This window comes from Halobellus captivus, assembly GCF_007655485.1.
Classification (GTDB): domain Archaea; phylum Halobacteriota; class Halobacteria; order Halobacteriales; family Haloferacaceae; genus Haloquadratum; species Haloquadratum captivum.
Window position 1 is genome coordinate 481,571 of record NZ_VJXQ01000002.1, and the last position, 49,853, is coordinate 531,423.

Below are 49,853 nucleotides of genomic sequence, written 5' to 3' on the forward strand. Positions count from 1 at the left end.
TCGTCTCACACCCGCAGGGACCGCTGGAACCGACGCGCGAGGACACCTTCGCCGCCGCGCTCGTCGTCGCGGTGCCGCCGTGGGAGGTGGCGTCGTGTGCGGTCTTCGACCGCGAGGGCCGCGAACTCGATCTCGACGTGCTCGACGTCGAACCGCCCGAGGATTCTGTCGCCGGATAACCGACAGAAAGCGGATCAGGTCCCGTCAGCGATCCAGATAGCCCAAGTCCGCGAGCTGTTCGGCGATATCCTCGAACTGCGCCTCCGTGAGCTCGCCCTCCCGCTGGTACTGGATGACGATGCTCCGCAGGAGGAATCGCACGAGATCGCTGGTGCTCGAAAAGCTGGTCCCCTCGATGGTCTCGTCGACCCGCTCGGCCAGGTCTTTCGGGATCGAGACGGTCGTGTACTCGGTCATCGTCTGAACGGTCCGAGGCGACGAGCGAACAAAACCCTGTGGAGTCGATCGGACGGGATCCTGTGGAGTCGATCGCGGTCGGGAGCCGAGGGTTTTTCCATCCCCCGAACCGTAGCCGTCGGCGATGGCTGTCAGACCACCGCAGCAGGGCGGAGACGAACCCGACTCGCTGGAGTTCGGCATCGCGGCGCTCACTCCGTACCTCTCGGAGGCGGACCTCACCTTCCCCGCGACGAGCGACGAGATCGTGCGCGCACTCGGCGATCCCGAGATTCCCTACGATGCCAACGATAACGCGGTCGCGCTCTCGGAGGCGCTCAACGCGGTCGGTCCGAATCGGTTCGATACTAAGCGGGAGCTCCTCGACGCGCTCCACCCCGTCTTCGAGGAGTATCGCGCGTCGAGCGGTGGCGTCTTCTCACAGCTTCGGGCACTGTTGCCGTTCTAATCCCACCCTTTTCCATCGTCTTCGGTCGCGCGAAGCGCGACCTCGAGCCCCCGCAAAAATCTGGAGCGTGAAACTCCGCTCGGCTCCCAGTGCGAGCCTCGCGGGACGGCGCGTAGCGTCGACCTCGTTGGCACAATCGGCCCGGCACCGACACCTACGAGTCCGACTCCGTCGTCTCGTCGATCTTCTGGAGCGTGTCCCGATGCAGCGTCAAGATCAGGTCCGCGAGCACGCCGAACATCAGCAGTTGGACGCCGACGATGATTCCGAAGCCGGAGACGACCGCCAGCACCTCGTGTGAAATCCCGGCGAAGACCCACTCGACGCCGACGTAGACGGCGATGAGGAGACCGGTGAGCGTCGAAAAGACGCCCAGGCTTCCGAAATAAAAGAGTGGGTTGTTGGTCTTCGCGCGGCGATAGAGTTCGAGAAAGATGATCCCGCCGTCGCGGACCGGTCGGAGGTTGGTGTCGGATCCGGACGGGCGCGGAAGGTAGGAGATGGGCACGACCGTCGTCCGGATGCCGCGCTTTGCGCACTCGACAGACATCTCCGTCTCGATGCCGAACCCGTCGGAAGAAAGCGTCATCCGCAGGAACGATTCGCGGGAAAACGCCCGGTACCCCGAGAGGATGTCCGCGAAGCGCTCGCCGTGGACGTACGCGAAGCCTCGGTTGATAATCCGGTTTCCGATCCGGTTGAACCGCGTCATCGCGCCTTCGTGGAGGTCTGCGAAGCGGTTGCCGATGACGTGCTCGGCCTGGTCTTCGAGGAGCGGTTCGAGCATCGCGTCGGCGTCTTCGACCCGGTAGGTCGCATCGCCGTCGAGCATCAACACGTACTCGCGCTCGACATGTTCCGTGACGCCCTCGCGGACCGCTTGCCCCTTTCCAGTTCCCGACTGATAGACGACGCGCGCACCGCGAGCATCAGCGATCTGGTCGGTCTCGTCGTCGGAACCGCCGTCGACGACGAGGATGTCGTCGAAGCCCGCCCCCCGGAAATCGTCGATCACCTGGCCGATCGTCTCGGCCTCGTTGTAGGTGGGCACGAGGACGGTGACGTCGTCGAGCGATGGCATTGCAGGCAGTGCGTCGGGGGTGCATAAAAGTGGTACCGGAACGCGGCGGCATCTTCGGGGTGGCTGCCCGGAGGGCGCCCGGTCGATCTCCGCCGGGACCGCCCGCGGACCACGGAATCTATACGCCGGTAGCCCGTTGCACAGGCATATGTACGGTGTCGTGCTCGCGGCCGGACAGGGGACGCGGATGCGTCCGCTCACCGATCACCGGCCGAAGCCACTGCTTCCCGCTGCCGGTCGCCCGCTTCTCGAACACGTCTTCGACGCCTGTATCGACGTCGTCGACGAGTTCGTCGTCGTCGTCGGCTATCGCAGTGACGACGTGATTGCCCAACTCGGCGAGGAGTATCGAGGAACGCCGATCAGCTACGTCGAACAGACCGATCCCGCGGGGACCGCCCACGCGATCGAGCAGGCCCGCGAGGTCGTCGACGACCGATTCATCGTGCTCAACGGGGATGTCCTCGTCGACACCGAGTTGCCACGCGCGCTCGCCGACGCGGAGGGGCACGCGATCGCAACGACCCCCGTCGAGGATCCGCGGTCCTACGGCGTCGTCTCCGTCGATCCCGACGGCTCGATGGCGGCGATCGTCGAGAAGCCCGCCGATCCGCCGACGAACCTCGCGAACGTCGGCTGCTACGCGTTCGATCCGGAGGTCTTCGAGTACATCGATCGGACCGAAAAGAGCGAGCGCGGCGAGTACGAGATCACCGACACGCTCGATCTACTGCTTTCTGACGGGCACGACGTTTCGGTCGTCGAGTACGACGGCCGGTGGCTCGACGTCGGCCGCCCATGGGAGTTACTTCGGGCGAACGAACTGCTACTTACGGAGATCGAACGGGACGTCCGGGGTTCCGTCGCCGGTGGGGCGCAGTTGGACGGAGCGGTCGTCGTCGCCGAGGGAGCGACGATCCGCGAAGGCGTACGCGTGGAGGGGCCGGTCGTGGTTCTTCCGGGCGCGGAAATCGGGCCGAACGCGTACGTTCGGGGATCCACAGTCGTGGGACCGGACGCGCGAATCGGCCACGGAGTCGAGGTGAAGAATTCGATCCTGCTGTCGGAGGCGGCGGTGCCGCACTTGTCCTACGTCGGCGACTCGGTGTTGGGACGGGACGTGAACCTGGGTGCCGGAACGAAGGTCGCGAATCTCCGCCACGACGACGCCTCGGTGAAGATGACAGTGAAAGGCGAGCGCGTCGACACCGGTCGGCGAAAGCTCGGCGTCGTCCTCGGTGACGGAGTGAAGACCGGAATCAACGTCAGTCTGAACGCGGGCGTGAAAGTCGGAAGCGGTGTGGGAATTGAACCCGGCGAAGTGGTGTTGCGGGACAGAGACGAGGCGTAGTGCGGACAACACGAGAAGATTCGCGACTCGGAAGCTCTCCTAGAAATGGTCGGTTGTCTTATATACTTATCTCGTAATCGCTGGAGCATAATATTTACCTAAAACTAAGATAATTTACTATCAAGTGGATTTCCAAGATAAAGAATTCCAGCAACCGAGACGACTCCGAGAGCACCGACAGAGGCCCCGAGAGTCAAAAATGTCTGTGAAACACCGACGAACCCCATCATAACACTGAATATAATAGGTCCGATTACCTGTCCGATATTCTGCATAGTAACTGCAGTAGACATAACTCCTCCCCGTGTGCCTGTGGATGAAAATTTATTTACAATACTTTTTTGCGCCGGTGATAACACTCCGTCTGCGATGCCCACAACTGTGATACCGAATGTGAGCATAAGCACATTTGGCATCGCACCCATAATAACTATCCCAAGCGATAGAAAGAAAAAGCTCACACACGTTAACAGAACAGTGTCATAATCTACGGAAAGCCGACCGACCTGTGTTGACATCGCTGTTTTAGCGATTCCTCGGACAGACATTAATACACCTACCGCAACGACAGTCATAGCCGCTTCTTGTTTGGCAAGCACAGAAATGTAGGTTATCAATCCGTAAAAGAGAACAAATCGGAGTGCGAACGAGATCATCAAAAGCACCATCGCTTTCTGCTGTAGTGCGACAAGCGTGTTATCAAAGTACTCTCTGTAGGACCAGTCATTTTGTGGTTGGATTTCCGGAACCGATTGCCAGACCCAAAGTGCAACAGGGAGCGTCAGGAAATATAACAAAAACGGAGTCCGCCACGAGTAGACGAACAATAGTCCACCAATGAGGGGCGCGACGGCGTTCATCAGACTATTAGCGGACACACGCATTCCCTGAACGGTTGTCTCGCGCGTTCCGCTGTATAGATCGCCGATCAGCGTCAAAATCACTGGTGTGGCACAGGCAAATCCGATACCTTGGAGGGCTCGCATAAAAAGCGCGGTCTCAAACGTCGAGACGACACCCACCGCCGCCCCCGCAATGCCGAAGAGGACGAGCCCTGCAGTCATAACCGGTTTCCGCCCCAACCGGTCCGAAAGCGCACCGACGATAGGAAGACAGATCGCCGCAGCGGCCGTGTAGCTGACGATCAGCCACCCTCCGCGCGCCTCTGAGACGGCAAAAACAGTCGCGAGGTCGGCGATCATGGGACTGATCAGTATGCCACCGGTAACAAGGATGCTACTCGCAACAATCAGTGCTTGTGTCGCAGTATCTGCTAAGAGATCACCCTCTCTACCGAATACCCTGACAGCGAGTTCGCGTGTCGGAATTACCAATCCGGAATCACGGTCAGTAGTTGTCCTCCGACCGAGTATAGCTTTTCGATCGTCTGTCGGTCGTCTCTGTGATTTCTAGCGGTATCTCGTACCGAAGCGCGTAAATCCCGATGAAACCGCAACGAACTCAGTTCAGACAGCCAGTCAAGGGAAACAATCAAATGGAATTACTGTGTTTCTCACGTATGGCCATCGTAGCAGCGATCGACCGTTCAGACCGAGCCGAAGACGTCGTCCGAGAAGCTGGCACCCTCGCGGAGGCGTTCGACGACACCGTGCACCTGGTCCACGTATTGACCCGCACGGAGTTCGTCGAACTCGAGCGGACGAACGTTAACAACACCGGCGAACCGCTCGACCTCGATGAAGTGAAGGCGGTCGCGAAAGAGATTGCCGCGGAGGCCGCTGAGGGCCTGACCGTCCCGTACGAGTGCTTCGGACTGATAGGCGATCCGGCGTCAACGATCGTCGATTACGTGGAGGAGGAGGGCGCGCGGTATCTCGTCATCGGAGCGCGCAAGCGCTCGCCCACGGGGAAGGCGCTGTTCGGGAGCGCCGCACAGTCGATGTTACTGAACGCCCCCTGTCCCGTCGTTACGACCCTGAGATAATACCCTCTCAGTCACCGCCGTTTCGGTTGTTTCGCTCGGACCGCACAGTCGGACCAGTGGACGTAGGCGGCGTCAACCTGAGCAGGTTTCCGGTAGAGCGAGCGAACGACAGACGGCTGCCGCAGTGTGAACCACAGACCGCTGTCGCGGTGCGAACGACAGAACGCTGGTCGACACGTCGATCGCCATCCGTCCGTCACGACGCTCCGTCACGACTGTCCGCCCGTCCCTCTTCCGTCTCTCGTCCGGCGATACTGAATATATACTGGTCGAAGCCCTTCGGGATCGGAACGACGAACCGGTAGCGAAGGCAACCCGCCTCCGGAACTGTCGCCGTCTGCGTGTGTGTGTCGAGGACGCTGTACTCGTCGACCAACTGAAGTTCCACCGTCACGGATTCGGCAGCTCCGTCGTTTTCGACGACCACCCAGAGCTCGTCGTCGTCTCCGTCGACCCCCTCCGGCGAGACGTTGTGACCACTGTCCACGATCTCGAGGTCGTCGTCCTCCGGTGGTTGTGACATTCCTGCATAATCAGTTCGCTAGCGAGCGTAGAATAAGTTACCGCTCTCTCACCGAATTGCGATGGTGAAGCGAGTCCCGGGACTAGACCAACCGATGGCGACAACGAAGAGCGGCCGACCGACGACGACGGAACGCATCCGAGAAGGGACTACTCGTCGACTGTGAAGGGCTGTGAAGGTCGATAGACTTACGTCCTGTCGCGAAGTGATGCGAGTATGCGCATTGACGCGTACGCACACGAAGTGCCGGAGCAATATTACCACGATTTCGGAGATGTCTACCGGGCACCTGCCTACAAGCGGCACCCGGACACCGCGGGATTCTGGGATTACGACCGTCGCATCGAACATCTCGACAAGTTCGGGATCGACAAGCAGATCGTCGCGCTCGGGGCCCCTCACTTCTGGCCGGGCATTCGCGAGTACGCGACCGAGGCGACGATCCAATCGCTCGTCGAACAGGCGAACGACGAGATCCGCGAGGTTGCAGACACCCACCCCGACCGGTTTCTGCCCGTCGGGACGTTGCCGGTCCTGAACGACTCGATCGTCGAGGAGGCCGAGCGCTGTCTCGACGACCTCGGGATGGTCGGACTGCAGATCTACTCCAACTACGAGGGACAACCCGTCGACACCGAGGCGCTGCTGCCGATCTACGAACTCGCAGAGAAACGCGGCGTTCCGGTCTGGATCCATCCGCAGGTCCACGACTGGTACGACTGGACTTACCAGTGGGGCGTCGACCTGGCGCTCGGCTGGCTCTTCGACACGTCGCTCGCGCTGGTTCGGCTGGTCCTGAGCGGGCTGATGGAGCGACACGAGGATCTGAACATCATCACCCACCACGGCGGCGGTCTCACGCCGACGTACCTCGAACGGCTCAAGCTGTTCTTCTACGACGAGGGGACCTTCGGTGAGACGCCCGAGGTGTTCGAGGGCGGCCACGAGGAACTCAGAAAACCGATCGAGGAGTACTACAGTCAGTTCTACTACGACGCCGTCCTCTACGGATCCGATCCCGGGCTCGAAACGGTCTACCGGGTCTTCGGCGCGGACCAGATGGTCTTCGCGACTGACTACCCCTACGGCGGCCACGACGGTGCCGACTTCATGGGGAGTAACGTCAAGGCGATGGACCGACTCGACATCACCGAAGAGGAGAAAGCCAAGATCAACAGCGAGAACTTCCTCTCGCTTATCTCCTGAGTACGGCATCCGCCGGTCGTATTTCTCATTTTTCACGCAGTTCGGTCGTCGACGCCGCAGTCGCTCTGCGCAGTCGGTCGTCGAGTACGCCACAGCGTGGCCTCGCGAGCGCCGATCAGTCGCCGATAAGCGGCCTCGGAGACGGAACTGTGTGAACGACAGGGGACGGTTACGCCAACGACTCGGGAGTTTCGGAACGAACGGGAGTCGAACAGCGGTCAGTGGGCCGTCAGTCAGATCGTGACGATGACGTCGCCGTCACGCTCGGAGACGTCAAACGCTCGAATCCCGGTGCTCGGGTTTACTTCGTGGCGACCGGTTTCGAGGTCGAACTCCCAGAAGTGCCACGGGCAGTGGATCGATTTGCGATCTTTGTTGATCACGGGCAGTTCGCTGTGGAGGAAGCCCTCCCCGAGCGGACCGCCTTTGTGGATACATCGGTTCGAGACCCCGTAGAACTCGCCCTCGACGTTGAAGATGGCGACAGACAATCCGTCGACCTCGACCATCTTGCCCTCGCCTTCGGGGATATCCTCCGCAGATGCGACAGTGTGTTCGGTCATTTAGATTCTGAAGACGCGCTCGGCGTTCTTGTGCAGGATGTTCTCGCGCAGTTCGTCGTCGATCACGTTGGATTCGAACGCCCAGTTGGACAGTTCGAGCGTGTAGTGCGGGTAGTCGGTGGCGAACATGAGGCTCTCGCTCGCGTTCGTCATATCCAGCATCGCCTCGAAGTTCTTCGGCTTCTTCGGGATGTCGATCGGCTGCGACGAAAACGAGAAGTGGTCCTCGATGTACTCGCTGGGCTGCTTTTTGAGGTACTCCTGACCGAGCTCGGTCACGCGTTCGGTCAGTTGGATGTCCTCGGGGTGGTCCTGGTAGACCTCGTCCATCCGCATTTTGATGAACGGGACCCAGTTGAGGCCGCCCTCGATCATCACGATCTGTAGCTCGGGGTACTTGTCGAAGACCCCTGTCATTATCATATTCCCGACCATCATCATCGCGCGGACGGGGTGGACGAGTCCGTACATCTCCGTCCAGGTGCGGATGGAGTTCCCGATGAGATCCTTCTGCGGCCAGTTACCGGTTCCGCCGCCGTGGAGCGCCAGGGGTAGGTCGTGTTTGACGAGCGCGTCGAACACCTTGTCGTACTGGGGGTTGCCGAGGAGGCTGTAGTGACCGAAGAACCCGTAGAATCCGACGACGTCGTCGTTGTCGCCCCACAGTTCGATCTCCTCGACGCAGCGTTCGGGATCCCACTGCGGGAGCGCGGGCAGCACTTTGATGTTGTCGGCGGCTGGCGAGACGTCCTCGAGGACGTACCGGTTGTACGCGCGGACGATCTCGTTCTTGAGGATGACGTTCTGGACGTCGGGCAGCGTGTTGTAGCCGGGCGTGAGGACGGTCAGATCGATGGCGAGTTTTTCGCTGACGTCGATGACGTCGTCGGCCGTCTCGGCGACGCCGTGAGTCTGTCGGCCGTTACCGCCGTGTGGCGTCGCGTAGCCGGACGCCCAGTACCGCGTCGTCGGGGGGAAGTCTTCGAGCGAGAGTGTGCGCTTCGCCCCGGGGTGGTCGACGTAGGGGAGAAGCTTCTCCATCGCCGGTTCGAAGTGGAAGTCGATATCCACGACGAAGGCCTCGCGCATCTCGTCGGTCACGGGATAGCGTTCAGATTTCAGTTGGGACATACGGTTATTAGTAGAGACCACCTCCTGATAAATATATCTTCGTTTGATGGAGTGCAACGGGGAAAACCACTCAAGACACAGTTTTCGGTGTAGTTGAGATGTAGACCCCAAAACGCATATATGTACTTAGAGACTTCGAGGCGTATGAACGATATCCCCGACGGGAGGCGCATCCAATCCGATGAAATCTTGCTCGATATCATCGAACAGATGGAGCGTGACGGAACAGTCGGGGTCTCAGAACTGGCCGACCGTGTCGGTCGATCCAAGAGTACGGTTCACGCCCACCTGGTCTCGTTGGCTCACCGCGGGTATGTCGTCAATGACGGTGGTCAGTATCGGCTCGGTCTGCGGTTTTTGGACATCGGTGTCCGCGTGCGTGAGAGGATTGACCTCTACCACGTAGCAGCGCCGAAATTAGAAGAGATGGCGATTCAGTCGAAGGGAAACACCCGCTGTCTCGTCGAGGAGAACGGACTCGGAACGTTCATCGCGGGTGCGACGGGGAAACACTCCGTTAGTACGGACGCTCGTGTAGGTACCCAGATGCCCCTCCACTGTATCTCCGGGGGGAAGGCGATTCTCGCGCACCTTCCGAAGCGAAACGTCCGTTCGATCATCGACCGATACGGCTTAGAAAAACGCACGGATAACACGATCACGGATATTGAGCGTCTGTTCGAGACGCTAGAGCAGATCCGGAGCGACGGATTCGCACTGAACCTCGGGGAATCAGCAGACGGTATCCACGCGGTGGGAGCCCCGGTACTCAACGAGCGCGGCGGCGTTATCGGGGCTATTAGCGTGTCCGGGGCTGCAAATCGGCTGCCGGTCGAACGATGTCGAGGCGAGATCGCCGACCTCGTCATCGCGACCGCTAACGAGATCGAACTAGACCTGACATACGCCGAATCCCGGTAACGCGGCAGCATCCGAACAAGGAATCAATTTCTACGGGTATCCATTCGACTGAGCGAACGTCGGTGATCTACGAAACTCTGAACCGACATCTTCGACCGGGGAGATCGAATATCGATCAAGACGAAGGGATGCGATCGCGTATCTTGTGCTATGTCAGACGAATACGTTCGCGGGTGGCGAACATTATGCGTAATCCGGGGAACGTTCGTTACATATGCTAACGTAACTGCCTCTGAGCAGTGGCTTACAACCGTATGTTTGTAATGTTATCAACGCAGCCCGTTCGACCTAGACGAACGGGGCTGATTCAGTCGAGAAGTACGATGGAGTCCGCCGCCGTCGACACAGGTTACAATTTTATCCGCGCGGTCATCCGTTGTCTGTGCTTTGTGCATATCAGTAATCGCCTTGCGCGGTGGCTTTTCGCGTTTTGCTTTAGTCACTTGGATGGAAAACGACCTGCGATGCGGCTTCTACGCCGTACCGGTACTGTCGGAACGTACAGCTTCATAAAACTGCGAAAGCGTATCTTCGACCGCTAATTCACATCGTCTCCCCGGGGACAACACCCCGCGAAGAGCTAGTTGGAGCCCCGTTTATCGCCCGTGTATCGGGGTGGTTGCACTGTCGCAGAGATATCCGTCTGAACGTGCTTCTCGATCGTTGGGTTCGGAGATTCTCCTCCAGGTTCTCCCCAAACGACAGTAACCTCTGTGCCCGGTTCGGTGTATTCAGTGTCAAGGACTGCGAGGGAAGTCATCTGACGGATATCCCACTGGAAAGAACGGGAGTGTGAAATCCCGATCGATTCGTCGTCCTTCAGGACCTCGTCGTACGCTTGACGCGCCCATCCGATCCGGGGTAGGTTGTTCATAAATTTGTGGTTATCTCCCTCACCGAAAAGCGAGTTATTGATGCGATGGACGTCCTCGTTGTCCCAAATGAGAGACACGAGCTCTCGCTCAGGATTCTCGATCTCTGCCTCTATCGCCGCTTTACCAATGAAGTCGTGATCGAGGTCGACCAGCTTTCCGTACCCCAGTTCAATCGATCTGAGGTAGTAGTCACGGACGTCGTTCGATTCAAAGCTCCCCTCGAGCGAAAAGGTGGCTTCTAACGGTTCTTCACTCGTCCCCCATTTGCCGTACTTCTCTTCTTTTTCCCCGTCGGCCCACTGTCGGTATCCTTCCATTTCGTCGAGGTCGTACACCGGACGCGGGTGGGGTGGAACCCATCCAACCCGGACGGAATTCGAGACGTAGGTCCGCGACCCAAGCCGTTTCAGCCCGTAGTCCTCACCGACCTCAACGATCGCTTCAATCAGTCCGTCGTAGTTCTCAAAGGAACCGATGAATTCGAATCCAGCCTCCGGGGACATCCCGTGTCCGAGCGCGATGGTTTCGTAGCCAGCAAGTTCGATTTCCTCGAAGCGGTAAAATCCGATATTACGGAAGTCGTCGTCGGTGAGTTCGTCAAGGATGTCGTACGCGTTCGGGCCCTGAAGTTGAAGGACGTGTTTCTCTGGGTCTCCAGGAAGCAACGAAGTCGGCGGTTCGATCTCCGCCGTTACATCGTAGTCACCCGTTTCGATATTGTATTGGATCCACTTCGTAGCGTGCATACCCGGTGCATAGAACTCTTCGTCACCAAGTCGAAGAAGGGGTCCGTCACCCATGTGATACCCCTCGTGGTTGCACATCACAATTTGCTTCGCCTTTCCGATCTCGAAGTTGTCGAAATCGTTGACGCACAGACGCTTCAACAGACGAACGACGTCAGGCCCCGTGAGCCGGAGCGAAGTCATATGGTGAGATAAGTCAGCGAGCGCGGCCGTTTCAGCGATCGCCCGCACCTCGTCGATCCAGTTTGTCTGTTCGTTCGGCACTACGGGGAAATGCCCTTCGTAGTATCCACCCTGCTTGCGGAACGATTCGACGAGGTTTTCCTGCTCTTTGACCCACTGATCAAGGTTTTTCAAGCTCATACAGTCGGTAGTCAGCTTCATCAGATAAAGCTATTTCGTTAACCATAATTCAATGGAAGATTCATCGCGTTGGAAATCGAAGCGGAGAGTTGTGGATACCAAGTGATTGATTCCGAACAGAGGGACCATTGATCAGGTTGCAAAGGCAAGCGCGGTTTCTCAGTCCGTTCGGAGTTCTAGTAAGTCAAAGACACGGTACCGAACCAGCAGGCGGTGATCAGTTGTCCGGGACTTTGACGTAAAATGTCGAACCCAGCTGTTCACCACCCGAGGCAGATAGTCGATCTACATACTCTACATACTGTAGAAACGCGCGCACAAGCAGTTGACGTTGTCTCAACCGATCCCTTTGAGCAACGGATTATTTGTACAATATACTGTCATAATTAACAACACTTAATATACTACGGTTATTTGTGACCAAAGATGCAATCGAAAAGACGATCGTTTATCAAAAGTGTTGCAGCAGGTGGGCTCCTCACAACAGCCGCGGGCTGCTTAGGTAATGACGACTCGGATTCGGGCGGCGATTCAGGGTCGGGTGGAGACTCAACCGGTGACTCCGATTCGGGTGGAGACACGGATTCGGGTGGGGACTCAGGCTCGGATTTCCCATCTGAAACGATGAATTGGCTCGTCGGCGCGAGTGCAGGAGGAGGATTCGATACGGCGGTTCGGGGCTTGGTTCAGTTCGTGCCGGACTACTTCGATGCAGATGTAGACCATGTCGTGGAGAATGTTACTCCTCCGCGATCGATGTTTCTACAGCTCTATCGGTCGGATCCGGACGGCTACACGATTGGGAGCTTCCCGTACGAGGGTGAGATCGGTGCGTACACTACCGGTGCGGATATCCCGAACCCGGCAGAGCTTACGGCAATTGCGCGGTTGATCACCACCGAGTACGTCGTCTTTGTCGGTGCCGATACGGGAATCGAATCCCTCGAAGATTTACAGGAATATGGGCCGCTTGTGTGGGCGACGCCGGGAGAGGGTACGACAGCATGGCAGTCCAGCATCATTACCTCCGGTATCCTTGATCTCGACGTGTCACTACTCAACTTCGAGTCGACACCCGAAGCGGTTTCAGCGATTCTCCGTGGTGACGCCGAAGTCAGCCTCGGCCCCAACACGACAGGAGCGATCCAGGAAGCTGTGCAAGCTGGCGACGTGATTCCCCTAGCCATTTTCAGCGAAGAAGTGCCGGAAATCTATGAAGGAACGCCAACAGCGGCAGAGGCAGGGTATGAAGAATTCCTTGCACTCAATCTTGACCGGGTAATCTTTGGTCCACCGGAGATTCCAAGCGACCGGGTCGATATCATCGCGGATGCAATCCTTGAGACGCTGGATTCCGACGAAATGCAGCAGTGGGCAGAGGACAACGACGCATTCCTCAACCCCACCGGACCGGATGAGCTCGGCGGACTCATTGAACAGGCGGTCGATCTCGCCGCCGAGTACGAGGAGATACTGTCTAACCCGCCTAGCTAGACAGACGCCAACTCGCATAGCGAACCGATCAGTCACTGTCGTATCGACCCACCGACTATCGCGAACCTGATTTTGTGAAGGTGGCGTGCAGTCACCGAGGCCACATTCGTATCCAGCTCAGTGGTTTTGCGTCATCCGTTTTCTCTGATTGGTCTCGTTCCATCAAATCTGACGGGGCGTCATACGAGCTGTTTTCCAGCTCCCCACTGTACGATTCAGAGACCACCGAAAAGAGGTACGCCACCGTGTACAAACAGCGTTCACCACAACGGCGTCACTGGCTCATATTCTGCCGATGTGTAAGTTCGGCGTAGCGAATAGAATACAACTCCGGAATCGGAACTGATTGATCACGGAAGGAGGAACGCGAACCAGCTATCAGTAAACAGCCGCATCTCTAAGACCATATCAAAGACGAGATAGATGAACAGTAACGTTATGCCTGTATAAAGGACTGTCCTGACAACATTTTGTTTCGCGGTGATGCGATAGTATCCCAGTAGCACAATCGTGATCGATTCGACAGCTCCGACGTAATGGAACAGGAGCCCGAAGATTATGATCCACAGTGTGATACCGATAAACTCCAACCGCTGATCGTACACGTCCGATTCGCTGTCCTCGCTTTCTTGTGTGAACTGTTCAATCTCGTCCACGTCGATGATGTCTCTGACTTGATACTCATTCAGCATCTCGTTGACGCGTGGCGAGATCGCCGCCGCGAGAATCACGAGTAGAAAGACGAAGGTGGGTGTCGCCACAATTAGCGGAATTATTTTTCCGAAATCTTCGTAGCCAAACGTCTGCCACAGGAGTGTTCCCATAAAGAGAACCAATACGAGTGTGAACAGTAACTCGACGCGGTCTGGACTAATCGCCGTTACAACCCGTTTAAGCAGTGGGTTATCAGAGAGGTTGTTTTTACTCATCATGACCACCCCCCACTCTCGGGGCCTCAAGTCGCTGCTTTCCGAGTTGGATGAGCGGAACCAGAACGATCAGTAGCACCAGCATCATCAGCACGAACGAGATCGGGCGAGTGACGAAGATCCAGTAGCTCTCACGAGACATCTGGAGCGATTGAACGAACGAATTTTCCAACAATGGTCCCAACACGAGCGCGATTATCATCGCCACCCGAGAGTAGCTGTAAACGATCATCGCGTAGCCCAGGAATCCGAACGCCACGGCGACGACGACGTCGCCGACATTGCCTCGGAGTGCGTAGGATCCTAAGAAGCTCACGATTAATATGAGTGGAATGAGGATTCGAACAGGAACGTGAGTCGCCTTTGCGAGGAAGGGAGCAGCGAATAACCCGACTCCTGACGTCACGATATTCGCGAGGATCAGTGCAAACAACAGGAGAAACAGTATCGAGAGATCCTCGCCCAGAAGCTGTCGTCCAGGGTTAATGTCGTGTACAACGAGTCCCGCAAGAAGGACCGCCGTTGTTGCACTTCCTGGGATCCCAAAGACCAATGTCGGCAGTAGCGCACCCCCATCCTTTGCATCGTTCGACGCCTCGCTAGCGATGATGCCCTCGACGGCTCCTTGGCCGAACCGTTCGGGCTCATCAGAGGATTGAAGCGCAGAGATATACGAGACGAAGTTGGCAACAGAGCCACCGGCGCCAGGAATCAGGCCGATGAGCGTACCAATGGTCGCTGATTTAAAGAATAGTACGGGACGGGAAAGAACGTGCTTGATGCCTTTGAGCTGGCCTCTGCCAGTTGATCCCTCCCCTGTGAACTGTGCGATCGTCTCGCTCTTTTCGACAGTGAGTTTGATCACTTCAGCGATGGCAAACAACCCGATGATGGCGGCGATCAAATCGATACCTGCCCACAGGAACTCCGTCCCGAATCCGTATCGATACGTCCCCGTTACGCCGCTGTATCCGATAAACGAGATCATCAGTCCGACCCCACCTGCCACCAATCCTTTGAGGAAGCTATCTCCAGAGACGAACGCGATTACGGCCAGGCCGAGAACGGCGATCCAAAAAAACTCGGGGGGGCTGAATGCGAGGATAATTTGCTGTGCAACTGGTAGCAGTAGAATCAGTACTAAAACACCGAAAATAGCCCCCAACGCGCTCGCAGTCGCAGATACGCCTAATGCCTCACTGGCCCTACCTTGTCTTGCTAGCGGATATCCATCGAAGGTTGTTGCAGCGTTCGATGCAGTCCCCGGCGTATTGATAATAATCGCTGAGATGCTGCCACCGAACGCAACACCACCCAGTGATGCAGTCAAAAGCACCACTGCAGACTCCGGTGCGAAGCCGTACGTGACCGGTAGGAGTAGCGCCAGAAGAACGGGACCACCTAACCCGGGGAGCAGCCCAAATAACATCCCGAGCAGGGCACCAGCGAAAACGAACAATATTAACGGCCAAGAAAGTAGCTGCGTTAGCCCTATTATCAAAGCTTCAACCATTGATGACATTAGGCAACACCCATCATATGATGATAGAGAATGCGTTACAGAGTACCAAATACCTATCGAAGCGGGTATATGATAATGCGACTAGACGATCGGAGCCTCAGGTGGACAATCCGACAGCAGTCTGCGAAAAACACCGGACAACAATTACTCGGAAGTCCCACTCCCAAATTAAGCGGCAGTAGTTCTACCGACGATCCGCTCAAATCGATAAGGTGCAGATCTCCGAATCACCACTCATCTGGAAGATACCCGTTCTGGCTGGCTTCCCACACATAATGGTTCCAGACTTTATCGATCGACCGTTGACGCCACGTGGTTTCAGTAATTCGTTCGGCCTCCTCGGGAGTGAGCGTGTTCGCATTACCGAGAATCGACGCGTAGAGCTGGTGGTAGGCGTTTATCTCCAGGTACATCGTCCTCGTGAATGCACGTTTGAGATCTTCGCCTGCGACCACCGCTCCGTGGGCTTTGATTAGGAGTTCGTCACGTTCGCCCATCGCTTCCATCATCAACTCACCCTCCTCTCGAGTCGTCAAGAGATCCGGACGGTTATAGACTGGAACCGGTCTGTCGAATATCGCACCGCGAGTAAACGCAGCAACGAGGTCAGTCCCCGAGATACTGAACAGTGTAGCGATTGGTGGATGAGTGTGTAGGACCGCGTTAATCTCGGGACGGTTTCGATAGACCGCTGTGTGAATCTCAGCCTCTGCAACGGGATCGGGTGCGTCCGGATCAACCGGTTCGTTGTCGAGCGTGATTTTCACAACGTCTTTTGGTCGGATTTCCCCGCGACTCACGCTGAACGGATTTATGTACACCACGTTGTCATCGGTAGGCGAGCGGACACTCGCGTGTCCGGCAGTGTCGGCCAATCCCTCCATATAGAGCAACCGATTTGCCGTTGCAACCAGTTCTTCAGGCGTCATATTAGACATGCCATTCGTTACCACTCATAGTGAGATATTTAAAACATCGCTTTTGCCTTCGAAATATGATATATGATTTGGGTATTAGAAATATAAGATGAAAATTATACTAATTGGTGAAATTCAGATATATGGATTATCGCTACCGATGGGAATATAGAAATTCCAATATACAATTAAATTTGATAGTATAATATAAATATCTGAATTCATACCAATAATAGATCCTCTCCAGTGGAGTAGAAATAGTAGTATCAACGCTAATTGCGCGCTCTAACAACAAATCACAATATTTGAGTCTCGAACTATGACTAGAAAACTACAATACTATAATATTTAAAGTATATTTTATTATTCATATATTATAGATAATATTACTATTTTTCTATAGGTAGACGTTGAACTAAGCAGAGTATTTCACCAGTTACACCAGTACTGACACGCTCTCGCCAACGAATTATCGAGCGGTAGTATTGTCTCGCACGGTCGATCGGAACGTCTGCGATATCCCGAATAATACCACGAAATACGTCGTCGCACCGACAGCCACGAGAAGGACCACAGTCGCGAAATTGTGATTGAGCGTCGTCGCCGTCGTAAGGAGGGTTTCGACACCGAGCACCACCGCCGCCATCGTCGTCGCCGCGGCGAACTGCCGAAGGATTTCGCCCACCGGAATCGAGAATACGATCTCCGAACGCAACGTCGACAGGGCTACCGCCACCCCGATCGCGGCCGAGATCGCGGTTGCAACCGCGGCACCGACGAAGCCGATCGTCGAGATCAGCGCGACGTTCAGCACGACGTTCACCCCGATGAAGATGGCGTTGATTCGGAACGCCGCCTTTGGTTTGTCGATCCCATTCAGCGCGTTCAACAGCTGTTTCTGATAGCCGTACAACAACGTCGCGAGGATGAGAATCCAGAGGACGGACGCCCCCTGCACGAATTCCGGCCCGTATATTCTGAGTAATCGATCTCCGAGTAAGATCCCGCCGAGCAGTCCGGGGATGAGGATGAGACCGCCGTACGTCATCGAATCCTCGACGAGTTTCGCCACGTGGTCTCGACGACCTTCCGCGTCGGCCCGACTCAGCTCCGGGAACAGCGTCGAGCTCACGGCCGAGTCGAACAGCGTGAGGAACTGCGCGATGCTCCACGCCGCGGAGTAGACGCCGACGAGTGAGGACTGTACGAACACGCCCAGTAAGAGGATGTCGACGTCGTTGAACGACCGCGATTGGAGGCCACCCAGCCACGAGAACCTCGCGTACTCGTAGAGCTCGGCAAAGTGCTCTCGGGCCGGACGGACGAATCGCACGGACAACAGCGAGAGCGCGACCACGCCCACGATCACGCTTCCGATCGCGTATCCGACGAGCATCCCCACGAGTTCGAATCCCACGACGACGAGCCCGATCTGAACGACGCTCCTGACGGCGATTCCGATCGGCGAGAGCAGTCCCGTGAGGTGGACCTTCCGCTCGCCGTTCAATGCCGAGTTGGTGACGGACGTGAACAGCCCCGCCAGCAGCAGGGCAACGACCAGCAAGGCGATCGGTTCACCGACGTAAGTGTTAACGGGACCGCTGAAGACGACGACGAGGACACCGAGAACGAGTCCGAGTGCGGCGATCGCTATCGCACCGGCGCTGGCGTACGCGGACGGATTTTCTCCCTCGCTCATCCGCTTTGTCACGGCCGAGGAGATGCCCAAGTTGCCCGCGAGTGAGAGCCACGCAACGAGCGCGAGGACGAGCGCATAGCGCCCGAGCACCTCGGCTCCGAGCGTGCGGGCGAAGTACAGCGTCGCGACGAAGCCGAGCGCGGAGCCGACGAGCTTCGAGGCGAAGACGGCGAAAGAGGTCTGTCCAATTCTCATCGGTGGGGGAGCGGCTGTCGTCGCCGACGGTTCACGGGGGCTCTACGGTCGTGGAGATGGATAAGGTGTCGCAAAATCGATCCACCTCGATCTATCCCGACGTTGTTGAACGTGTTCACGATCGTAGACACAACCCTTACGGTACCGTATCGGCATCGCTCGGTAAATGAAAACCTCCGTCGTCATCTGTGCGTACGATCCAGATCTGTACGATGATCTCAGCGAGGCGATCGAAAGCGTGCGAGAGCAAACGTACGAGAGTGTAGAGGCGGTTGTCGTCATCGACGGGAGCGACGAACTCTACGAACGGGTGCGTAACGACTACGAGGACCGAAGAGATGTCGTTCTCCACTGTAACGACTCGAACGTCGGCCTCTCACGGAGTCGAAACGCGGGAATCGAACGAAGTAGCGGCGATGTGATCGCGTTTCTCGACGACGACGCCGTCGCCAGTCCGGACTGGATCGCAGAACTGGTCGACACGTACGAGCGCCGGGACGCGATTGCGGCCGGTGGTCGGATGGTCCCGCGGTGGGTCGCGGGCGAGCCCGAGTGGCTCCCGCCGGAGTTCTACTGGCTCGTCGGCGTCACCCACCGCGGATTCCCCGAAGAAGCGCGCGAGGTCCGAAACACGTTCGGCTCGAACATCTCCTTCAAACGGGAGGTGTTCGAGGAGATCGGGACGTTCGAGCCCGACCTCGGACGGCACGGTGACCGGCAGATCCAAGGCGAAGAGACGGAACTCGCCGCGCGAATGCACGCCGCGTTCGGAGAGCGCGTCTGGTACAACCCGGACGCCTTCGTCGAGCACAAAGTGTTCGCCTACCGCACCGATCCGACCTGGCTTCTGAAGCGGGCGTTCTGGCAGGGGTACTCCAAACGCGCGCTGGACGAACTCATCGACGACTCCGGTGGCGAGGAGGGCGCGTTCGTCTCGCAGTTGCTCTTTTCGGGACTCCCCCACTACGCTCGGAAGACGGTCGTCGACGGATCGATACCGGACTTGAAGCGAGGCGTGTTCGCGCTTGCCCTGACCGCGGCCGTCGGCTCGGGCTATCTGTACGCGCTCGTCTCGTAAAACACGGACCCGAAGGAGGTATGTCGCTGCCCTCGTATCGGTGCATATGCTCGATTCTCGACGGATTGCGGTGACCGGGGCTGGCGGATACATCGGCTCGCGAGTCGTGCACGAGTTTCTCGACGCCGGAGCCGAGGTGATTGCGATCGACGATCGCTCCGGAAATCAGGTGTCATCGTTCTCCGATGCGGTGTTCGAGACCGTCGACATCCGAGATAATCAAGCGCTTCGAGACGCGCTTTCCGATTCCGATGCGGTGTGTCACCTCGCGGCGGTGAGCGGGATCCCCGACTGCGAGAGCGATCCCGATCGCGCGTTCGAGATCAACGTTCAGGGCACCGAGAACGTAACCTGGCACTGTCGCAACCGAGAGATTCCGCTGGTATTCGCCTCGAGTATGGCCGTTATCGGCGAACCCGTCGAGTTCCCGATCGGGGCGGATCATCGACGCGATCCCGTGAGTCTCTATGGCCTAACAAAAAAGATGAACGAGGACGATATCCACGATCTTACTCGCGGCCGTGTTCCGGCCCACCTGTTCCTCACGGCGAATCTCTACGGGACGCACGACTGTGAGGGGGTGACCGTCGGCAAAGAGACCGTAATCAACATCTTCATCGAGCGTGCGCTCGCGGATCGGCCGCTCACGATTCACCGCCCCGGAACGCAAACGTTCGATTTCATCCACGTCAACGACGTCGCCCGGGCGTATCGTCACTCGGTGACGTCGCTCCTCGAACAAGCGAATTCCGCCGAGGCGACCGCCGACATCGGCGCAGTCGACATCCCGCTCGCAAGTGGCGAGCAGTTGAGCGTCATCGACGTCGCCGAATTGGTCCAGCGCGTCTGCGGAGAGGAACGCGGACACGAGCCCGAAATCAACTACGTCGAGGACCCCCGCGAGAGCCAACCCACCGGCCCGGATTTCACGGTCGATACGGAACCCGCTCGGGAGCGGTTGGGGTTCGAGACCGAGCATACAGTCGAGGGGACGGTGCGGCGGGCCCTGCGTGAACGTGAGAAACAGCCCGCGAGCGACCACACAAAATATTGAACACCCCGCATCGCAACACCAGTAGTATGAAAGCTGTCGTCCTCGCCGCCGGAGAGGGAATGCGGCTCAGGCCGCTGACCCGCACGCGGCCGAAACCGATGCTTCCGATCGGGAACCAGCCGCTTCTCGAACACGTGCTCGAAGCCGGGAGAGAAGCGGGCATCGACGAGTTCGTGTTCGTCGTCGGCTACAAACGCGAGCGGATCCAGAGTCACTTCGGCGACGGCGACGACTGGGACGTCGACATCGAGTACGCCGTCCAAGAGACGCAGCTCGGGACCGGCCACGCGCTGTTGCAAGCGGAGCCATACATTAACGGCAGCTTCATCGCGCTCAACGGCGATCGAATCGTCGAACCGAGCGCGATCTCAGCCGTAATGCGGGAGCGTCGCGAGACGGGCAGCCCCGTGATGGCGGTGACACGCCATCGAAATCCCGAAAACTACGGTGTCGTCGAGCTCGATGGCCAGCGCGTGCGTTCGATCGAAGAGAAGCCGCCAGCTCATACGGTTAAGACGGATTATATCAACGCCGGTGTCTACGGCCTCGGGGCGTCGACCTTCGACGAGATTCGAGAAACTGACGCCGACGGAGAGTTGGCGATCACGACCGTGTTACAGGCGTACCGGGACGCGCTGCGCCCGGTTCGGTTCGACGGCCTCTGGCTCGACGTCTCGTATCACTGGGACATCTTGGCCGTCAACAGTCGAATGCTCGATCGAACGGAATCGTCCCGTGCCGAGACGGCGTCGATCCACGAACGGGCGACAGTCGTCGACGGGGCGGCGATCGCCGCGGACGTGCGCATCCGCCCGGGGGCGACGGTACTCCCCGGGACGTCACTCGGCGAGAACGTCGAGATCGGATCGAACGCCGTGCTCTCGAACTGCGTCGTGCTGGCGGACGCCACGGTTGACGACGGGGCTGTCGTCCGCGATTGCGTCGTCGGCGAGAACGCAACTGTCGGAGCGAACACGACGATAGAAGGGGGAGATACCGACGTCGTGGTGGACGGGTCCGTTCACTCGGACGTCCGCTTAGGCGGCGTCGTCGGAGACAACACGGCGCTCGGCGGCAACGTGACCGTCTCGCCGGGGACGGTGATCGGCAACGACGCGACCGTCGAATCAGGAACGATCGTGAGCGACTGGATCGAGAACGACGCGATCGTGCGGAGGGGGTAAGATGTGTGGAATCATCGGCTACCTCGGATCGGCGGACGCACTTCCGATCCTCAGAGACGGGCTCTCGAACCTCGAATACCGCGGGTACGATTCTGCGGGAATCGCCCTCGGGGGAGATACGGTCGAGGTCTACAAGCGCGCGGGGGAGCTGTCGGCGCTCACCGAGGTGCTTCCCGAAACGTCGACAGCGACGATGGGCATCGGCCACACGCGGTGGTCGACCCACGGCGAGCCCACGGACGCGAACGCGCACCCGCACACGAACGAATCCGGTGACGTCGCGGTCGTCCACAACGGAATCATCGAAAACTACGACGCGTTGCGGTCGGTGCTCACGGAACGCGGCCACACGTTCGCGAGCGATACCGACACCGAGGTCGTCCCGCATCTCCTCGAAGAGGAGCTGGAATCCGGTCGCAATCTCGTCGACGCGGTCTCGGCCGTCGTCGAGAAATTGGAGGGGAACTTCGCACTCGGTGTCGTCGCCGCGGGCCACGACGGCATCGTCGCGACGCGCCGCGGGAATCCCCTGGTGCTCGGATACGCCGAGCACGGCGCGTTCATCGCGAGCGACGTCCCGGCGTTCGTCGAGCACACGCGGCGCGTCAGTTACCCCGAGGAGGGTGACGTCATCCACCTCACTGAATCGGAGGTGTCGGTGTACGCCGACGGCGAGGCGGTCTCCCGCGAGATCCAAGAAATCGAATGGGACGCCGAAGCCGCGGAGAAGGGCGGGTACAAACACTATATGCTCAAGGAGATCCACGAGCAGCCCACGGCGCTCCGACAGGCGATCTCCGGGCGCATCGACGAGGTGAAAGGCGAAGTAGACCTAGAGATCGATCTCCCGGCGGAGTATCTCAATTCCTTAGCGGAGATCCAGTTCGTCGCCTGCGGCACCTCCTACCACGCCGCGTTGTACGCTGCGGACCTGTTAGAGGAGTACGCGGACGTCCGATCCTCCGCCGAGATCGCCTCGGAGTACGAGTTCCGCGGTGGGCGTGACCCGTGGCGAACGCTCGTCGTCGCCGTGACGCAGAGCGGCGAGACTGCGGACACGCTTTCGGCGCTGCGGCGAGCGAAGCGGGCCGGTGCCCGGACGCTCGCGGTGACGAACACGCTGGGGAGCACGGTGACGCGGGAAGTCGACGACACCGTCTTTATCCGGGCCGGCCCGGAGATCGGCGTCGCCGCGACGAAGACCTTCTGTTCGCAGGTCGCGACGCTGGCGCTTCTCTGCGTCTACGTCGGCCGCGCTCGCGGCGCGATGTCGTCGGGTGACGCCCGGGCGTTGCTCTCGGATTTACGGGGGCTCCCAGGTGCGGTACAGCAAGTGTTAGACCGAGAGGAGCAGGTCTGCGTTGCGGCCGAAGAGTACGGCGACGGCGACGCGTTCTTCTTCATCGGGCGGCGTCTGGGTGCGCCGGTGGCTCTGGAGGGCGCGTTGAAGTTGAAGGAGATCTCGTACGATCACGCCGAGGGATTTGCGGCCGGGGAGTTGAAACACGGTCCGTTGGCGTTGGTAACGTCCGAGACGCCCGTTCTGGCGGTCCTCACTGGGGGGTCGAACGCGCCTGAGACGCTGAACAACGTGAAAGAGGTCGAGTCACGGGGCGCGCCGGTGATCGGATGTGCGTCGGATGACGTTGACGCGGAGAAGTTCGTGGATGAGGTGTTCGACGTTTCCGATCTGGGGGAGTTGGAGCCGCTGGTGGCTAACGTGTACTTCCAACTGTTCAGTTACTACGTGGCCGATTTGCAGGGGCGCTCGATCGATAAGCCGCGAAATTTGGCGAAGAGTGTGACCGTAGAATGAGGCCAGAAGCACAGTAGATCGCGAATAGCGCTTCGGCACACAGCGTCGAAAGCGGGGTGACTGCCGTTTGCGTTCGAAGCCAGCGCCAAACAATAGGAATAAGCCTCTCTTCGAACACTTCGAGGTATGTCCGACAGTGGAGTCTGTGTCGTTACGCACCCGCTGAGTTCGGCCGGAGAAAACGCAACTCGGACGCTACTGGATATTCTCGCTTCGATCGGGTCCGTCAGTCTGGTTACCGCCGATCTTCCCGAAGACTCGTCGATTCGAGATACTCGCGAAGTGATCGAGTTGACCTCGAAGGGGGCTGGTGAGAACGTCCTCATCGCAGCGCTCCGGTTTCTGTTGAATCAGGTGCGAATGTGTCTCGTCCTTCGCCAGCGGCCCGAACAGGTCGTTCTGTTTTTCGGCGCGACTTCCTATCTCCTGCCCATACTGTTCGCTCGGGCGTACGGAAAAACGGTACTCGTCGAGCCGCGTGGTGACGTGCCACTGACGCTTCGGCTCAACTGGGAGCAACGGATGCCATCGATCGTCGCCAAGTGGCTAGCGGGATCGGTGAGACTGTTAGAATCCGCCGGGTTTGTCGCGGCACATCGGATTGTGACGTACACGCCGAATATGGCCGCCGAATTGGGGCTCGATCCGAACTCCGAGCGAGTGTACCCACACGGTGCACGGTACGTCGATACGGAACGCTTCTCGGTGCAGGTTCCCTTCGCAGAGCGCGGCGATGTCGTCGGCTTCGTCGGGCGTCTCGACGAAGAAAAGGGGATCCGCGAACTGGCCCGCGTCGCGAAGCAGCTCCCGGACGGCGTGACGTTCCGGTTCGTCGGCGACGGGCCGCTGTACGAGTGGCTTGCGGCGGAGTTAGCCGAGGAGATCGAAGAAGGGAAAGTGGAACTGGCTGGGTGGGTCGACCACGAGGACGTTCCGGGCGAATTGAATCAAATGAAGCTACTCGTGATGCCGTCGCATCCGACAGAGGGACTGCCGACGACGATCCTAGAGTCGCTGGCGTGCGGGACGCCAGCGTATGCGACCCCTGTTTCGGGCGTTCTGGACGTCGTGAAAGAGGACGAGACGGGGTTTCTGATGCGCGAGCGGACGGTCGAGGCTATTTCTCGGGATCTCACGGAAATCCTCGTTGCCGAGGGCGAACTTGAAGTTGTCAGCGCTCGCGGTCGGAGACTCATCGAAGAGGAATACAGTTTCAGTGCGGCCGAAGAGCGGTATCGGAACTTACTGGCGACGGTCTGAGTGGGGGATCACGGCGGGAGCGGATCTCACGAATTCCGCACGAGTGGCTCGTACCATTCGCGGTTCGCCTCGTACCAGTCGATGAATTTCGAGACACCTTCGCGGATGTCCGTGCTCGGCTCGTAGTCGATCAGTGCACCGGCTTTCGCGACGTCCGCGTGGGTGTGTCGGGCGTCGGCGTCCTTTGCATCCTCGTGAACGATGTCGACGTCTGCGCCCGTCTCGTCGACAACGTACTCCGCGAGTTCCCGAATCGAGATGTTGTCGTTCGAGCCGATGTTCATCGCCTCTCCGTCGGCCTCGCCGGTCTCCAAGAGCGTAAGGTTTGCTTCGACGATATCGTCGATGAACGTGAAATCCCGCGTTTGCTCGCCGTCGCCGTAGATGATCGGCGGCTCGCCGTTGAGACACCGCGAGACGAAGTTCGAGATGGCCATATTCGGGCGCATCCGCGGTCCGTAGACTGTGAAGTACCGGAGGTTGACGGTTGCGACGTCGCGGAGGTCATCGTACACGTTGCAGTAGTGCTCGGCGGCGAGTTTGGTGACCGCATAGGGGCTTTTGGGATGATTCGGATGCTCCTCGTCGTAGGGGAGGTACTCCGGGACACCGTAGACTGAGGAAGAAGAGGCGTTTATTACCCGCTCGACGCCGTGGTCGGCGGCGGCTTCGAGGACCGTGACGATGCCGTCGATGTTGCTCTCGTTGTAGGCTTTCGGGCTCTTCACGCTCGTTCGAACGCCAGCCTTCGAGGCCTGGTGGAAGATGACGCCGATGTCGTTTGTAGAGACGACGTCTTCGACGAGTTCCTCGTCCGTCGTCGACCCCTCGACGAATGCGAAGCGGTTACCGCCCGTCTCGCGGCACACCTCAAGGTTGTGTTCTTTGATGCCGAGGTCGTAGTACGGATCGAGATTATCGAGGACGACGACGCGGTGACCCGCGTCGAGACATCCCTGAACGAGGTTCGAGCCGATGAAGCCCCCCCCGCCGGTGATGAGAATCTGCATACGGCCGGATTCGATCAGGCCTCTTTTGTCGGTTCCGGTTCCGCGTCGGCTTGCTTCGATCCGTCGCCGTTGAGGCGTTCCTCAGCGCGTTCACGGTCCTCCGGATAGCCAACGTCGATGCGCCAGCCGTCCAGTCGGATCGCATCGATCGTGCGGCCGGATTGGATCAGGAGGTCGATCGCATCCGGAAGTTCGTACTCGCCTCGGTCCGAGGGTTGAACGAGGTGGCAGGCGTGAAAGATCGCTGGCGTGAACGTGTAGAATCCGGTCATTACGAGGTTCGACGGAGGGTCGTCGGGCTTTTCGAGGACTTCAGTGATTTCGCCGTACTTGTTGGTATTGCAAACGCCGTATCTCGAGGCTTCCTCCATCGGGACCTCCTCGACGAGGAACGCGGCGTCCGCGCGGTCCTCTCGTTGGCGATTGACGACGTCACCGAGGTTGCCCCGGAAGATGTTGTCCCCGAGCATCAGCATAAAGTCGTCATCGACGTACGGCTCGGCGGTGAGAAGCGCGTGTGCGAGGCCGTTCTGTTCTCGCTGGTGGGCGTACGTGATGGGAACTCCTCTGTATTCGTCGCCGTAGCGCTCCATTATCTTCTCTTTCAGGTAGCCGACGACGACGACGAACTCCTCGGCGTTGAGGTTGATGAGGTCGTCGAAGACGTGCTCGACGAGTGGTTTATTATTGACTTCGACGAGTGCCTTCGGCTTGTCTTCGGTGAGCGGGCGGAGGCGGGTTCCTTTGCCCGCGGCGAGGATGACGGCTTGCATATCCCACTATCGTCCACACGCTGCCATAAGTGACCGGGTCTGACGAATTATCGGTGTTTTTCGAGCTCGTTGTTCAATGCATCAACAACCCGATGCTGATCCTTCACAGTCATCGAATGTGCAACGGGCAGCGTGAGTAGGTTTCGTGAAAGAGACTTCGAAACGGAAAGACTGCTCGCGGTGTTGGCATCCGCAAATGCCTCCGTCTCGTTCACTGAGAACGTTCCGATTTGTGTCTCGATATTCTGTTCGGCCAGTGCCTCAATGAGTTTGTCTCGCGTCGATTCATCTCCTGCCTGAATGTAGATACAATAGCTCTGGAAATTGTGCTTCGCGCTGTTAGGCTCCGTTGGTGCCGAGACACCCTCCACCTCGGCGAGAAGATCGGTATACCGGTGTGCAATTTCACGCCTCTTTTCGACGATCTCTTCGATCTTTTCCAGTTGTGCAACGCCGACCGCCGCGAGGATGTCCGACATCCGGTAGTTGGTTGCATCAGCACGGATGAATCCGATATCCGTATTTGGGTTCGTGCCGAAGTTCTTGATGCGACGGATCTCTCCTTCGAGTTCCGAATCGTCCGTCGTCACCATTCCACCCTCACCAGTCGTCAGGACCTTCCGCGGGTGAAAACTGAACACGCTGACGTCGAACTGAGAACCAACGGACTCACCGTCGTATGCAGCGAGTGGAGAGCACGCTGCATCTTCCACAATCGCGAGACCGTGTTCGTCAGCGATGTCTCGAAGTGGCCTTGGGTTGAGCGGTTGCCCACCCCAAGAGACCGGCATAACCGCGGCAGTCTTGTCGGTAACTGCGGCCGCTGTCTCCTCATAGTCCAAATTGTACGTCTCCCTGTCTACGTCAACGAGAACGGGATCAGCACCAACACGAACGATAGCGTTCGCGGATGCAGGATGGGTAAAGTCCGGGACGATGACTTCGTCTCCGGTCCCGACTCCCATCGCCTCCAGTCCCAGTTCGAGACCTGTTGTACATGATGTCGCCGTGATCGCGTGTTTAGCGCCGACCAAATCGGCAAAGCCGATCTCGAACTTCTCCGCGTACGGCCCCTGCGTCATATATCCCGATTCGATAACTTTCTCTACGTTCTCCAGTTCCTCTGAACCGACAACGGGTTCGATGAGGGGGATGCGGTCATCCATCTTTGTTCATCCGTGGTGTCTTCCGAACGGGGGATATATTTGCTGATTCGACTGACACCGGAACTGCTTACTTTGGGACACAGGTAAAAGGGATGTATGGCAACTGTCGAGGCTGGTCTCCGAAACGAGGACGGTGATCCCACGATTGCAGTCTACGGACTCGGGAAGATGGGTCTCCCTCTCGCGGCTGTTTTGGCTGACACTGGATTCGACGTGTTAGGTGTCGATATCGACGAAGTGGTCACAACAGCCGTGAACAGTGGAGAAAGCCCTGTTTCCGAACCCGGATTAGATGAGCTAGTCCAGACCTATGGAGGTGACAAGTTGGAAGCTACTACTGAGGGATCCCGTGCAGCGGCCCGTGCTGACGTAATGATCCTCCTCGTTCCGACTGTCCTCGATGACCACAACGATCCAAACCTCGATCCTGTAATGAGGGCCGCGGCTGACATCTCTGAGGGGCTAACTGATGGGGATCTCGTCATCTTAGAGAGTACAGTCCCACCAAAGACCACGAGTGGTCCATTCACGGAGGCCCTCGAAACTGAATCGTTGACGGCTGGTGAAGATTTCGGCTTGGCGCACTGTCCGGAGCGGACGTACTCCGGACGAGTGATCACGGACCTTACGGAGTCGTATCCGAAGATCGTCGGAGGAGTCGACGAGGACAGTACGGCTGCAGCATCCGCATTATACCAACGATTCAATGCACCAGGGGTCATCGAACTCGGGAGCGCGACCGCGGCTGAGGCAGTAAAAGTCTTCGAGGGAGTCTACCGAGACACCAACATTGCCCTAGCGAACGAACTCGGGATGGTTTGTGAGGACTGGGAACTGGACGCGCACGAGGTGTTTGAAGCCGCAAATACTCAGCCGTTCTGTGATATCCACGTTCCGGGAATCGGTGTCGGCGGTCACTGTATTCCGGTCTACCCGCACTTCGTTATTGGTGGGTCTCGCGAAACACCCCTCCTTGAGACAGCAAGAGCGGTTAATGATCGAATGCCGGGCCATGCTGTGGACATTCTTGCAGGCACCCTTGCTGGACACGGATGCGAACTCTCTAACGCAACAATCCTTGTTCTTGGCATTACATACCGTCCTGGAGTCAAAGAACTCCGTTACGCACCCGCACTTGATCTTGTCAAAAGATTACGTGAAGAGGGTGCGAAAGTCTTCGCGCACGACCCACTGATCGACGATGAAACTATGTCTGAGATTGGCGCGAAAGCAGTCCATTCACCAATAGTTCAAAACATCGATGGTGTTGTGCTCGCTACTGGCCACGAGCAGTACCGCGATCTGAATCTCAGCGAACTTCGTGACGCGATGCGAACACCCGTGTTCGTAGACGGACGTGCGTTCTTTGACCCCGAGGAGATGGAGGCGTTCACGTATGCACAGATTGCGAATGGCGAAACCGAAACGTGAGGGTCACGTATAGTAATTGCCGATAGACGCCGGGCCCGCAACTGACTCTACGATGTACATCTGATACCAGATTTCGAATGCAACGATTTTCCAGAGCAATTTATAGTGGGGAACAAGATCACTTGTTGGTGTTCGATGGAGTAAGTCCCGAAGGTATTTCTCATCGATGAATCCCTGATGGACGATATGTGCGTCGTCAAGTATCGCTTTTGCGTGCGGAAGCAACTGACCCTTGGCGAATTGGTACGTCGGCATCGTAAATCCCTGTTTGTCTTTTTCGAAGACTGTCGCCGGGAGCTTTGAGCGCATCGCGTCACGAAGTACTGTTTTTCCGATGTCGACATCTCCCCTCGTCGTGTCGAATTTTTCGGACAACGGCAATGAGAACGCAACGTTAATCATCTCGTTATCCAAGAAGGGCACTCTCGACTCCAAGGAATGTGCCATACTCATCCGATCTTCGACGAAAAGGAAATCGTTCGGAAGTTTCACACAGAAGTCCCACCGTAGCCCTTGTTCCCTCAATTTGAGAGTATGATCGTCGTGAGGATGGTTACGTTCGATGACTTCGGTCGTCTGAAAGTTATCCTGCAATTCACGACCGAACGCCCGTTTTCGGTAGAAATCAAGGTCACCAAGGACATCACTACTGTTCAAAAGGACGTAGAGCGTCGTCGGGTCATCGACGTGAGAAGTTGTCTCAAGGTCCTCGAGAAGATCATCATTCGACAGATCGCCGTTTTCAATCTGTGTCATCGCGATCTGCTCTGCATTCTGTGACAGCGTATCGATGGTACGAGCTGTTCCTCCCTGATCTTGGAGAAGATCATCATTCGTCACCTCTCCAGTTTCGGTTTGTGCCGACGCGACCTGTACCGCGTGTTTTGATGGAGTGCCTGCCGAGGCGGCGATCGCGGAGTGCTGGAGGTCTTCTAGCTCCTGAAGCCGATTGAATCGATACACGTAGCCACCAAAGAGTTCGTCCGCACCCAACCCGCCAAGTGCGACTGTGACGTGATTTCGCATCTCTTCGGCCACGTAGTACGGATAGAGATTACGCTTTGGTTCGTCAGCGTGCCAAATCATTTCGGGGAAATCCTCGATGAATTCACCGTCGATCTGGAGTTCGTGGTGCTGTGTGCCGAAATGGTCCGCGATGGCCCTCGCATCCTCTCGCTCATCCCAGATCTGGTCCTCAAATCCCATACAGAACGTATGAATTGGGTCATCCGTGAGTTCGTCAGCCATCGCGACGACGCTACTCGTATCGAGTCCTCCGGAGAGATAGAACCCCACGGGAACGTCGCTGACTAACTGACGTCTGACTGCGTTCCGCAACGCACTCTGAACTGCAACGGCAGGATTTGGCGGGGGATCACTCACGGCCATAGACAGGTCCCAGTATCTATTTTCATCTACTTGCCACGCCTCTCCTGAGCGCTCTATTACGGCGTACGTTCCCGGTTGGATCGTCTCGATTCCATCGAAGAGCGTTGTATGAGATGGTGAATACCGTAGCTGGAGGAAGTACTGGAGCGCGTCTGTATCGACAGCGGGTTCGACGAGTCCACTACGGAGAATCGCCTTCGGTTCGCTTGCAAAAAGTACACACCCATCGACATATGCCACGTGAAGGGGCTTGATACCCGTACGATCGCGAGCGAGAATTAAGCGTTCGGTGGATGCATCCCATAGTGCTACTGCGAACATCCCATTCAGCCGTTCGAAAACCTCCTCTCCCCACTCCTCGTAGCCGTGGACAAGTACTTCCGTATCAGTTGCCGTCGTGAAGGTGTGGCCTACAGATTCAAGCGCTCTCCGTAGTGGTTGAAAATTGTAGATCTCGCCGTTGTACACGACAGTGATATCTCCATCTTCGTTGTAAATCGGCTGATCACCGCCCCCAACGTCGATGACTCGTAATCGCTGGTTGGACAACATCACATCGTTGTCGACGTGGCTCCCGGTAGACTCGGGTCCCCGATGCCTCTGTGAAGACGCCATCTCATCGAGAATTGCTTCGTCTACGATGCCAGCCGCACCACAGATGCCACACATATTATATGTCCAAGTCCTCCTCCATCCATTCGTAGGTCTGCTGAAGTCCCTCTCGGAAGGACGTATCCGGTTTGTCACCGAACAAGCCCTCGAATTTGCTCATATCCGCATAGAAATCGTCAATTTCATCAGGTCGCTGGGGTTTTCGGTCAATATCCGGCTCGACGTCTACGACATCCGCCATTTCGTGGATTGCATCGAGAATGGCAGTTTCTTTTCCGCGACCCATATTTATGATCTCATTCTTGACATCGCCTTCCAAGCCCTCGACGATGTAGGACGTGATATCGCGTACGTAAACGAAGTCCCGTGTCTGCTGACCGTCACCGGTCACGAATACCCCCTTGTCTTGAGCAAGCCGTGAGAGAACAACGGGAACCAATGCACCCGATTCCGGGTGTTGGTAGGGACCGTATACGTTGAAAAATCGAAAGACGAGATAGTCGAGGTCGTACAGTTCGTTGTATACCTCGAGATACTCCTCGATAGAGTGCTTCGCGACACCGTACGGTGACTGCGGAGCTGCTGGGTGATCTTCAGGCACAGGCACTTCTTCGACTTCACCGACGAGCGAGGAAGCTGAGGAGAAAAACACTTTTTCGACATCGTGCTCGCGAGCTGCGTCAAGGATATTTAGGGATCCAATAATGTTGATCTCGGCGTTCAGGTTCGGGTTTTCCGTACTGGCTGGAAGCGGATGCGCAGCGAGGTGAGCGATGACGTCAATACCCTTTATGACCTCGTTAACTCGATCATCATTCGTAATGTCGACCTTCTCGAACCGAGCGTTTTCCGGTTCAGGCTCGAATGATTCGACGTCACATGCGATGACCTCGTGCTCTGTTCCGGCAAGTTCGTCAAGGAGGTTCCGACCGACAAACCCAGACGCACCAAAAACGGCAACCTTCATACGATGAGGTGGTCTGGCTCAGATTAAAGTTGTTTGGAATACCGACGAGATTTAGTAGGGTGACCCTAAACCCGTCGATATGAACGATGTGACGTCGGAACTTACTGTTTCTCCCGATGCGACTGTCGGGATGAGTTACGACCCCGAGTCGTCACCACCGGAAATCGGTCCTGACAGCGTTATCAGAAGTGGAACGGTGATTTACGACGACGTCGTCGCGGGCGAGTCCCTTCAGACAGGCCATAATGCACTCATTCGAGAGCTGACGACACTCGGTGCTAACTGCCTCATAGGTACCAATGCCGTCGTTGATGGACGATCTGATCTCGGCGATGGCGTTAGTCTCCAAACTGGTGCGTACGTCCCAAGCGAAACGACGCTCGGGGACCGCGTCTTTCTCGGGCCACACGCCACGCTGCTGAACGATCCATATCCGGTTCGTAAAGACGCGGATCTAACCGGGCCAGTCGTCGAATCTGATGCTTCGATCGGCGCGAACTCGACCGTACTCCCTGGTGTGACTGTCGGGAAGGGAGCGTTCGTTGCCGCTGGCTCGATCGTTACTAATGACGTACCCGAACGGACACTCGCCGTTGGAAATCCAGCCGAGAAGCGTCCACTTCCTGACGAACTCGATGGAGGGAATAACCTGTGAGCATTCCGATCGCCAATCCTCAGATCTCTGAAACAGCTAAAAAAGCAGTGAGCGACGTCTTGGATTCAGGAATGCTCGCAGATGGAGAGGTCGTCCGCGAGTTCGAATCGGAGTTCGCTGACTTCGTTGGTACTGATCACGCTGTTGCAACCTCGAACGGAACCACCGCTCTGCAGGTTATGCTGGAAGCGGCCGGGATCGGTGAAGGGGATATCGTGCTTACCACGCCGTTCTCGTTTATTGCAAGTACAAATGCGATCGTACACGCGGGAGCGGAGCCGGTCTTCGCCGATATCGATCCGGAAACGTACAATCTCGATCCGGAAGCTGCCAGAGAAGTCATTGAATCCCGCGGGGACGTCGATGCTGTGCTGCCTGTACACCTTTATGGGTTGCCGGCAGATATGGATGCCTTTCAGAGACTTGCAGCAGAGTACGATCTGCTTCTTTTTGAGGATGCTGCACAGGCACACGGGGCGACTTCTGACGGAGATCAAGTCGGGTCCATCGGTGATGCTGCGGCGTTCTCATTCTATCCGACCAAGAATATGACGACAGGTGAAGGCGGGATGATCACCACCGACGACGACGAGGTTGCTTCACGCGCTCGGCAATTGTGTAATCACGGACGTGTCGACTCGTACAAACACGAATACGTCGGATATAATTTTCGTATGACGAATATCCAAGCAGCGATCGGTCTGGATCAGCTCGGACGGCTTCCGGAGTGGATCAAGGCCCGCCAAAAGAAGGCATCGTATCTCACTAATCGACTTTCAGATGCTGATATAATATCCCCGACAATTCCAGGCGATCGTACTCACTCGTTTCACCAGTATACGATTCAAGTTGCTGATCGAAGTGGGATGACTGATACACTTGACGAGCACAATGTCGGATACGGCGTGTACTACCCGCTACCGATACCGGACCAGCCAGCGTATGAATACGACTGTGATATCCCAGTCACACAAAAAGCCAGCGAGAGTGTACTTTCAATTCCGGTCCATCCCCAGGTTTCTGAGGTTGACCTCGATGTCATTGCTGACACAGTCGAAGCCGAGGCAGTTGAGGTGGCACAATGAGTTCGTCCGATCGTGATCCACTCCCCGTCGCTGTGATCGGTGCGGGTAATATGGGGTCGAACCATATTCGCGTATATGACGAGCTGCCGGAAGCAGAGTTAGTCGAGGTCGTCGAAACCAATCCCGAGACTGCCGCGAGTGTTCAAAAGGAATACAACGTCCGTGTACTCGACGACGTCGGCGATATCGAGTACGCTCAGGCGGTATCGATTGCGGTCCCCAACGAACTCCACCTCCCCGTGGCACGGCAGTGCATCGCCGAACTTGAGTTAGATATTCTCGTCGAAAAACCGCTAGCAAGTACTGTGGAGGCAGCGCAGGAAATCGTCAAGCTCGCGGACGATTACGACGCAATTCTGCAGGTAGGCCATATAGAGCGCTACAATCCAGCGATACAGGTCGTCGAAGACATTCTCGACAGTCAAGACGTGATTGCCATCGAAGCCCATCGACTCGGGCCGTTCCACGAGCACCTAGTGGATCAAAGTGTCGTCATTGATCTGATGATTCACGACATAGATGTTATTAATTCGCTCGTTGAAGCACCTGTTAGCCGAATTGATGCAGTCGGTGCGGCAAAACGGTCAGAAGATCTTGACCACGCAATCGCAAACTTCCAGTTCCAAGACGGGACCCTCGGGACCGTCGTGTCGAGCCACGTTACGCATGGGAAAGTTAGGGAACTCGACGTGACTACGCAGGACGCGTACATTTCATTGAATTACCAACAACAGCGCGTTGTCATCCAGCAGCGCGGTACCGAACAGATGACTGTTTTGAATAACAAGACAGGATATCGAACAGAGACCATCACAGAAACGCCATTCGTTAGTACCTGCGAACCACTTAAGAACGAACTAGAAGACTTCGTCAAGTGCGTACACGAACGGTCAACCCCTCTTGTCGATGGGGAAACCGGAGCGCAGGCCGTCGACATAGCGTCGAGAGTTCTCGAATCGATAGAAGGATAGTTGTAACTAGAGACACTCGCCTAGTGAAATTGGTGCTTATTGCTACAGTCTTGATCTATCTGGACACACGGTTTACATAGAAGCAACTACAGATAGTTTTGCATCGACCGCAGTACTCGCCATAGCTGGCAGGGCGCGACTGACTATGCTTTCGCGTCGATTCACCCTATGATCCGGCAGAGCGGGAATATAATCACACTACCAGTACCGTCCCCAAGAGATTTAGAGGAACCGCTAGTTCTCGAGTTCATCGTACGGCACGACGTAGAATCCGGGGTACTCTTCGCTCAGTTCCTCCGGCGTGAGTTCGAGGATGTGGGTCGCGTTCCTGTGTTCCGTGACGTAGTACCGGTAGATGTAGTCATCCGCCCCGAAACGTCGCTTGAAGTTGTAGAGTCCCGTCTGGGAGAACCAGGTGCCACCGAAGTTATACTTCGAGTAGCCGTTCTCCACAGCCCACTGGAGGCTCTCGTAGACCCCGAGGTTTGTCGCACCCGTGTTCCGGTGCTTCATCTCGATTGCTGGCTGGTAGTACTGGAGTTTCTCACCGTGACAAAGTTCCACGATGCCCATAATGACGTCGTCGTTCAGCGTTACGTACCGCAACTGAGCGTCATCTCCAAAGATGTCGAACAACCGCTCGAAGTACTCCTTATCCTTCAGACCGCCGCCTGACCGCACGACGGCGTCGTCGTAACCCTTGCCGAGCATCTCGCCTTTGTAGATCTCGTAGAATTGGTCAAGTCTCTCGCCCGCTTCCCGGGTGAGGCCGACGGTGACGTCCGACTCCTTGGCGTCACGGACACTCCGGCGACAGCTCTTGGAAAATCGATCCGAGAACAGACGCTTTTTGACGTTCTCGTCGGCGGTTGGAGAGGGAATGTCGATAATTTGGCCAGCGCGCTCGTCGAGGTACGTGTAGTCGATGGTGTCCTCGTAGAAGTACGGATCTGTTTCGTAGGGAGAGACGATAACGTTCGAGAGGACCGTATCGTTCTCTTCTGCGAACCACGTGAACTCATCAAGGAGTCCGCGGCGAACCTCACGTTTCGTTTCGGGGTTAAGTTTGGGGCTGAGGACAATTCCCCCGTAACTCCCGAAATACGGCGAGGAATTGATGACGTTCCCAAGGGAGTTCTCTTTTAACACCAGCGGAAACGCACCAACGAGTTTCCGTTCTTCGATAGCACCGAGAAAGACGGCATCCGCATCTAGCCAGTCAGCGATGAATTCGATGTAGGACCGACGGTTGTAGGCGCTAGCTACCGGGTCCCGCTCCACGAGTCTGTCGAACTCGTGGAGCCACCGGTCCTCAGTGATGAGTCTTGTTTCCATTTCGTTTGGTCGTGAGTAGCCTACAGTAAAACGGGTTACGTTCGTTGAGCGAGGCCGAAGCCCTCTCGGCCGTAGTCATTCCCGTTGTAGAACATATACTCGGCTTCGTCGTGCTCGATGACGTAGGGGTACGCCTGGAGGTCAGAATCCCACCCATCGTCTGAGATAGATATCCCCGTTTGGTCGTCGTATCGGGTCCAGTTGAGCCCGTCCGCCGATGTCGCGTATCCGATCCGGTAACCGTGATTGTCCGTCGCGTACGAGTACCACATCTCGAACCCGTCTTCGGTCTGTCTAACGCAGGGTCGTGCGATGGCCCACTCTCCGTCGTGTTCGTAGTCGATGGCGATAGTTCCCTCGCGGGTCCACGTCAGGCCGTCGTCTGATTCCGCGTACTTGATGTGGTAGTTTGGTCGGACACCGGTCTCGTAGTCGACCCAGCCGGTCGCGGACGTGTACCACATCCGGAACATCCCGTCTACGACTTCGACATCAGATGAGAGCGTCATATAGGGGTCGACGTCGTTCCGGGCGAGGTGGGGACCCCGGGAACGTTTCTCGAAAGTTTCGCCGCCGTCGGTGCTTACGCCGAGTCCGACGCAGGCGTAATAGGAGACACGCTTTCCCTGCATCCACCCAATATAGTAGAGGTGGGTTTCCTCTCCGATCTGGACGACGGACGATGGATAGACTCCACTGTCGTCGAACATACCGAGGGATCCGAGTTTGAGCACGGGTTCCTTGCTTACACGAAGTGGATTCGTCGGGTCCGAGATGTCGATATCGACGAATCCGGTCTGGCTCATATTGTCCTCGTTCCGTCCAGCAAAGAATACGCGGTACCGGTCACCGGAGAGGTGGAGCGGGGTGGGTAATTGCGCGTGGGTTTCCATCCAGTCGAAGGTTTCAGTCGGTTCGAAGATGCGGCCGAGTTTGTTCCATGACATATGTCTATAGGTTGGTGTCGGTGCTCGCGTCACCTCGTCGTTCCGCGGCGGGGCCAATATAAACCCCACTTTCGGTATCGTCGACGATAGTCGCACCTGCACCCACAACAGTCTTCTGGGCGAGCGTAACCTCGTCGAGGATAGTCGAATTCACGCCGAGAAACGAGTTCGCTCCAATTTCGACATACCCCGAGATAACTGCGTGCGAAGTTACGAAACAGTGGTCTCCGATGGTCGAGTGATGTCCAACGTGATTCCCGCTCCAGAGGATGACGTTGTCCCCGATCTCGACGAATGGTTGAACCGTCTGATCCTCGAAGATGAAACAGTTCTCGCCAATTGTCATCTCGTCCCAGTGAGTGATTTCGGAGTTCACGTACGAGACGAGGTCGTATCCCTTCGTATTCGCCTCATTGAATTTCTGTTCGCGCAGTTCGTTCAGTTCCCGGTACCCGACTGCCACAAACATATCGTACTCATCCGGCGGGTACTCGTCTGTCACGGACTCGAATGGTACCAGTGGTCGACCGTACGCAGTATCGGAGTCAACGTGTTCCTCGTCGACCGTGAACGCGACGATTTCGTAGTCAGAGTCGATATCGAAGTAGAAATCGACAAGTTGTGCGAAAGTCCCTGTTCCGAATACGACGATTTGTGTCATACGCGCTGTAAACTCAGTGCGGACTTGTTTATCGGTTTCCCTCCGGGGTGGTAGTCACTCGACCATTCGGATGAGGCGGTCGTGGACCCGGTCTCTAACTGCCCCTACAGAGAACGTATCTTCGATGGTCCGCCGCCCCGCCCCCGCCAGCGATGCCTGCCACTCCGTGTTCTCGATGAGTTCGGAAAGCGTGTCGGCGAGCGTCGTTGCGTCTCGTGGGAGGACGATGCCGTTCTCGCGGTGCTCAATGACGTACTCAGTCGACGGGTTATCAAAGGACGCGTAGACCGCACCGGCGGCCATCGCTTCCTTCGCGACGGTCCCTAGTCCGCCTGTCCTCAGTCCAGTGTGCTGGAAGTTGAAGTAGACGTCCAAGCCAGCGAGGTATCGAGGTATCTCAACTTTCGGCACGAGGTCGAGGAGAGTAACAGTCTCCGTGAGTTCGTGTTCCTCAATTTTTCCTCGGATAACGGCCTCTGTCTCGCCCTCTTCTCGGTCGGGGTACAGGCCGCCGATGACGACGTGGAAGTCGTCTCTCTCCTGTTCGAGTTTCGAGACTGCGTCGAAGAACGCCGCGAAGTCATCATACAGCAAGTCCCCCCTGATTCGTCGGAATGACCCGAGAACCGTCACGCTGTCGTCATCGATGTACTGTTTCGGTTCGGCGTCGGCGTAGTCCGACACATCGATGTGACCCCAATCGAAGTCCACGAGGTTGGCCGCCGGGACGCCGATTTTACGGAAGTAGTCGTGTCCCGGCCGGGAAGTCCAGATTTCCGACGCATGCCGGGCCATCCGCTCGAACACTGGCCGGTACAGGAGGCGATACCGGAGACGCTTGAATGCACTGTCCGACCAGTAGATGTTCCCGCAGGCCTTGCTGACCTCGCCTCCCTGCGGCAGGAGGACCGTCGGGTTGAAGTCTATTCGGTAACCGAGGAACCGAAGTTGTGACGCGCCGAGCGCCAGAACCACGTCCGGTTCGGCGCCGTCGAAGATACGTTCGTACGCCGCTCGCTGCAGGGGATTGTACTCGCGCACCGCGGCGACAGAATCCGGAAACACAGTCGTGCAGTGGTAGATGTCTTCGTCGTCAATACTGGGGAGTGCGTGGTAGTTGTGCGCGTCCGTCACGACAGAAACGTCGAACCGTTCGTCGCCGCCCAAAAGTTCCGCGAACTTCCATTGGTTCACGTGGTAGAGGTTACAGGCAACTGCAACTCGAATCATAATTGCGATGACTATCAGGAGCAGGATAAAGAATCTTTTACCCCGTGGACGGCGAACCCGAGTCGTGATGGCGATGCCTTCGTTAAGATGTAAGTACTGGTCCGGCGAAGGCTGGACTCGAGACATCGTGGGATTCGAATGAACTGGGTAACAAGGGTTTGGCGATCGAGTCGGTTGTTCGGGGACGACAAATCGAGTGAACCGCTCGCGTACCGTGTGTGGAAGCGGGCGTTGCAATCGGTGTCCTCGGGACGGCTGGACGCGGATTTGTTCGATAGAATCGAGGCGACGGACTGGGACTTGCTGGTAATCCTGGACGCGTGCCGATTCGATTCATTGTCTCGAATCGTTGACAATGCAGTCGTCGAACGTGCTCGGTCGCCGGCGAGTGCCACTCCGGAATTTCTCCAACGAGCAAATAGCTGCGGGGTGTTCGACGGGGCAACGTACGTGAGCGCAAACCCACAGTCAGCGGTCCACGAACTGGAGAGCGTTGAGCACGTGGAAGTCTTCGATACGGACTGGGACGACACACTGTCGACGGTCCCTATGGAGGAAGTCCTGTCCGCGGCGACGGAGCGAGTTCGGGGGGGAAAGCGGACAGTTGCACACACGCTCCAACCGCACTACCCGCACGTATGCCGGGTCGGCGACTTGGTGGTCCCCGTTCCAGGTGGCTTTCATCCGCTAGAAGAACCCGAACTGGAAGGCGTGACCCAGCCACAACTGTTCCTGACGAGTACAGGATACCCCCTCACCCGGTTCAAGCGCTCGTACGAGGTATGTCTAAAGTACGCTTGGGCGGAGACGAAGCAAGTGGTAGACGAGCTTGTGGCGGACGGCTACACGGTCGCGGTGACAGCGGATCACGGTGAACTGTTCGGCGAGTATGGTCTTGTCGAACACCCGAGTGAGGTTCGTGTCCCACCATTGGTAGACGTGCCGTGGGTTGTGTTCAATCCACTGGAGAAACGGGCGGGTGACGGGGCACGGGAGGTTAAAGATCAACTGCGCGCACTCGGATATGCTGACTAGCCGCGTGGGAGGGAGAACGAACTGCTTTACCCAGTGGGTTCGTTAGGTGTCGTCGAGATGTGTGGAATAGGTGGGAAGATTTCGTTCGCGGCGTCTCCATCCGTGGATATCGCCGAGGCGATGAACTCCTGTATGCGACACCGCGGGCCTGATGCTGGCGGCGTGTACACGTCAAAAAACGCGGTTCTCGCCCATAGACGTCTTTCAATTCTTGACCTGAGTGATGCGGGTCGGCAGCCGATGGCGAACGATGATGAGTCGGTGTGGATCGTGTTCAACGGCGAGATATACAACTATCAGGAACTCCGGGAGCGTCTCGACGGGTACTCGTTCCGCTCAGAGACCGACACAGAGGTCTTGTTACACCTCTACGAGGAGTATGGGGTCGATTGCTTGTCGATGCTGCGCGGAATGTTCGCGTTCGGCATCTGGGACGAACGGAGGGATCGGTTGTTTCTCGCACGGGACCGCCTCGGTCAGAAGCCTCTGTTCTATCATAGATTCGAAGACGGCGTCACGTTCGGATCGACAGTGCGAACGGTCCTGGCAGACGACAGCGTGGAGGCCGCGCCCGACTACCGCGCGCTCCGGGAATACTTCACGTACCAATACGTGCCGTCGCCGCGAACTGGATTCGAGGAGATTCGCCGCGTGAACCCCGCGGAGTACGTTGTGGTAGACGAATCGGGAATGACGCGCCGCAAGTACTGGGACGTATCACATACGAATCAGTCCAGTGCGTCGGTCGGTGAACTCTCTCGGGGACTCCGAGAGAAGTTCCGGGAGTCGACCCGACTCCGGATGCGGAGCGACGTTCCGGTCGGTGTGTTCCTCTCCGGCGGCATCGATTCTACGATAGTGACGGGCGTGATGTCCGAGCTCGCAGAGGAACCGGTGAATACGTACTCCATCGGATTCGAGGAGTACGACGAACTCGAATTCGCACGCCCCGTCGCTGACGAGTACGGGACGAACCACCACGAGCACATCGTGACTCCCGACGCACTCGACGCCCTCCCGGACATCGTTCGTCACAACGAGATGCCGTTCGGTGATCCCTCTGCCCTTCCGACGTACTACGTATCGCAGGCGGCTGCGGAGGATATCACCGTCGCTGTCGGCGGGGACGCGGGCGACGAGAACTTCGCGGGGTACGACCGCTACACGTACTACAAACTTACGAACACCGTTCATAGACTCCCAGCCATCGTTCGGGGCGCGTTACGGACGGCGGCCGCGGCGACGATTGGTCCGATTCGGGAACCCGCACGTCGCGGCATTCGGCTCCTCGACAACGCGGCCGGTGACGATGTCGAGCGCTACGCACCGTACGTCTGCCATATGACCAGGAACGACGTCGAGTCGTTCTGGACGGGGCCGCAGTCCGGAGAGGAACTGGAGGCACTCCGGGCCGCGTTTGAGCGGGCCGATGGCCCCACCTTGCTCGACGACGCGATGCAGGTGGACCTCCGAACGTACCTGCCGGACGACCTGCTCGTGAAGGTGGACCGCGAAAGTATGGCGCACTCTCTCGAGGTTCGGTCACCGTTCCTCGACCATAAACTGGTCGAGTTCGCGGCGACGATTCCGTCGAAGTATAAGTGGCGCCGCGGCGAGAAGAAATGGTTGCTGAAACGCGCGTTCAAGCAATACCTCCCCGATCCGGTCGCGACCCGGTCGAAACAAGGATTCAGTGTCCCAGTGAACGAGTGGTTCAGGGGTGAACTCCGGGAGTACGCGCGAGACTCGCTAGAGCGTCTCGGTGCCCGACAGAACTTCGACGAACGCGGGCTACAATCCCTCCTGGCGGAGCATACGTCTGGTGCCAACCACGGATTCAAATTGTGGGACCTTGTAGTACTCGAACAGTGGTTCGAGGAGTTCATCGATGACTGACTCCACGCACGTCGCTATCCTCGTGAAGGAGTTCCCCCCGGACATCATCGGCGGTACGGAAACCCAGACGATGCGGATGGCACAGGAACTGCAGCGCCAAGACGGCGTCGACGTCACTGTGTATACGAAACAGTACGACGGACCAGAACCCCACGACCCAACGTATGACCTGGTTCGCGTTCCGAATATCCGCCATAACGACTTCGTGAGCACGCTCACGTTTCTCCTCGTCGCGCTTGTGTATCTCCTGCGGGACGCACGCCGCATCGACGTCCTGCAGTGTATGATGGTATACCCGTGTGGTTACCTTGGTTACCTTGTGAACAGGATTCGAAACATCCCCTACTTCGCCTGGATTCGGGGCGGTGACTACTACTTTATGAAGGAAAACCCAGTAAAACGCCGCCTTATCAAGACCGTTCTGGACGGTACGCTTGTCCTCGTCCAGACTGAACAAGTCAGAAAGGATGTCCTACGCGAGTTCCCCGACGCGAACCTTGAAGTTCTAGGGAACGGTGTCGACATCCCAGTGGAGACTGAGGACGGTGACGCGGTGGTGTTTGTCGGTCGCCTGAAAGAACAGAAGGGCGTACACGTGCTCATCCGGGCTATGGCCGAGGTGGATCGCAGACTCCTCGTCGTCGGAGACGGCCCCGAGCGGGAAAAATTGGAAGCCCTCGCGGACGGACTTGGCGTCGATGCGAGGTTCGTCGGTGAAGTTCCCCCTGACGAAGTCACGAAGTACCTCGTACAGGGCGCAATATTTGTCCTCCCGTCTGTCCGAGGGGAAGGATTGCCGAATGCGCTCTTGGAAGCGATGGCTGCGGGACTCCCGGTCGTCGCGACAGACACAGGCGGCGTCGCGGATACGATTCGGGAGGGAGACACCGGTTTCCTCGTCTCTCCGGGAGACGAAGTGGCGCTCAGAGACCGCCTCGAAACGCTATTGCGGGACGACACACGTCGCGGGCGTATGGGCGTGGCGGCGCGAGAGTACGTTATAGAGCACCGGGCTTGGGACGCGCTGACGGACACGCTAGTCCATATCTACGAGCAGATTCGGAGCCAATGACGGCCGGGACCCCCACTGTAATTGCAGTATCAAGGGTTAAATGCGGGCGTTACATTTCGTCGGGTACGTAGATGGCTCCGGCAAACAATATTGTTTGGATAACTCTCGATAGCGTCCGAGCCGACCATACGTCACTTGCAGGCTACGAACGGAGCACCACCCCTGAGTTGGTCCGCATTGCGGGCGACGCGGGTGGAGCGTGGTTCGAGAATGCGTTCTCCTCCAGCATCGCGACACCTATCTCGTCCGGGTCGATTCTCACCGGCACCCATCCGTTCCGTCACGGCCTCCGTATCTCGAACGACTATCTCCCCGAGGAACTCGATACGCTCCCGATGCTTCTTGGCGACGCGGGCTACCGGACTGCCGGGATCTCCACTAATTCCTTCTTCAGTAGCGGTACCGGTCTGAACCGCGGATTCGACCAGTTCAAACTCCTCACGGGATCGACGTTCTTCGACGAGGTACCCTGGTCGACGATCGCGAAGTACGCCGCGAACATCCGCCGCCACTCCGCGGGGTTCACGGCGGATACGACGAAGCACGCGACGCCGTTCGTGATGAATGACATCCTAAAGCAGTGGATTCCCGAACTCGTTGCGGACGACCGCCCGTTCTTCCTGTACGCGCACTACAACCAGACGCACCGCCCGTACTACCCACCGCTCCCGTATCGGGATCGATATACCGACGACATCTCGGTGGTACCGACGGAGGCGGCGCAAATATCTCTCGACGTCCACCACCACGCCCACGAGTATATCGCCCACGAGAATCCCTTGTCGCAGACGGAACTCGACGCACTCGTCGCGATGTACGACGCTGAAATCGCTTACACAGACAAGATGGTCGGTCGGCTCTTCGATTACGTGCAGTCGCTTGACTCGGACACCGTCTTCATCGTCACCGCGGACCACGGCGAGCTACTCGGCGAGTCTGGGTTGTTCTCGCACACGTACGTGCTGCGGGACGAGCTGACGAACGTCCCTCTTGTCACGTATGGCCTCGACCTCGGTGCGTCAGGGGACGACTTCGTCCAGCACGTCGACCTCACGCGGACGCTCGTGGAGATGGCGGGCGGCCGGTCGGACCAACTCCAGGGCCTCGACCTCCGGGACGAAACACGGGAGACAGTCATCACACAACGCGCGAAGAACTCTCTCAACCATCTCGTGGAGTACAACCCGGACTTCGACCCGGACTGGTTCATTCCGGGTGAGCTAACTGCGTTCCGTGACCACGAATTCAAGTACGTTCGTGGGAAAACTACCGAAGACGCCGTATTGTACCGCCTCCCCAACGAGTCGACAGACGTGGCAGCGGGGAACCTCGAGGTCAAGCGCTGCTTCGAGGATGCGGTCACGGAATGGCTGGCATCGCCACAGGCGGAACCAATCAAGGCAGAAACCGTTGATCGGTTGACCAGTGAGATGAAACAGCAACTCCGCGATCTCGGCTACCGGGAATGAGATGAGCAGGCTCGGAAGGACAGCCTTCGTTCACTTCGTTGCGCAGTCCGTGATGTCCGCTGCGGGATTCGCGGGAACGTTCGCCATCGCGAGACTGCTCGGCCCCGGACCCTTGGGTTCGTACACCGTGGCGTTGGCGCTCGCGATGCTCTGGTTCACACTCCCAGTGAACGCAATCTGCTCGGCACTCACGAAACGGGTGAGCGAACAGACATCCCCCGGCGAGTACCTCGGCGCTGCAGTGACGTGGAATACCGGGTTCATCGTATTTGTCGGCGCGACAGTGTACGTCGCGGGCACGTTCCTTCCGGCCATCGTTGACCCGGACGCGAACGAGTTCGTCCGTATCCTGACGTCCCACACCGAACTCGTCGTCCTGTTGTTCGTCAGTAGCGTGGTGTACAAGACGATCACGTCCACGCTAAATGGGGAGAAGCGTGTCGGTGAGATGGGGGTGTTGAGTGCAGTAGAGCGGGTCAGCCGAGTCATCTTGCAGATTGGTCTCGTCGTCGCCGGGTACGCGATCGGCGGCCTCATCTTCGCGACAGCGGTTACGCTCCTCCTCACAGCACTCGCAGGCGCCGCGCTCGTCAATACCAGTCTCCGCCTGCCGACCTGGGACCACGTCACGAGCATCAAGGATTACGCGAAGTATGCCTGGCTGGGCACCTTGAAATCGCGGGCGTTTGGGTGGATGGACACCATCGTGATGTCGTTTTTTATCGGGAGCACGCTCATCGGCATCTACGAGGCGGCGTGGGGTATCGCGTCTCTCCTCGGCGTCGTCAGCCTATCTGTCCGCACGACGCTGTTCCCCGAAATCAGCGAACTCCAGTCGAAGCAGGATACGAGCGCCGTCAAGCACCTGCTTGAGGAGGGAATCGTCTACAACGGGATTTTCGCCATCCCCGGCCTCGTCGGCGCGTGCATCATCGGCCCCCGCATCCTCCGAATCTATGGTCCCGAGTTCCCACAGGGCAGCACAATTCTTGTCCTCCTGGTCGGCGCGTACACCATCAATGTGTACGGCGATCAGTTTTCGAGCACGCTCGGCGCTGTTGACCGACCGGATATCGGCTTCCGCCTCAACGCTGTCTTCGTCGTCTCGAACCTTGTGTTGAACCTGGCTCTCGTCCCTCTGTTCGGGTGGTTCGGCGCTGCCATCGCCACACTCACCTCGGCAGTGGTCTGGGTCGTCGCTGGCTACTGGGCGATTCGGGCGGTCGTCGGCACGTTCGAGATCCCGTGGCGGTCCCTCCTTGCACAGGTGCTCGCAGCACTCGGAATGGGGGGTACTGTGGCAATCGCCGAATCCTTCGTCTCTCCGGGAGTGTGGGTGACAGTGGAACTAGTCGGGTTCGGTGCGGTAACCTACACCGCCTTCCTAATCGCCCTCTCGCGGCGCGCGCGAGACAAGGCACGGATGCTCCTCGGCGAGCTCGTTCCGTGACTTGCCTCAGACGTACCCCATCGCTTCTAGGTGTGACGCGATCTCGTCTCGATCCTCTCCCGACAGGTCCACACAGTTGTCGTCACGGGTGATTCGCCTGCGCTCCCCCGTCTCGTGTACGTGCCACGGAATCTCGATGAGTTCGTCGACGTAGATACCGTCTGGATGGCCATAGTGCTTAATTGGGACCGGCCACATACGCTCGCCTAGCATCTCGCCGTGGTCCGCACTCACTACCGTTCGCCCTGGGAGTTTTTCGAGGAGTGATTCGACTTCCGAGAGGACGATATCGAGTGTCTCCACGTACGCCTCACGAACCTCGGACTGCGTCACGTCGCTCCGCGCGACGTTTTCGTGGAAGTCGTACCTCCACGTGAATTTCTTTCCTATCTCTCCGAGATACGGTTGGTGAGGTTGTCCGTAGTGGACGACGAGACGCTTGTTCGGATAGGCGTTGAGGGCCTGTCGTGCGTGCCGCGTGATTGCTTCTGGGGATGTCGTCTTCATATCCCCAGCAGTCACCGTATCTTCTGGATCGTTCACCCAGACGAAGTCGTGGAGATCCGGTCGCTGTTCCTTCGGAATCGCTTGAATTTGGTTGATGGCCGTAACGTAGACGGTATCCCGCAAATCTCGTTCTGCGAAGTTAGCGCGCACCCACTCGCGGGTCATCGACGCCTTCGAGCGCCGTTTCTCCGTATCGCCCGGAAGTGATTCGTGGGCTGAGAATATATCGTAGCGGCAGGCGTCGAGTATGACGAGCGTATCCCAGTCCTCCTCGAATATGTCGGTGCCGCCGTCATTGAACTCCGAATCGCAGCGGAACGAGTAGTAGGCGCGGTTAATCTCCCACGCGAGGTACTGAGGATTCCGTAACCCAGACACGACCTGGGGAAAGGAGTACATCTTGTCTAAACGGAACGCCTAGTTGGGTATAATAGCCTCGGATTACCTAAGCTGCTACCGCACTCTGTGAAGAGTTCTCGATGACCTCACTTCCTGGCCGGGAGATGGTTTCGAGGTCTGTTCGTCGCCGCTCAGATCCCGGTGAGATTGCCGAGAATGGAGGAAGGCCCACGCACCCGTTGAGAAAACCCGGTCACTCATAACAACGTCTAGTACGCCGAAAGCGGTCGTGGCGTACACGGGAGTCCCATATACCAAGATTCATTCCAGAATTGTGGTCGACAACCCTTTGATTAGGTGTGCCAGCATCAACAGAAGCCTCAGACGGTTCAATTCTGTGGGTACCTCGTTTAGGTCTACCCAGCCCGCAAGTTAGATGTCGACGAGTGACCGATCCTGAGCCACTATTTCGACCAACCCCTCAAACTCGACGGCCACGGATTACTTGTCGTCTACAAGAAAGAATAGCTGATTGAGTACTACGGGGGCGAGCACCAAGCATTTCCGATCACCTACACACACCAACGCGAACCGGAAGGGCTCCTTCACGCATTACTCACCGTCAAGGAACACGTCAACGAAGACTTCATTCTAATGCTCGGTGACAATATCTTCGACGCGAACCTCACGGGTGTCCTCAACCGTCAACGGGAAGACCACGCCGACGCAGCCTTCCTCGTCGAAGAAGTTCCGTACGAAGAGGCATCTCGGTACGGCGTCTGCGACACCAACGACTACGGCGAAATCGTCGAGCTCATCGAGAAGCCCGACGAGCCGCCGACGATCCTCGTGATGACGGGCTTTTACACGTTCTCTCCGGCGGTCTTCCACGCCTGTCACCTTGTTCAGCCCTCCGATCGCGGCGAGTACGAGCTCTCGGACGCGATCGATCTACTCATTCAGTCCGGACGGACGATCGACGCGATTCGAATGGATGGCTGGCGAATTGACGTGGGATTCCCGGGGGATCGTGAGGAGGCAAAGCGGCGACTCGAAGAAGGTTTCAAACCAGAGGAAGCGCCCGCTTAATAACCTACGAGCCGTATAGAGAAGCGTCAGCGTCGGATCTGATCGCCCGAAGGAAACACCCCGCGAACATTAGAGTGAGCCCGTAGAGCGGCAGCGATGCGAATGCCAGAACTGGAATCGCGATATCCAAGATTCCCGTTCGGGCGAGGCCGAGAAACTCGACGACAGGAATCAATTCGTTCCGATTGAAGTTATAAACGAGAATCACGGCCCCGATCGAGTAAAACAGATGCTCCAGACGTCGTCGTTCTATGTACAGAAGCACCACGAGTGGACCATACACCAAGTACATATCCAGATCCTGCGACGTCGGCATCACAAACGTGATCGCGATCACCGTCGCCAACAGCAGAGTCGCCCGCTCGGTCAGCGTCTCATCGGAGAGACGAAGATAGATAAATCCGAGGAGCGCCGCGACGACGACGAAAATGACCGGGATCCACGTTACCGGATCGACAGTTGGAAAGAGTTGAGCGAGCGGGCGAATCAGCGTCACGGCCTCGTTATCCGGGCTGGAACCCCCCGCGAAGAGACTGCGGACGCGAACCCGGCTTCCGGTGGTCGTCTCGAAGTATCGCACGTACGCATCGAATCCGAAGAGAAGCACGCCAGCGAGTGTTGCTCCTACTCCAGTCACGACCGCAGCGATGATGGCTCTCGTGTTTCGCGTGCGCAAGAGAAACAACCCCCAGAGTGCGGGGAATATTTTGAACAGGGATGCAAGCGCCCAGAGCGCGCCGCCGCGCTCGTCCTTGTGCTTTTCGAGGAGGATCCAACCGACTCCGAGGGCGGCTCCGAGGAAGATCTCGATCCCCCCGAGAACGGTGATGACGATCGGATACAGGCTCAGGCCGACGAACCCGGTGATAAGGGCCATATCGAGTCCTTCGAGTTCCACCTTCGAGCGGAGGAACTTGGCGAGGATGGCCCCATAACCCAGCGCGACTGCGACACCGAGGAGTCGTTGGACGAGCAAGGCTGTCGAAAAGTCGAAGAGTAGAACGTAGGGATAGAAAAACAGCAGCACAATCGGGGTATACACGTAGAGGCCGTAATCCGTCTCGTACACGACCGGACCCGAGAGACTCAACTCGGCGGCATAGTAGAAGACGTCGAATGTGTTTGCTGGATTTTGTCTGAAGAGGGCGTAAAAACCGACGGTAAGGAGTCCTGCGAAGATACCGAGCGACAACGCCAACCGTGCACGAAACCTCCAAGACGAGATCTGTTCGGGGAAATTCATCGTTTGCGCAGCGTCGTTCGAGTGACAATAAGATACTGATCCCCGATGGTAACTCGAGAACGGAATACTTATTCGATCACTTTGGATACCTCCAAAAAACGTGTCTGTGGGATTAGTCCTCCCGGCGTTCGAGCCGGATACCCCAAAACTCGAATCATATATCCGCTCCCTTCGCGAAACGGTCTCTCCCGACTGTATCAGAGTGGAGCTGGACGTACCCGGCGGAGAGGCGATCTCGTTCCCAGAGTACTCAGATGTCACAGTGAACACCGTGAGAGAACGACGTGGGAAGGGACTCGCAATCACACAGGGGTTCGAAGCACTCGAAACGGAGATACTCGGATTCGCCGACGCAGACGCGAGTACGCCAGCGGCCTCTCTCGAAGAGATTGTAACCGCAGTGGGTAACGGGGCAGATCTGGCTGTCGGTTCGCGCCGCCATCCAGAGTCGAAGATTCACACACATCAAAGCATACTACGGCGGAAACTCGGAGATGGGTTCGCTGCGGGAAGTCGACTACTCCTTCCAGTCACACTGTACGATTACCAGTGTGGCGCGAAAGCACTCACACGAGAGACGTGGCAAGAGATCCGAGAATATCTCTACGAAAACGGATTCGCGTGGGATATCGAACTAGTAACGGTTGCGGACGCTCGCGGGCATTCATTGGTAGAGATCCCTGTTTCTTGGATAGATGATCCCCGTTCAACGGTGAGTACGTGGGACACCGTCGTAAATCTCGGACGGACCGTGTTATCACTCAGAAGACGATATCCCGGGATAACGAACGGGACGGAGAGCA

The 49,853-nt window shown here is 57.5% G+C and carries 44 protein-coding genes and 1 pseudogene (1 of these 45 cut by a window edge); 23 read left to right on the forward strand and 22 right to left on the reverse strand.

Translation table 11 applies throughout. The features are described from left to right. Positions 1-179, forward strand: partial view of a hypothetical protein gene (locus FJT57_RS07775; protein ID WP_144903834.1) — the 3' portion only. The gene continues 238 nt to the left of window position 1, outside the view; only the last 179 of its 417 coding nucleotides appear in the window; its start codon lies off the left edge, out of view; the stop codon is at positions 177-179. 25 nt (positions 180-204) lie between these two features. On the opposite strand, the gene FJT57_RS07780 is transcribed toward FJT57_RS07775, so the two are convergent. Further along, a complete protein-coding gene (locus tag FJT57_RS07780; protein WP_049985763.1) occupies positions 205-417 on the reverse strand; it encodes a ribbon-helix-helix domain-containing protein in 213 nt (70 codons plus the stop codon). 124 nt (positions 418-541) lie between these two features. Between FJT57_RS07780 and FJT57_RS07785 the strand changes: the two genes are divergently transcribed. Further along, a complete protein-coding gene (locus FJT57_RS07785; RefSeq protein ID WP_144903837.1) occupies positions 542-865 on the forward strand; it encodes a DUF5789 family protein in 324 nt (107 codons plus the stop codon). Between the two features lie 154 nt (positions 866-1,019). On the opposite strand, the gene aglJ is transcribed toward FJT57_RS07785, so the two are convergent. Then, a complete protein-coding gene (gene aglJ / locus FJT57_RS07790; protein ID WP_144903840.1) occupies positions 1,020-1,946 on the reverse strand; it encodes an S-layer glycoprotein N-glycosyltransferase AglJ in 927 nt (308 codons plus the stop codon). Between the two features lie 148 nt (positions 1,947-2,094). On the opposite strand from aglJ, the gene glmU reads away from it, so the two are divergent. After that, positions 2,095-3,297, forward strand: coding sequence for a bifunctional sugar-1-phosphate nucleotidylyltransferase/acetyltransferase (gene glmU / locus FJT57_RS07795; protein ID WP_144903842.1), 1,203 nt, complete (start codon positions 2,095-2,097; stop codon positions 3,295-3,297). Between the two features lie 104 nt (positions 3,298-3,401). On the opposite strand, the gene FJT57_RS07800 is transcribed toward glmU, so the two are convergent. After that, on the reverse strand, positions 3,402-4,631 hold the full coding sequence (locus FJT57_RS07800; protein ID WP_162524310.1) for an MFS transporter: 1,230 nt from the start codon (positions 4,629-4,631) through the stop codon (positions 3,402-3,404). Between the two features lie 185 nt (positions 4,632-4,816). Here FJT57_RS07800 and FJT57_RS07805 point away from each other — a divergent pair, with 185 nt between their 5' ends. Beyond that, on the forward strand, positions 4,817-5,242 hold the full coding sequence (locus tag FJT57_RS07805; protein WP_144903848.1) for a universal stress protein: 426 nt from the start codon (positions 4,817-4,819) through the stop codon (positions 5,240-5,242). Between the two features lie 196 nt (positions 5,243-5,438). On the opposite strand, the gene FJT57_RS07810 is transcribed toward FJT57_RS07805, so the two are convergent. Further along, positions 5,439-5,765: a hypothetical protein gene (locus tag FJT57_RS07810; protein WP_144903851.1), complete on the reverse strand. Its 327-nt coding sequence runs from the start codon at positions 5,763-5,765 to the stop codon at positions 5,439-5,441. 216 nt (positions 5,766-5,981) lie between these two features. Between FJT57_RS07810 and FJT57_RS07815 the strand changes: the two genes are divergently transcribed. Next, positions 5,982-6,971: an amidohydrolase family protein gene (locus tag FJT57_RS07815; RefSeq protein ID WP_144903854.1), complete on the forward strand. Its 990-nt coding sequence runs from the start codon at positions 5,982-5,984 to the stop codon at positions 6,969-6,971. A gap of 233 nt (positions 6,972-7,204) precedes the next feature. On the opposite strand, the gene FJT57_RS07820 is transcribed toward FJT57_RS07815, so the two are convergent. Together FJT57_RS07820 and FJT57_RS07825 are read right to left on the reverse strand one after the other, a co-directional pair. Then, on the reverse strand, positions 7,205-7,534 hold the full coding sequence (locus FJT57_RS07820; RefSeq protein WP_144903856.1) for a Rieske (2Fe-2S) protein: 330 nt from the start codon (positions 7,532-7,534) through the stop codon (positions 7,205-7,207). Next, positions 7,535-8,665, reverse strand: a complete 1,131-nt coding sequence (locus FJT57_RS07825; protein WP_144903858.1) for an amidohydrolase family protein — start codon at positions 8,663-8,665, stop codon at positions 7,535-7,537. It abuts the gene before it with no gap. Positions 8,666-8,809: 144 nt separating this feature from the next. Between FJT57_RS07825 and FJT57_RS07830 the strand changes: the two genes are divergently transcribed. Beyond that, complete coding sequence (locus FJT57_RS07830; RefSeq protein WP_162524311.1) at positions 8,810-9,586, forward strand: IclR family transcriptional regulator; 777 nt, start codon at positions 8,810-8,812, stop codon at positions 9,584-9,586. 580 nt (positions 9,587-10,166) lie between these two features. Here FJT57_RS07830 and FJT57_RS07835 read toward each other — a convergent pair. Then, positions 10,167-11,591 carry an aminomethyl transferase family protein gene (locus tag FJT57_RS07835; RefSeq protein WP_144903862.1) on the reverse strand — a complete coding sequence of 475 codons (1,425 nt, stop codon included), beginning with the start codon at positions 11,589-11,591 and terminating at the stop codon, positions 10,167-10,169. A 405-nt stretch (positions 11,592-11,996) separates the two neighbouring features. On the opposite strand from FJT57_RS07835, the gene FJT57_RS07840 reads away from it, so the two are divergent. Further along, positions 11,997-13,064, forward strand: a complete 1,068-nt coding sequence (locus FJT57_RS07840; RefSeq protein WP_144903864.1) for a Bug family tripartite tricarboxylate transporter substrate binding protein — start codon at positions 11,997-11,999, stop codon at positions 13,062-13,064. 350 nt (positions 13,065-13,414) lie between these two features. Here FJT57_RS07840 and FJT57_RS07845 read toward each other — a convergent pair whose 3' ends face one another. The 4 genes from FJT57_RS07845 to FJT57_RS07860 all read right to left on the reverse strand — a co-directional run bounded on the left by FJT57_RS07845 (position 13,415) and on the right by FJT57_RS07860 (position 18,326). Beyond that, positions 13,415-13,993, reverse strand: coding sequence for a tripartite tricarboxylate transporter TctB family protein (locus FJT57_RS07845; RefSeq protein ID WP_162524312.1), 579 nt, complete (start codon positions 13,991-13,993; stop codon positions 13,415-13,417). Then, positions 13,986-15,515 (reverse strand): tripartite tricarboxylate transporter permease, encoded by a 1,530-nt coding sequence (locus FJT57_RS07850; RefSeq protein ID WP_144903868.1) that lies wholly within the window; start codon positions 15,513-15,515, stop codon positions 13,986-13,988. The genes FJT57_RS07845 and FJT57_RS07850 overlap by 8 nt, the downstream gene beginning before the upstream one ends. Positions 15,516-15,742: 227 nt before the next feature. After that, the gene (locus FJT57_RS07855) at positions 15,743-16,444 is read right to left on the reverse strand and encodes a class II aldolase/adducin family protein (RefSeq protein WP_162524313.1); all 702 of its coding nucleotides are present in this window, start codon (positions 16,442-16,444) and stop codon (positions 15,743-15,745) included. A gap of 457 nt (positions 16,445-16,901) precedes the next feature. Beyond that, positions 16,902-18,326 carry an oligosaccharide flippase family protein gene (locus FJT57_RS07860; RefSeq protein ID WP_144903872.1) on the reverse strand — a complete coding sequence of 475 codons (1,425 nt, stop codon included), beginning with the start codon at positions 18,324-18,326 and terminating at the stop codon, positions 16,902-16,904. Positions 18,327-18,492: 166 nt separating this feature from the next. On the opposite strand from FJT57_RS07860, the gene aglG reads away from it, so the two are divergent. From aglG to FJT57_RS07885, 5 genes are all read left to right on the forward strand, one after another. After that, positions 18,493-19,404, forward strand: coding sequence for a glucosyl-dolichyl phosphate glucuronosyltransferase (gene aglG / locus FJT57_RS07865; RefSeq protein ID WP_144903874.1), 912 nt, complete (start codon positions 18,493-18,495; stop codon positions 19,402-19,404). Positions 19,405-19,450: 46 nt separating this feature from the next. After that, on the forward strand, positions 19,451-20,458 hold the full coding sequence (locus tag FJT57_RS07870) for an NAD-dependent epimerase/dehydratase family protein (protein ID WP_144903876.1): 1,008 nt from the start codon (positions 19,451-19,453) through the stop codon (positions 20,456-20,458). Positions 20,459-20,484: 26 nt separating this feature from the next. Then, positions 20,485-21,642 carry a sugar phosphate nucleotidyltransferase gene (locus FJT57_RS07875; RefSeq protein WP_144903878.1) on the forward strand — a complete coding sequence of 386 codons (1,158 nt, stop codon included), beginning with the start codon at positions 20,485-20,487 and terminating at the stop codon, positions 21,640-21,642. A gap of 1 nt (position 21,643) precedes the next feature. Continuing rightward, on the forward strand, positions 21,644-23,458 hold the full coding sequence (gene glmS / locus FJT57_RS07880; RefSeq protein ID WP_144903880.1) for a glutamine--fructose-6-phosphate transaminase (isomerizing): 1,815 nt from the start codon (positions 21,644-21,646) through the stop codon (positions 23,456-23,458). 126 nt (positions 23,459-23,584) lie between these two features. Next, a complete protein-coding gene (locus FJT57_RS07885) occupies positions 23,585-24,718 on the forward strand; it encodes a glycosyltransferase (protein WP_144903882.1) in 1,134 nt (377 codons plus the stop codon). A gap of 26 nt (positions 24,719-24,744) precedes the next feature. Here the strand turns inward: FJT57_RS07885 and FJT57_RS07890 are convergent, their stop codons facing one another. Genes FJT57_RS07890 through FJT57_RS07900 form a run of 3 tightly spaced genes read right to left on the reverse strand, consistent with a single transcriptional unit; the run spans position 24,745 to position 27,667 of the window. Then, positions 24,745-25,728, reverse strand: coding sequence for an NAD-dependent epimerase/dehydratase family protein (locus tag FJT57_RS07890; protein ID WP_144903884.1), 984 nt, complete (start codon positions 25,726-25,728; stop codon positions 24,745-24,747). 14 nt (positions 25,729-25,742) lie between these two features. Then, entirely contained in the window at positions 25,743-26,501 is a 759-nt protein-coding gene (gene aglF, locus FJT57_RS07895) for a UTP--glucose-1-phosphate uridylyltransferase AglF (RefSeq protein WP_144903886.1), read from the reverse strand. Positions 26,502-26,548: 47 nt separating this feature from the next. Continuing rightward, positions 26,549-27,667 (reverse strand): DegT/DnrJ/EryC1/StrS family aminotransferase, encoded by a 1,119-nt coding sequence (locus FJT57_RS07900; protein ID WP_144903888.1) that lies wholly within the window; start codon positions 27,665-27,667, stop codon positions 26,549-26,551. Positions 27,668-27,763: 96 nt separating this feature from the next. On the opposite strand from FJT57_RS07900, the gene FJT57_RS07905 reads away from it, so the two are divergent. Beyond that, a complete protein-coding gene (locus tag FJT57_RS07905) occupies positions 27,764-29,098 on the forward strand; it encodes a nucleotide sugar dehydrogenase (protein ID WP_144903890.1) in 1,335 nt (444 codons plus the stop codon). 3 nt (positions 29,099-29,101) lie between these two features. Here FJT57_RS07905 and asnB (FJT57_RS07910) read toward each other — a convergent pair whose 3' ends face one another. Both asnB (FJT57_RS07910) and FJT57_RS07915 read right to left on the reverse strand, forming a co-directional pair. Next, positions 29,102-31,156 (reverse strand): asparagine synthase (glutamine-hydrolyzing), encoded by a 2,055-nt coding sequence (asnB, locus tag FJT57_RS07910; RefSeq protein WP_144903892.1) that lies wholly within the window; start codon positions 31,154-31,156, stop codon positions 29,102-29,104. Between the two features lies 1 nt (position 31,157). Then, a complete protein-coding gene (locus FJT57_RS07915) occupies positions 31,158-32,066 on the reverse strand; it encodes an NAD-dependent epimerase/dehydratase family protein (protein WP_144903894.1) in 909 nt (302 codons plus the stop codon). A gap of 79 nt (positions 32,067-32,145) precedes the next feature. Between FJT57_RS07915 and FJT57_RS07920 the strand changes: the two genes are divergently transcribed. The 3 genes from FJT57_RS07920 to FJT57_RS07930 are packed head-to-tail and all read left to right on the forward strand — an operon-like array spanning position 32,146 to position 34,777. After that, positions 32,146-32,721, forward strand: coding sequence for an acyltransferase (locus FJT57_RS07920; RefSeq protein WP_144903896.1), 576 nt, complete (start codon positions 32,146-32,148; stop codon positions 32,719-32,721). Next, complete coding sequence (locus FJT57_RS07925) at positions 32,718-33,806, forward strand: DegT/DnrJ/EryC1/StrS family aminotransferase (RefSeq protein ID WP_238993944.1); 1,089 nt, start codon at positions 32,718-32,720, stop codon at positions 33,804-33,806. The genes FJT57_RS07920 and FJT57_RS07925 overlap by 4 nt, the downstream gene beginning before the upstream one ends. Continuing rightward, entirely contained in the window at positions 33,803-34,777 is a 975-nt protein-coding gene (locus tag FJT57_RS07930) for a Gfo/Idh/MocA family protein (protein ID WP_144903898.1), read from the forward strand. Before FJT57_RS07925 ends, FJT57_RS07930 begins: the two co-directional genes overlap by 4 nt. Positions 34,778-35,011: 234 nt before the next feature. Here the strand turns inward: FJT57_RS07930 and FJT57_RS07935 are convergent, their stop codons facing one another. The 4 genes from FJT57_RS07935 to FJT57_RS07950 are packed head-to-tail and all read right to left on the reverse strand — an operon-like array spanning position 35,012 to position 38,950. Continuing rightward, positions 35,012-36,112 (reverse strand): peptidoglycan bridge formation glycyltransferase FemA/FemB family protein, encoded by a 1,101-nt coding sequence (locus FJT57_RS07935; protein WP_144903900.1) that lies wholly within the window; start codon positions 36,110-36,112, stop codon positions 35,012-35,014. A gap of 35 nt (positions 36,113-36,147) precedes the next feature. Further along, the gene (locus FJT57_RS07940; protein ID WP_144903902.1) at positions 36,148-37,059 is read right to left on the reverse strand and encodes a glycoside hydrolase family protein; all 912 of its coding nucleotides are present in this window, start codon (positions 37,057-37,059) and stop codon (positions 36,148-36,150) included. A 4-nt stretch (positions 37,060-37,063) separates the two neighbouring features. Next, positions 37,064-37,720 (reverse strand): acetyltransferase, encoded by a 657-nt coding sequence (locus tag FJT57_RS07945; protein WP_144903904.1) that lies wholly within the window; start codon positions 37,718-37,720, stop codon positions 37,064-37,066. A 54-nt stretch (positions 37,721-37,774) separates the two neighbouring features. Continuing rightward, positions 37,775-38,950 (reverse strand): glycosyltransferase family 4 protein, encoded by a 1,176-nt coding sequence (locus FJT57_RS07950; protein ID WP_162524314.1) that lies wholly within the window; start codon positions 38,948-38,950, stop codon positions 37,775-37,777. Between the two features lie 450 nt (positions 38,951-39,400). Here FJT57_RS07950 and FJT57_RS07955 point away from each other — a divergent pair, with 450 nt between their 5' ends. The 5 genes from FJT57_RS07955 (at position 39,401) to FJT57_RS07975 (ending at position 45,872) form a co-directional block, all read left to right on the forward strand. Continuing rightward, positions 39,401-39,985 carry an alkaline phosphatase family protein gene (locus FJT57_RS07955; protein ID WP_144903908.1) on the forward strand — a complete coding sequence of 195 codons (585 nt, stop codon included), beginning with the start codon at positions 39,401-39,403 and terminating at the stop codon, positions 39,983-39,985. A 57-nt stretch (positions 39,986-40,042) separates the two neighbouring features. Further along, positions 40,043-41,881 (forward strand): asparagine synthase (glutamine-hydrolyzing), encoded by a 1,839-nt coding sequence (asnB, locus tag FJT57_RS07960; RefSeq protein ID WP_144903910.1) that lies wholly within the window; start codon positions 40,043-40,045, stop codon positions 41,879-41,881. Next, complete coding sequence (locus FJT57_RS07965; RefSeq protein WP_144903912.1) at positions 41,874-42,953, forward strand: glycosyltransferase family 4 protein; 1,080 nt, start codon at positions 41,874-41,876, stop codon at positions 42,951-42,953. Before asnB (FJT57_RS07960) ends, FJT57_RS07965 begins: the two co-directional genes overlap by 8 nt. A gap of 71 nt (positions 42,954-43,024) precedes the next feature. Further along, positions 43,025-44,422 (forward strand): sulfatase, encoded by a 1,398-nt coding sequence (locus FJT57_RS07970; protein ID WP_144903914.1) that lies wholly within the window; start codon positions 43,025-43,027, stop codon positions 44,420-44,422. A 1-nt stretch (position 44,423) separates the two neighbouring features. Continuing rightward, the gene (locus FJT57_RS07975; protein ID WP_144903916.1) at positions 44,424-45,872 is read left to right on the forward strand and encodes a lipid II flippase MurJ; all 1,449 of its coding nucleotides are present in this window, start codon (positions 44,424-44,426) and stop codon (positions 45,870-45,872) included. Between the two features lie 6 nt (positions 45,873-45,878). Here FJT57_RS07975 and FJT57_RS07980 read toward each other — a convergent pair whose 3' ends face one another. After that, complete coding sequence (locus FJT57_RS07980) at positions 45,879-46,778, reverse strand: alkaline phosphatase family protein (RefSeq protein WP_144903918.1); 900 nt, start codon at positions 46,776-46,778, stop codon at positions 45,879-45,881. 390 nt (positions 46,779-47,168) lie between these two features. On the opposite strand from FJT57_RS07980, the pseudogene FJT57_RS07985 reads away from it, so the two are divergent. Continuing rightward, positions 47,169-47,807, forward strand: a pseudogene (locus tag FJT57_RS07985) (sugar phosphate nucleotidyltransferase); the annotation flags it as partial. A 4-nt stretch (positions 47,808-47,811) separates the two neighbouring features. Here FJT57_RS07985 and FJT57_RS07990 read toward each other — a convergent pair. Then, positions 47,812-48,897, reverse strand: a complete 1,086-nt coding sequence (locus tag FJT57_RS07990; protein ID WP_162524317.1) for a glycosyltransferase family 87 protein — start codon at positions 48,895-48,897, stop codon at positions 47,812-47,814. 253 nt (positions 48,898-49,150) lie between these two features. Between FJT57_RS07990 and FJT57_RS07995 the strand changes: the two genes are divergently transcribed. Further along, the coding region (locus FJT57_RS07995) for a glycosyltransferase (RefSeq protein ID WP_203229125.1) at positions 49,151-49,853 on the forward strand (703 nt) is incomplete at its 3' end.

Bases quoted from the DNA above. Each gene is read 5' to 3' on its own strand.
- FJT57_RS07785 (WP_144903837.1), top strand. From the start codon at position 542: ATGGCTGTCAGACCACCGCAGCAGGGCGGAGACGAACCCGACTCGCTG.
- glmU (WP_144903842.1), top strand. From the start codon at position 2,095: ATGTACGGTGTCGTGCTCGCGGCCGGACAGGGGACGCGGATGCGTCCG.
- FJT57_RS07780 (WP_049985763.1), bottom strand. From the start codon at position 417: ATGACCGAGTACACGACCGTCTCGATCCCGAAAGACCTGGCCGAGCGG.
- FJT57_RS07950 (WP_162524314.1), bottom strand. From the start codon at position 38,950: ATGATTCGAGTTGCAGTTGCCTGTAACCTCTACCACGTGAACCAATGG.
- FJT57_RS07930 (WP_144903898.1), top strand. From the start codon at position 33,803: ATGAGTTCGTCCGATCGTGATCCACTCCCCGTCGCTGTGATCGGTGCG.
- FJT57_RS07915 (WP_144903894.1), bottom strand. From the start codon at position 32,066: ATGAAGGTTGCCGTTTTTGGTGCGTCTGGGTTTGTCGGTCGGAACCTC.
- FJT57_RS07850 (WP_144903868.1), bottom strand. From the start codon at position 15,515: ATGTCATCAATGGTTGAAGCTTTGATAATAGGGCTAACGCAGCTACTT.
- FJT57_RS07835 (WP_144903862.1), bottom strand. From the start codon at position 11,591: ATGAAGCTGACTACCGACTGTATGAGCTTGAAAAACCTTGATCAGTGG.
- FJT57_RS07970 (WP_144903914.1), top strand. From the start codon at position 43,025: ATGGCTCCGGCAAACAATATTGTTTGGATAACTCTCGATAGCGTCCGA.
- FJT57_RS07855 (WP_162524313.1), bottom strand. From the start codon at position 16,444: ATGACGCCTGAAGAACTGGTTGCAACGGCAAATCGGTTGCTCTATATG.
- aglF (WP_144903886.1), bottom strand. From the start codon at position 26,501: ATGCAAGCCGTCATCCTCGCCGCGGGCAAAGGAACCCGCCTCCGCCCG.
- asnB (WP_144903892.1), bottom strand. From the start codon at position 31,156: ATGTGTGGCATCTGTGGTGCGGCTGGCATCGTAGACGAAGCAATTCTC.
- FJT57_RS07860 (WP_144903872.1), bottom strand. From the start codon at position 18,326: ATGAGAATTGGACAGACCTCTTTCGCCGTCTTCGCCTCGAAGCTCGTC.
- FJT57_RS07900 (WP_144903888.1), bottom strand. From the start codon at position 27,667: ATGGATGACCGCATCCCCCTCATCGAACCCGTTGTCGGTTCAGAGGAA.
- FJT57_RS07935 (WP_144903900.1), bottom strand. From the start codon at position 36,112: ATGGAAACAAGACTCATCACTGAGGACCGGTGGCTCCACGAGTTCGAC.
- FJT57_RS07840 (WP_144903864.1), top strand. From the start codon at position 11,997: ATGCAATCGAAAAGACGATCGTTTATCAAAAGTGTTGCAGCAGGTGGG.
- FJT57_RS07945 (WP_144903904.1), bottom strand. From the start codon at position 37,720: ATGACACAAATCGTCGTATTCGGAACAGGGACTTTCGCACAACTTGTC.
- FJT57_RS07975 (WP_144903916.1), top strand. From the start codon at position 44,424: ATGAGCAGGCTCGGAAGGACAGCCTTCGTTCACTTCGTTGCGCAGTCC.
- aglG (WP_144903874.1), top strand. From the start codon at position 18,493: ATGAAAACCTCCGTCGTCATCTGTGCGTACGATCCAGATCTGTACGAT.
- FJT57_RS07885 (WP_144903882.1), top strand. From the start codon at position 23,585: ATGTCCGACAGTGGAGTCTGTGTCGTTACGCACCCGCTGAGTTCGGCC.
- FJT57_RS07825 (WP_144903858.1), bottom strand. From the start codon at position 8,665: ATGTCCCAACTGAAATCTGAACGCTATCCCGTGACCGACGAGATGCGC.
- aglJ (WP_144903840.1), bottom strand. From the start codon at position 1,946: ATGCCATCGCTCGACGACGTCACCGTCCTCGTGCCCACCTACAACGAG.
- FJT57_RS07815 (WP_144903854.1), top strand. From the start codon at position 5,982: ATGCGCATTGACGCGTACGCACACGAAGTGCCGGAGCAATATTACCAC.
- glmS (WP_144903880.1), top strand. From the start codon at position 21,644: ATGTGTGGAATCATCGGCTACCTCGGATCGGCGGACGCACTTCCGATC.
- FJT57_RS07820 (WP_144903856.1), bottom strand. From the start codon at position 7,534: ATGACCGAACACACTGTCGCATCTGCGGAGGATATCCCCGAAGGCGAG.
- FJT57_RS07810 (WP_144903851.1), bottom strand. From the start codon at position 5,765: ATGTCACAACCACCGGAGGACGACGACCTCGAGATCGTGGACAGTGGT.
- FJT57_RS07845 (WP_162524312.1), bottom strand. From the start codon at position 13,993: ATGAGTAAAAACAACCTCTCTGATAACCCACTGCTTAAACGGGTTGTA.
- FJT57_RS07905 (WP_144903890.1), top strand. From the start codon at position 27,764: ATGGCAACTGTCGAGGCTGGTCTCCGAAACGAGGACGGTGATCCCACG.
- FJT57_RS07870 (WP_144903876.1), top strand. From the start codon at position 19,451: ATGCTCGATTCTCGACGGATTGCGGTGACCGGGGCTGGCGGATACATC.
- FJT57_RS07920 (WP_144903896.1), top strand. From the start codon at position 32,146: ATGAACGATGTGACGTCGGAACTTACTGTTTCTCCCGATGCGACTGTC.
- FJT57_RS07890 (WP_144903884.1), bottom strand. From the start codon at position 25,728: ATGCAGATTCTCATCACCGGCGGGGGGGGCTTCATCGGCTCGAACCTC.
- FJT57_RS07965 (WP_144903912.1), top strand. From the start codon at position 41,874: ATGACTGACTCCACGCACGTCGCTATCCTCGTGAAGGAGTTCCCCCCG.
- asnB (WP_144903910.1), top strand. From the start codon at position 40,043: ATGTGTGGAATAGGTGGGAAGATTTCGTTCGCGGCGTCTCCATCCGTG.
- FJT57_RS07830 (WP_162524311.1), top strand. From the start codon at position 8,810: ATGAACGATATCCCCGACGGGAGGCGCATCCAATCCGATGAAATCTTG.
- FJT57_RS07875 (WP_144903878.1), top strand. From the start codon at position 20,485: ATGAAAGCTGTCGTCCTCGCCGCCGGAGAGGGAATGCGGCTCAGGCCG.
- FJT57_RS07805 (WP_144903848.1), top strand. From the start codon at position 4,817: ATGGCCATCGTAGCAGCGATCGACCGTTCAGACCGAGCCGAAGACGTC.
- FJT57_RS07980 (WP_144903918.1), bottom strand. From the start codon at position 46,778: ATGTACTCCTTTCCCCAGGTCGTGTCTGGGTTACGGAATCCTCAGTAC.
- FJT57_RS07940 (WP_144903902.1), bottom strand. From the start codon at position 37,059: ATGTCATGGAACAAACTCGGCCGCATCTTCGAACCGACTGAAACCTTC.